This is a genomic window from Streptomyces sp. NPDC002619, assembly GCF_042889305.1.
Taxonomy (GTDB): domain Bacteria; phylum Actinomycetota; class Actinomycetes; order Streptomycetales; family Streptomycetaceae; genus Streptomyces.
In genome coordinates this window covers 1-56,710 of the sequence record NZ_JBIAQV010000018.1, presented here as the reverse complement: position 1 = coordinate 56,710, position 56,710 = coordinate 1, and the positions used below count along the sequence as shown (strand labels likewise).

Below are 56,710 nucleotides of genomic sequence, written 5' to 3'. Positions count from 1 at the left end.
GCTGCACGTCGCAGTAGCCGTGCTCCTGGCCGAGCCGGTAGACCTGCTCGACGACGCCGGCGGTGTCGGCGACCGGGAAGGTGTTGGCCATGGCGAACACGGCGGTGTAGCCACCGCTCGCGGCGGCCCGGGTGCCGGTCAGCACAGTCTCGGAGTCCTCGCGGCCCGGCTCGCGCAGATGGGTGTGCAGGTCGACCAGGCCCGGCAACAGCACCTTGCCGCCGGCCTCGACGACCTCGGCGCCCTCGACGGACAGGCCGGTGCCGACCGCCTCGATGACCTCGCCTTCGATCAGTACGTCCTGCGGCTCGCCGCCGAGCACCCTCGCACCACGGATCAGGATCTTGCTCATGGGACTACTTCTCCTCGTTGGTGCGGGCGTGGCTGACGGCGGGTTCGTTGCCGCCGAGCAGCAGGTAGAGGACGGCCATCCGGATGGAGACTCCGTTGGCGACCTGCTCGACGACGGTGCAGCGCGGGGAGTCGGCGACCTCGGCGGTGATCTCCATGCCGCGGACCATCGGGCCGGGGTGCATCACGATGGCGTGCTCGGGCATCTTCGCCATGCGCTCGCCGTCGAGGCCGTAGCGCCGCGAGTACTCGCGCTCGGTCGGGAAGAAGGCCGCGTTCATCCGCTCGCGCTGGACGCGGAGCATCATCACCGCGTCGGACTTGGAGAGCGTGCTGTCGAGGTCGTACGACACCTCGCACGGCCAGGTCTCCACGCCGACCGGCACGAGCGTGGGCGGGGCGACCAGGGTGACCTCGGCGCCGAGCGTGTGCAGCAGGTCGACGTTGGAGCGGGCGACGCGGCTGTGCAGGACATCGCCGACGAGGGTGATCCGCTTGCCGGCCAGGTCCTGTCCTATGCCGGCGTCCCGGCCGACCAGCCGGCGGCGCATGGTGAACGCGTCAAGCAGGGCCTGCGTCGGGTGCTGGTGCGTGCCGTCGCCGGCGTTGATGACGGCGGCGTCGATCCAGCCGGAGTTGGCCAGGCGGTAGGGGGCTCCGGAGGCGCCGTGCCGGATGACGACGGCGTCGACGCCCATCGCCTCCAGGGTCTGGGCGGTGTCCTTCAGAGACTCGCCCTTGGAGACACTCGACCCCTTGGCGGTGAAGTTGATCACATCCGCCGACAGCCGCTTCTCCGCGGCCTCGAAGGAGATCCGGGTCCGGGTCGAGTCCTCGAAGAAGAGGTTGACGATCGTCCGGCCGCGCAGGGTCGGCAGTTTCTTGATCGGCCGGTCCGCGACCCGGGCCATCTCCTCGGCGGTGTCGAGGATCAGGACGGCGTCGTCGCGGGTGAGGTCGGCGGCCGAGATGAGATGACGCTGCATCTGTCAGGCTCCGTAAGGCAGTTCAGGTTTCGGGGAGCGGGGGTCTGGGGGTGTCCCCCAGAAGGCACAGCCGGGCAAGCGGGCGTGAGCGGAGGCGCCGCACGGGCGGGTGCGCGCTGTCGGCTCGCTACTGGGCCGGCTTCACACCGAGCAGCACGGTGTCGCGACCGTCCTCCTCGGCGAGCTGGACCTTGACCGTCTCCCGCAGCGACGTGGGGAGGTTCTTGCCGACGTAGTCGGCGCGGATGGGCAGTTCGCGGTGGCCGCGGTCGACGAGGACCGCGAGCTGGACCGCGCGCGGGCGCCCGATGTCGTTCAGCGCGTCGAGGGCGGCGCGGATGGTGCGGCCGGAGAAGAGCACGTCGTCGACGAGGACGACGAGGCGTCCGTCGATGCCGTCACCGGGAATCTCGGTGCGGGCCAGCGCACGCGGCGGGTGCATGCGCAGGTCGTCACGGTACATGGTGATGTCGAGCGAACCGACGGGAATCTTGCGGTCGGTGATCTGCTCGAGCTTGACGGCGAGCCGCTGGGCGAGGAAGACGCCTCTGGTCGGAATGCCGAGGAGCACCACGTCGTCGGCGCCCTTGGCGCGCTCGACGATCTCGTGGGCGATGCGGGTCAGTACCCGCGCGATGTCGGGCCCTTCGAGCACGGGCCGGGCATCGGACGCTTGCATGTCCATATGAAACGGACCTCCTTCTCCGCCTCACGGGACGGACCTTAAAGGACGTCGGATTTGCGGCATCTACCCTAGCAGGCCATGGGGACACCCCTGATCACCCCCTTGGCGTAACGGGCCGGCGCCGCCACGGAAGAGTCGGTGTGGACCATTCGGCTTGACGCATGAGAGTCACGCTGCGTAACCTCACAGTGAGTTACCAGCCGCGCGGCACGGCACCCAGCCCGTCGCGTCGACACAGTGTCCGGGGAGCTATATGTCCAGCGAATACGCCAAACAGCTCGGGGCCAAGCTCCGGGCCATCCGCACCCAGCAGGGCCTTTCCCTCCACGGTGTCGAGGAGAAGTCCCAGGGCCGCTGGAAGGCCGTGGTCGTCGGTTCGTACGAGCGCGGTGACCGCGCGGTGACCGTGCAGCGCCTCGCAGAGCTCGCGGACTTCTATGGTGTCCCCGTGCAGGAGCTGCTGCCCGGCACCACGCCCGGCGGCGCCGCCGAGCCGCCGCCGAAGCTGGTCCTGGACCTTGAGCGGCTGGCCACGGTGCCGGCCGAGAAGGCGGGCCCGCTCCAGCGGTACGCCGCGACGATCCAGTCCCAGCGCGGTGACTACAACGGCAAGGTGCTGTCGATCCGCCAGGACGACCTGCGCACCCTGGCCGTCATCTACGACCAGTCGCCCTCGGTCCTGACCGAGCAGCTGATCAGCTGGGGCGTGCTGGACGCGGACGCGCGCCGCGCCGTGGCCACCCACGAAGAGGCCTGAGCCCGCTCGGCCCAACAGCAGAAACGTGCCGCCGGGGCGGCCGGAACGCATACTTCCGGCCGCCCCGGCGGCTTTCTGCGGCCTTCGGAGGTGCCTTGGGCACAGGAACGCCAGGGGGCCCGCAGCAGTCACGCTGCGGGCCCCCTGGCGGCGCCTTGCCTCGGTGCCGTACCTCTTACGCCTCGTCCCGGCGGAGCGAGGGCTTGAGCTCCTTCAGCCGGCCGAGCAGGCCGTTGACGAACGAGGGCGACTCGTCCGTGGAGAACTCCTTCGCCAGCTGCACCATCTCGTCGAGGACGACGGCGTCCGGGGTCCCGTCGACCCAGATCAGCTCGTACGCGCCCAGACGCAGGATGTTGCGGTCGACGACCGGCATCCGGTCGAGCGTCCAGCCCACCGCGTACTGGGCGATCAGCTCGTCGATGCGCCGCGCGTGCTCGGCGTAGCCCTCGATCAGCTGCATCGTGTACTCGCTCACCGGCGGCTGCCGGGTGTCGTCCCGGGAGAGCCGGATCCAGTCCGCGAGGACCGTGAGGACGTCGGCGCCGCGCTGGTCGCCCTCGAAGAGGATCTGGAAGGCGCGCTTGCGGGCCGTGTTGCGGGCAGCCACGGTTAGCTGTTCACCCGGCCGAGGTAGTCGCTCGTGCGGGTGTCGACCTTGATCTTCTCACCGGTGGTGATGAAGAGCGGAACCTGGATCTGGTGACCGGTCTCCAGGGTGGCGGGCTTGGTGCCGCCGGTGGAGCGGTCGCCCTGGACGCCCGGCTCGGTCTCCTGCACGACCAGCTCGACGGCGGCCGGGAGCTCGACGAAGAGCACCTCGCCCTCGTGCTGCGCGACGGTGGCCGAGAAGCCCTCGATCAGGAAGTTGGCGGCGTCGCCGACGGCCTTGCGGTCGACCATCAGCTGGTCGTAGGTCTCCATGTCCATGAAGACGAAGTACTCGCCGTCCATGTACGAGAACTGCATGTCGCGCTTGTCGACAGTGGCCGTCTCGACCTTGACGCCGGCGTTGAAGGTCTTGTCGACGACCTTGCCGGAGAGCACGTTCTTGAGCTTGGTGCGCACGAAGGCCGGGCCCTTGCCGGGCTTGACATGCTGGAACTCGACGACGGACCAGAGCTGGCCGCCTTCGAGCTTGAGCACAAGGCCGTTCTTGAGGTCGTTCGTGGAAGCCACGGTTGCGGAATCTCCTGGACTGACGTGGACGACCCCGGGGCACGCACCTACAGCGCGAGCAGCTCCTTGGTCGTGATGGTGAGTAGCTCGGGTCCGCCGTCCGCCTCGGGGCGTACGACGAGCGTGTCATCGATCCGGACACCGCCCCGGCCCGGGAGGTGGACCCCCGGTTCGACGGTGACCGGCACGCAAGCGTCCAGTTTACCCATGGCGGCGGGAGCCAGCTGCGGGTCCTCGTCGATTTCGAGTCCGACGCCGTGCCCGGTCAGCGGCTGGAGCCCGTCGGAATGGCCCGCGGAGTCCAGCACCTGGCGTGCGGCGCGGTCCACGTCTCGGAAGGCTGCGCCGGGCGCCAGGGCCTCGCGTCCGGCGCGCTGGGCGGCGAAGACCAGGTCGTACAGCTCGATCTGCCAGTCCGCGGGGGACGTGCCGATCACGAACGTACGGCCGATCTCGCAGCGGTAGCCGCGGTACGTCGCGCCCAGGCAGACCGAGAGGAAGTCGCCCTCCTCGACACGCCGGTCCGTGGGCCGGTGACCGCGGCGGCCGGAGTGCGGTCCGGTGGCGACGGACGTCGGGAAGGCGGGTCCGTCGGCACCGTGGTCGACCAGGCGCCGCTCCAGCTCCAGCGCGAGATGGCGCTCGGTACGGCCCACCAGGATGGACTCGAGGAGCTCACCGAGGGCCTGGTCGGCGATCTCCGCGCCGATGCGCAGACAGGAGATCTCCTCCTCGTCCTTGACGACCCTCAGCTGTTCGACGGCGCACCCCAGATCGGATAGGCGCAGCCGCGACGCGACGGAGCCGAGGGCGCGGTGCCGGGCGACGGTGAGGTGGTGTTCCTCGACGGCGAGGGAGTCGGCGTCCTGAGCGACGGCCAGGCCGGCGGCAGCGACGGCGGCGTCGCCTCCGGCGGTGGGCAGGACGTGCAGCCTCAGGGAGTCGTCGGGGCGCCCCTCGAAGGGGCGGTCGTCCGGCGGGGACGCGCAGACCAGGAGGTCCTCGTGTCTGCCCAGGAGCAGGACGGCGCCCTCCGGGGCGACGCCGGAGAGATAGCGCACATTCGCTGGGCGCGAGACGAGGGCTGCCGCGCTGCCGGCCGCGTTGCAGCGTTCCCTCAGTTTGTTGCGGCGGGCTGCGTACACCTCTGACATGACACGAGCGTAGGAGTCGTGGCCGGATTGTGCCGGTTGGGAGGGTTCGGTTGGGGGAGAGGGTGGGTTCGTCTGTGTGTGCTGGGTGCGGGTCGTGGGGGTTGTTCGCGCCCATGCGGCGGAGCCGCACATCGATACAGCCCCGCCCCCCTCAAAGCAGGACAGTCCCGGTGTCTACCAGTTCGGGGGGCTTGCTATCGCTCTGGCCAGGACGTCGTCCAGTAGCCGGGCCGTGCTCGGGACGTCCAGTTGGGAGTTGTCGATGATCGGGAGGCCCGAGCCGTACCAGCCGGCCATGCGGCCGTGGATGCGGGCCACCTCCTCGTCGGTGAGGCGGCGGTTGCCGATGCGTTCCGCGTTGCGCTCCAGGACGACGTCCAGGCCGGGCAGGAGGACGACCGGGAGCAGGCCGGGGCCGACATGGCGTTTCCAGCCACCCAGGCCGACGACCGGGCGGTCCGGGAAGACGGCGTCGTCGAGGATGCACGAGATGCCGTTGGCCAGGAAGTTCCGCGCGGCGAAGCCGCAGGTGCGGCGGGCGAGGCGGTACTGCGCCTCGGAGTGGTCGTTCCAGCCGGACTGGGGGTCGGCGAAGCCCGAGCGGACCCATTCGCGCACGTCGTCGAGGCTGATGTGGGCGGTGGGGACCCGGCGGTGGTCCGCCCAGTACTGGGCGACGCTGGTCTTGCCCGCGCCGGCGGGGCCGATCAGCAGCACGGCCAGGGTCGTGGTGGTCGGGTCGGGCGCGGTGGCCGTGGCGGGCGGTGCGCTGGGCACGGCGACGGGGCCGCCGGGCGGCAGCGGGACGTGACCGGTGGTGTCCGGCGCGGGCGGGGCGACGGTGTGCTGCGGTGGCGAAGGCGGTACGGGTCCGGTAGCGGCTCCGGGTCCGGTGAAGCCCGGTGCCGGTGGCGGTGGGGGAACAGGAGCGGCACCCGGCTGGGCTCCGGGGTGGTGTGCGGCCGGCGACCAGCCGGTGGCCGGTCCCTGCCCCGGCTGGTGGGGCGGCGGCAGCGGAGACCCCACTGCGTGCTGCATCCGGTGCCACTCCGTCTCGTGTCTCTCGGCCAGGCGATTGACGCCGGCAGCGGAGTGCGAACCCCGCTCCTTACTGAACGGTACCGTCCCCGGCCGTCGATTGGTGAAACGGCCGGGGGCGGTCCGAAGTGCCCGTTGCGGAAGGAGAATCGGGCAGATGGTGCCCGCGGGGACTTACTGCCCCACCTCGCCGTACGCGGCGAGCAGCACGGCCGGATCCGGGCCCTCCAGGACGGTGGGCTTGCCCAGTCCGTCCAGGACGATGAAGCGCAGCAGGTCCCCGCGGGACTTCTTGTCGACCTTCATCGTCTCCACCAGCTTGGGCCACTGGTCGTAGCGGTAGTGCAAGGGCAGTCCGACGGACTCCAGGACCGTGCGGTGCCGATCGGCCGTCGCGTCGTCCAACCGGCCCGCGAGGCGCCCGAGTTCGGCGGCGAAGTGCATGCCGACCGCGACGGCGGCGCCGTGCCGCCACGTGTAGCGCTCGTTCTTCTCGATGGCGTGGCCGAGTGTGTGGCCGTAGTTGAGGATCTCCCTCAGGCCCGATTCCTTGAGGTCGCAGGAGACGACCTCCGCCTTGACGCGGATGGACCGCTCGATCAGCTCGGCGGTGTGGGGGCCGGCCGGGGTGCGTGCCGCCTCGGGGTCGGACTCGATGAGGTCGAGGATCACGGGGTCGGCGATGAAACCGGCCTTGATGATCTCCGCCAGGCCCGAGACGTAGTCGTTGACCGGGAGGGAGTCCAGCGCGGCCAGATCGCACAGGACGCCTGCGGGCGGGTGGAAGGCGCCGACGAGGTTCTTGCCCTCGGCCGTGTTGATGCCGGTCTTGCCGCCGACCGCCGCGTCGACCATGGCCAGCACGGTCGTCGGTACGGCGATCCAGCGCACGCCGCGCAGCCAGGTCGCGGCCACGAACCCGGCCAGGTCGGTGGTCGCCCCGCCGCCCACGCCGACGATGACGTCGGAGCGGGTGAAGCCGGACTGGCCGAGCGCCTTCCAGCAGTAGGCGGCGACCTCGGCGGTCTTGGCCTCCTCCGCGTTCGGCACCTGGATGGCGACGGCCTCGTAGCCCTGCTCGGCCAGGTCGGCCCGGAGCGCGTCGCCGGTCTCGGCGAGCGCCTCCGGGTGGAGCACCGCGACCCTTTGAGTATGGCTGTGGCGCGAAGCGCCTCGGTTGAGGGTGGTGGTGGGCGACGGGTGGGACTTGTCGCCGATCAACCCGGCCAGCTCGCCCAGGAGCTGACGGCCGACCAGAACCTCGTACGGTTCGGTGCCCGCCGTGCCGCCGACCTGGATCCGCGTCACCGTCTCGCTCATGCTTCTTTCAACTCCAGTGCGTCCAGTGCGACTTGGGTGACCTCTTCGGGCGTACGGCCGTCCGTCGCGACGACGGCCGTGGCGACCTCCTCGTACAGGTGCCGCCGCGCGTCCATCAGTTCGCGCCACTGCTTGCGCGGGTTGACGGTGAGCAGGGGCCGGGCGACGTTGAGGCCGGTGCGTTTGACGGCTTCCTCCACGTCCATCGAGAGATAGACCACACGGTGCCCGGCGAGCAGGGCACGCGTGTCCTCGTCGAGGATCGCTCCGCCCCCGAGGGCGAGAACGCCGTCATGTTCGGCCAGCGCCAGGCCCACGGCCCGCTTCTCGAGGGCCCGAAAGGCGGGTTCACCCTCGTCCACGAAGATCTCGGCGATGGTCCGCCCCTCGGCGGCCACGATGTCGTCGTCGGTGTCGCGGTAGACGACGCCCAGCCGGTCGGCCAGGAGCTGCCCTACGGTCGACTTGCCGACGCCCATGGGACCCACGAGGACGACGACCGGCACGGGGCTCACCGGATGACCAGGTGGTCGAGGTACGAGCGCACGTTGCGGCGGGTCTCGGCCACGCTGTCGCCGCCGAACTTCTCGGCGACCGCGTCCGCGAGGACGAGCGCCACCATGGCCTCGGCGACGATTCCGGCCGCCGGGACCGCGGACACGTCGGAGCGCTGGTGGTGGGCCTGCGCCGGCTCGCCGGTGGAGACGTCCACGGTCTGCAGGGCGCGCGGCACGGTCGCGATCGGCTTCATCGCGGCGCGCACGCGCAGCAGTTCACCGGTGCTCAGGCCGCCCTCGGTGCCGCCGGAGCGGCCGGAGACCCGCCTGATGCCCTCGTCGGTCTTCACGATCTCGTCGTGTGCCTGGGAGCCGGGCACCCGGGCCAGTTCGAAGCCGTCCCCGATCTCGACGCCCTTGATCGCCTGGATGCCCATGAGCGCGCCCGCGAGCCGGGCGTCCAGCTTGCGGTCCCAGTGCACGTGCGAGCCGAGGCCCACCGGCACGTCGTAGGCGAGGATCTCGACGACGCCGCCGAGGGTGTCGCCGTCCTTGTGGGCCTGGTCGATCTCCGCGACCATCGCCTTCGACGCGTCCGCGTCCAGACAGCGCACCGGGTCGGCGTCCAGCTTCTCGACATCGGCAGGGGTGGGGTACACGCCGTGCGGGGCCTTCGCGGAGGCCAGCTCGACGACGTGCGAGACGATCTCGATGCCCGTCGTCTCCTTCAGGTACGACCGGGCCACCGCGCCCAGCGCCACCCGCGCCGCGGTCTCCCGGGCGGAGGCGCGCTCCAGAATCGGCCGGGCCTCGTCGAAGCCGTACTTCTGCATGCCCGCGAGGTCGGCATGCCCCGGACGCGGACGGGTCAGCGGCACATTGCGGGCGAGGCCCGCCAGCACCTCCGGGTCGACCGGGTCGGCCGCCATGACCTGCTCCCACTTGGGCCACTCGGTGTTGCCCACCATGATCGCGACCGGGGAGCCGATCGTGAGGCCGTGCCGGACACCGCCCAGGAAGGTGACCTCGTCGCGCTCGAACTTCATACGGGCACCGCGGCCATAGCCGAGCCGCCGCCGCGCGAGGTGGTCCGCCACCATCTCCGTGGTGATCGGCACGCCGGCGGGAAGGCCCTCCAGCGTCGCGACGAGTGCGGGACCGTGGGACTCCCCCGCGGTCAGCCAACGCAGCCTGCTCAACGGTGCTCCTCAGTGCTCGCGCCCTGGTACTGCCTGCGTACGCACGTCCTCGCGTACGGCGACGGCCCGACCGGGTGCGCGGCCCCGGTCCGCCACCTCCGATCCTCCCACGTCCACCGCCCGGTCCCGGCCTCCGGTCCAGCAGACGGACGCGCCGACGGGCGTCAGCGCTCGGCGAGCGCCTTCTCCCCGGCGCGGCGCATGGCGTCCAGCGGTGCCGGGGCGCGGCCGGTCATCTGCTCGACCTGGAGCACGGCCTGGTGGACCAGCAGGTCCAAGCCGCTGACGACGGCGCCGCCGAACATGGACCAGCGGGCCGCGAGGGCGGTCGGCCAGGGTTCGTACAGCACGTCGAAGAGGGTGGCGGGCCGCTCGGGTACGGCGGCGGCGAGGGCGTCGGTGGTGTCGGCGGGCGTGGTGGCGATCACGAGCGGGGCGCGCAGGGCCTCGGCCGCGTCCGCCCAGTCGGCCGTACGGACCTCGACGTCGAGCCGCTCGCCCCACTGCCGCATCTCGACGGCCCGCGCCTCGCTGCGGACGTAGGCGACGACCTCGCCGGTGCAGATCCTGGCCAGGGCGGCGAGCGCGGAGGACGCGGTTGCGCCGGCGCCGAGGATCGCTGCGGAGCCGACCTCCTCGATGCCGTGCTCACGCAACGCGGCGATCATGCCCGGGATGTCGGTGTTGTCGCCCAGACGGCGGCCGTCCTCGGTGAAGACGACGGTGTTGACCGCGTCGACGGAGGCGGCCGTCTCGCTTATCTCGTCGAGCAGCGGAATGACCGCCCGCTTCAGCGGCATGGTCAACGACAGCCCCGCCCACTCGGGCCCGAGCTTCTCGACGAAGCCGGGCAGCCTGGCCTCGTCAACCTCGAAGCGGTCGTACGACCATTCGGTGAGCCCGAGTTCGGCGTACGCGGCCCGGTGCAGCACCGGGGAGAGCGAGTGGGCGATGGGCGACCCGAGCACAGCCGCCCGGCGGGCGTCAGTTGCCCGAATTGGCATCGAACTTACCCTTGAGCTTCAGGAATTCGTTGTAGGTCTTCGCGAACTCGGTGTTGTTCTTGCCATCGGTCGCCACGAAGTAGATCCAGCCCTCGTCGGTCGGATTCAGCGCCGCCTTCAGCGCGTCGTCCCCGGGGTTTCCGATGGGACCGGGTGGCAGACCCCGGTTGGTGTAGGTGTTGTACGGGTCCTTGTTGCTGTTGATCTCGGACGTGGTGATGTGGATGTTGCTCGTGCCCTTGAGGTAGTTGAAGGTCGAGTCGAACTGCAGGAGCTGGTTGGTCTCGGTGTTCGTGGACTTGAGGCGGTTGTAGATGACTTCGGCCATCTTGCGGAAGTCGTCGTGCGTCTTGCCCTCGGCCTGGACCAGGCTCGCGACCGTCACAAGCTGGAACGGGTTGTCCAGGTTGAACTCCTTGGCCTTCTTCTTCACGCCGAGCTCGTCGTACTTCTGGCCGGCTCGCGCGACCATCTCCTTCAGGACGGCCTCGGGCTTCTGGCCCTTGGCGACCGCGTAGCTGGAGGGGTAGAGGAATCCTTCCAGCGGGTCCTTCAGGTTGGGGTGGTTCAGGGCCCAGGAGGGCAGGCCGAGTTTCTTGTAGTCCTTCTTGGCGATGGCCGCCGTGGTGCCCTTCTTCACTTCGAGGCGCTTGTCGATCAGCTCGTAGACCGCCGTGTTGCGCAGGCCCTCGGCGAGGACCAGGTTGTTGCGGCTCTTCGGGCTGAGCATCAGGTCGACCGCGCTGGCGGCCGACATGTGCTTCTGCAGCGTGTAGATGCCGTCCTGGATCGACTTGCCGTTGGGATTCGCGCCCTGGGCGGAGACGAACGCGTCGACGCTCTCGATGACGCCCGCCTCCTTCAGCTTCTGGCCGATGACGTATCCGCCCGCGCCCTTGGGGATCTCGACGGTCACCTTCTCGCCGTTGCCGCTGCCCTCGTAGTCCGGGGCCGGGCCAAAACGATTCTGGAAGTACTTGAACCCGATGTATCCGGCCCCGCCGATACCCCCGCCGAAGACCAGGACGACCACCAGGCAGGCGCAACCGCTGCGCCGCTTCTTGGCGCCCTTGCCGCCTTTGGCGTTCTTGCCCCGCCGGTCGCCGCGCCCACTACGGCCCCGCGGGTCGTCGTCGAAGTCGTCGTCATCGTCGTCGCCGCCCGAGAAGAAGGCGTGTTCGCCCTGGTCGGGACCGGGATCCCAGTCGGTCTCGGGCTTCGGCTCGGGGCGCCTGCGGCCGGGCGGCTGGGGCGGCGGATAGGCGTCGGGCGTGCCGTAGAAGTCGGGCTGCTCGGCGCCGTACGCCACGGGCTGCTGGCCGTACGGATCGCCCGGGTCGGCGGCGTAGGGCACCTGACCGTGGGTGCCGGTGGCGTCCCAGCCACTCTGCGGGTACTGCTGCTGCGGCTGGGCCTGGGGGGCGTACTGCTGCTGGCCCTGCTGGTCGTAGTACTGCTGGTACTGCTGCTGGTCGTACTCGCCCTGCTGGGCCTGGCCCCAGTCGTCGTACTGCTGCTGCGGCTGCTGTGGATACCCCCTCGGCTGGCCGCCGTAGGGGGACTGCCGGCCGTCGGCCTGCTGTCCTCCCCATCCGCCGTCCCCGTACAACGGGTCCTCTGGATGCCACGGTTCGGAGCCTGGGCCCCGGCCATACTCAGTCATCAGAGCGGTCGATGCGCATGCTTACGCCATTGGCGCAGCAACGCGCATCTTCCTCCTCTCGGGTGATGTAGCCGTAGCCGTCGGACCTTTGGAGCAAATGGACGTAGCGATGGTGGACGCCCTGGGCAATACCGCGCTCAGAGCGGACATCGAAGCGTCCCGTCGCACGCACAGCGACTCGTCCCGTCCATGCACCCGCGTATTTACCGGACGGGAGGACCGCACGAACAAGATCACCTGTGGCATAGCCGAAGAACTGCTTGTTGCGGGGCAAAGCCAGGCGTGGAAACCCATGCCGATCTGGGCGCGTACGAGCATACATTCCACGGCTTGCCGCACTCGCGACCAGCACCTTCGCCGGGAACCGAACGATCCGCATACCGTCCTTGACTTCACCCACGGCCAAAGCGTCCAGAGTGTGCGTCTTCGCCAAGCCATGGTTCACGCGGTTGTACTGTGTACGCCCGCCGGACCAGGAGTGGACGGGCAGCCCTGTTGAACGGAGTTGATCGGCAATGCGCCATCTCGTTGAGTTCATAACAGCCGCATCCCTCAACGGAGTCTTCGCCTGGGCCAAAATCTTATTAAGTACAGCCGGGTGAAAACTAAGGAATTCTGCTACCGATCGCGCACCCTTTTCCGAGTTACAAGGCCCACATGCAAGTGTGAGATTGGCGATTCGGCCGGAGCCACCACTGATCCTCGACTGAATGTGTTCTACTTGCAGCGGGACGTCGCAAGCCCCGCAGTACGCACACGCTCTACCCCATTTTTCCAGCAAATATCGGCGGACTTCGTACCCGCGTAGGGTCCCCTGCTGGTATTCACCGGTTTCAAGCCGATCTTTTTCTTGGCTCATGGCATGCGTATCGAACGAGACTCTCTCAACGTGAAGCTCTGAGACTGGGAAGTACCGGATGAGCCGTCGAACGACAGAACATGTTGTGTCGACTCTAGTTTGAAGAGATGGAGCCAACCAGCCCGCTGGTCGAGTGCGATTTTCGAACCGGGGAGCACGGTAACGGAGGTTTCTCGACCTCCTCGCCCGCCTGTATGCGGCTCGCTGCAACATTGCTTTGTGGATTTGGGCCCCACGGTGCCGCAGTTCGATCGCCACCAGCCCTCGCCGTGTGGCGAAGCCAGCAGCGACATCGGCATCCGCAGTGACCGCGATGCCGGTTCCCTTCGAACCTGGGTCGATGCGCACCGCCACACCGGGTACGACCGACTCTTTCGCCTCTCGGTCCTTGAGCCTGATGACGAACGGTGTATGCCGCGCGACAACCGCGCGCCCCCTGGCAAGAAGTTCACGGGCACGCATGGGACGACAAGGCATCAGCGGGACACCGCTCCGGTCCAACACGGCCACGAAGGCCGCACCCGGGACTGCAGCCTGCGTAGCGCTGCCGTTACCGGCAGCTTTTCCTCCCTCATCTGCCGCTGATGCGACAGCCTCAGGGTGACGTGCGAGAGTCCGGAGGTCAGACTCTCGCATCTCCCCTCGCCCATGTTCCAGGCCAGCTGCCCCAGTCTTGCGCATAGAGCGTCCGCAACCCGTTTCGTCCTTGCTCCCAGGGGTGTCTGCTGTCACGGATTCCAGCGCAGGCTGCTGAGAAAGCACAGCCTGGTGGGTCCTCTCACTCACCTGAAACGTAGTCACCGATCACACCTCCTCCACACGGTGACTCGGGCTGGTCACTCATGGCCCCTCCACCTACGGCAGACAAGCCCCAACCGGAAGACTGGGGAGCAAGTGACCGATCCCCTAGAGCCGCGAGGCAGTCAGCCTCTGAGCGCCCAAGCCCAGAAGCTACCCGCCTCCTTGTTGCGCGAGAGCTGTTTCGAAAAGCCTACGCACCCGGCGGAACGTTACCGTATCGCGATCAGATAACCACTTCGATGCCCTCGCCGGGTACTTTGCCTGACACCCGTTCGGATTCCAGGGCCTGCTGGAGGATCACGACGGCGGCCGCCTGATCGATCACGGAACGGCCCTTCTTGGACTTCACGCCCGAGGCGCGCAGTCCCTGACTGGCCGTCACCGTCGTCATCCGCTCGTCGACCAGGCGCACCGGCACCGGGGCGATGCCCTTGGCCAGTTCCTGGGCGAAGCCGCGGACCTTGACCGCGGCCGGACCCTCGCCCCCCTTGAGAGAGCGCGGGAGGCCGACGACGACCTCGATCGGCTCGTACTCCTCGACGAGCTGCTTCAACCGGCGATGGGCTGCCGGGATGTCCCGCCCGGGCACCGTCTCCACCGGGGTGGCGAGGATCCCGTCGGGGTCGCACGAGGCGACCCCGATGCGGGCGTCCCCGACGTCGATCGCGAGTCGACGTCCTCTGCGCATCGCTCCGGCCCTACTTCGCCGTCTCGGCGACCAGGCGTTCGACGGCGTCGACGGCCTCGCCGATCGCGGCCGGGTTCTGGCCACCGCCCTGGGCGACGTCCGGCTTGCCGCCACCGCCGCCGCCGAGGGTCTTGGCGGCCGTACGGACCAGTTCACCGGCCTTGAGACCACGCTCGCGGGCGGCCTCGTTGGTGGCGATGACCGTGAGGGGCTTTCCGCCCGTGACCGTGAAGAGGGCCACGACCGCGGCGCGTCCGCCCTGGATACGGCCGCGCACGTCGAGGACCAGCTTGCGCAGGTCGTCGGGGGTCGTACCGTCCGGGACCTGGCCCGTGACGACGGCCACACCGTGGATGTCCTTGGCCGACTCGACGAGACCTGCGGCGGCCTGCAGCACCTTCTCGGCGCGGAACTTCTCGATCTCCTTCTCGGCGTCCTTCAGCTTGCCGAGCATGCCGGAGACCTTCTCGGGCAGGTCCTCGGGGCGGCCCTTGAGCAGCTCGGTCAGCTGGTTGACGACCGTGTGCTCGCGGGCGAGGAAGTTGTAGGCGTCCACACCGACAAGGGCCTCGATACGGCGCACACCCGAGCCGATGGACGACTCGCCGAGCAGCTTCACCAGGCCCAGCTGGGCGGTGTTGTGCACGTGCGTGCCGCCGCACAGCTCCTTGGAGAAGTCGCCGATGGTGACGACGCGGACCCGCTCGCCGTACTTCTCGCCGAACTCGGCGATGGCGCCCTGCTTCTTGGCCTCGTCGATGCCCATGACCTCGGCGTGCACGTCGAGGTCGCGGGCGAGCACCTCGTTGATCTTCTGCTCGACGTCGGTCATCACGGCCGTGGGAACGGCGGAGGGCGAACCGAAGTCGAAACGGAAGCGGCCCGGCTGGTTCTCGGAACCGGCCTGGGCGGCCGTCGGGCCGAGGGCGTCACGCAGGGCCTGGTGGGTGAGATGCGTGGCCGAGTGGGCGCGGGCGATGGCCTTGCGGCGGCGGGTGTCGATCGAGGCGTGGGCCTTGGCGCCGACGGTGACCTCGCCGACCTGGACGACGCCCTTGTGGACGTACACCCCCGGGACCGGCTTCTGGGTGTCGCGGATCTCGATGACGGCACCGGAGTCGATCCTGATGCGCCCGGTGTCGCCGATCTGGCCGCCGCCCTCGGCGTAGAACGGGGTGCGGTCGAGGACGACCTCGACCTCGTCGCCCTCGGTGGCGGCCGGTGAGGAGACGCCGTCGACGAGGATGCCGACGATCGTGGACTCGCCCTCGGTGTCCGAGTAACCGATGAAGTCGGTCTGACCGGCCCGGTCGGCGATCTCGCGGTAGGCACCGAGGTCGGCGTGGCCGGTCTTCTTGGCCTGGGCGTCGGCCTTGGCGCGCTCCCGCTGCTCCTTCATCAGGCGGCGGAATCCGTCCTCGTCCACGGCCAGCCCCTGCTCGGCGGCCATCTCGAGGGTGAGGTCGATCGGGAAGCCCCAGGTGTCGTGGAGCAGGAAGGCCTTGTCGCCGGGCAGCACGGAGGAGCCGGCGGCCTTGGTCTCGGTGACGGCGGTGTCGAGGATGTTGGTGCCGGCCTTCAGCGTCTTGAGGAAGGCGTTCTCCTCGGCGAGGGCGACCTTCTCGATGCGCTCGCCGTCGGTGACCAGCTCCGGGTACTGCTGGCCCATCATGCGGATCACGACGTCGATCAGGTCCTTGACGACCGGACCGGTGGCGCCGAGGAGGCGCATGTTGCGGATGGCGCGGCGCATGATGCGGCGCAGCACGTAGCCGCGGCCCTCGTTGCCGGGGGTGACGCCGTCGCCGATGAGCATGGTGGCCGTGCGCATGTGGTCGGTGACCACGCGCAGGGAGACGTCCGAGGTGTGCGATTCGCCGTAGTGGACACCGGTCAGCTCGGTGGCCCGCTTGATGACGGCCATGGAGGTGTCGATCTCGTACATGTTCTGCACGCCCTGCAGAATCATGGCGAGGCGCTCCAGGCCGAGGCCCGTGTCGATGTTCTTGCTCGGGAGGTCGCCGAGGATCTCGAAGTTGTCCTTGCCGGTGCCCTCGCCGCGCTCGTACTGCATGAAGACGAGGTTCCAGATCTCCACGTACCGCTCGTCGTTGACGGCGGGGCCGCCCTCGACGCCGAACTCGGGACCTCGGTCGTAGTTGATCTCGGAACAGGGGCCGCAGGGGCCGGGGACGCCCATGGACCAGAAGTTGTCCTTCATGCCCAGGCGCTGGATGCGCTCCTTGGGCACGCCGACGACCTCGTGCCAGATCTGCTCGGCCTCGTCGTCGTCCTTGTAGACGGTGATCCACAGGCGCTCGGGGTCGAGGCCGTAACCGCCCTTGTCCTGGGGGCTGGTGAGGAGCTCCCAGGCGAGCTTGATGGCGCCTTCCTTGAAGTAGTCGCCGAAGGAGAAGTTGCCGCACATCTGGAAGAACGTGCCGTGGCGCGTGGTCTTGCCGACCTCTTCGATGTCGGGCGTGCGCACACACTTCTGCACGCTGGTGGCACGCGGGAACGGCGGCTTGACCTCACCCAGGAAGTAGGGCTTGAAGGGCACCATGCCGGCCGGGACGAGGAGCAGAGTCGGGTCGTCCGCGATGAGCGACGCCGAAGGGACGACGGTGTGACCGCGCTCCTCGAAGAAGCTCAACCAGCGGCGGCGAATCTCGGCCGACTCCATCAGTGGTCCTCATTCCGGTTGTACGGGTACGTCTGGTACGTCGGATCGCTCGGGTCGCCGACGTACTTCGGGTTGCTGCGGTTCTCGATGGCGGCGATCCGCCGTGGTGCGGGGAGTTCGGGGTCGACGGGGGCGTTGATCCCGAGCGCGTCGCCCAGTTCGGCCTCGCGCTGGGCCATGTTGTCGCGGACGTCGAGCGCGAAGGCGACCGCTCGGTCCTTGAGGCGCTGCCCCGTCTCGAGCGCCTTGTTCGCCGCGGTCGCGGCGATGCTCTCGGGGGTGAGCTGCTTCAGCTTGCGGTTGACCTTGGTGGTGGCCCACACACCGGCGGCGACGCCCGTGGTGAACCAGAACGTACGACGGAACATCGCTGGGTCTCAGTCCTTCTTCCGCTTGTTCCGCCGCGCCATCGGAACGGTCCGGCCCACGATCACCGTACGCCGGGGCGCCTTGGCGGGCACGTCCTCCTTGCGGCCGCCGAGGGCGCGGCGCACGCCGTAGCCGAAGGCCGCGACCTTGACCAGGGGGCCGCCGAAGGTGGACGCGACGGTCGTGGAGAGCGCGGACGCGTTCGACGTGACCTCCTGGACGTCGGTGGCGATCGCGTCGACCCGGTCGATCTGGGTCTGTGCGGAGCGCACGGCCGTGGAGGCGTCGGCGAGCAGCGGGACGGCCTGGTCGGTCACGTCCGCGACGAGCTTGGTGGTCGCCTTGAGCGTCTGGGCCAGCCTCACCAGCGCGACGGCGAGGAAGGAGACCAGGATCGCCCAGAAGACAGCCACCAGGATCCCGGCCACCTCTCCACCGGACACTGTGCGCACCCGCTCCCTGAAACGTGCCTGAACATCGAAAAGTCTTGTCCGAGCCTATCGCGCCGAGGGAAGCGCTCCATACCGGATTACCGTGCGCGGGTGGTGGAGTTGCGGGAAGCGATGGTACGGAATGAATACGCTTCAGTACGCTCCGTGTCTCATGCGAGATCCTGTGTACCCCGGTCCTCCGGCGGTCGGCAATCTCCCCCTCGAGCCCGGTGTCCTCGTGGGTCGCTCGGCCGAACTCGCCGGGCTGGCCCGGGCGCTCGACGAGGCGCGCCTGGTGACGGTGACCGGGGTCGGCGGGGTCGGCAAGTCGCGGCTCGCGATGCGGGCGGCGACCGCGCGGCCGGCGCCCCGGGACGGCGTGTGGCGGGTGGAGCTGGCGCCGGTGCACGACCCGGAGTTCGTCGACTACGCCGTCGTAGAGGCCTTGGGGCTGACGGACCACACCACCCGCCTGCCGCGCGAGAGGCTCTTCGAGTACCTCGCCGGGCGTCAACTCCTGCTGGTGCTCGACGGGTTCGAGCATCTGGTGGACGCGTGCGCAGCGCTGGTGGCCGAGCTGCTGCGCAGGGCCCCGAGTCTGCAGGTGCTCTCCGTGGGGCGGCGGCCGCTGGCGCCGGCGGGTGAGCGGCTGTTCCCGCTGGGGCCGCTGGGTGTGGACGAGGCGCTCGAGCTGTTCATGGACCGGGCGGCCCGGCAGGGGCTGGACGAGTCGGGACCCGCGGGGTCACTTCAGTGCGGCTCGGCGCACTACAACGCCCCGCACGAGCTGTGCGAGGCGGCGGCCCGGAAGGCGCTCGGGGACGAGCGGTACGCGAGGTGCGTGCGGGAGGGGGCGCAGCTCGACCGGGAGGCGCTCGGGGACGAGCGGTACGCGAGGTGCGTGCGGGAGGGGGCGCAGCTCGACCGGGAGGCGGCGGTGGCGCGGGCGCTGGGACGGCACGCGGAATGGACATCAGCGACCGTGCCGGCGCCGCGCGGGCCGGTGCAGCACGCCCTGGAGCCGGCCGGAATGCGCGAACCCGCCGCCTCGCCCACCCGGAGGGGCGGGGAGACGGCGGGCTGAGGTGCTACGCCTGGGCTGGGGTCAGCGGGCGTAGTACTCGACGACGAGCTGCTCGTCGCAGATGACCGGAACTTCCTTGCGGTTCGGCTCGCGGTCCAGGCGGAACGCCAGGGCCTTGAGGTTCACCTGCAGGTAGCGCGGGGTCTCACCCTCGGGGGCGAAACCGCCCTCACGGGAGATCTGGAAGAGCGTCTTGTCCTTGGAGCGGTCGCGGACCTGCACGACGTCGTCCGGACGGACCCGGAAGGACGGCTTGTCGACCTTCTGGCCGTTGACCTGGATGTGGCCGTGGACGACCATCTGGCGGGCCTGGTAGATCGTGCGGGCGATGCCCGAACGCAGGACCAGCGCGTCGAGACGACGCTCCAGCTCGACGATCAGGGCCTCACCGGTCTTGCCCTGGACCTTGGACGCGCGCTCGTAGGCGCGGACGAGCTGGCGCTCGGAGATGTCGTACTGAGCGCGCAGACGCTGCTTCTCGAGCAGACGGACCTTGTAGTCCGAGTTCTGCTTGCGGCCACGGCCGTGCTCACCCGGCGGGTAGGGACGGGCCTCGAAGTACTTGACGGCCTTCGGGGTCAGCGCGATGCCGAGGGCACGCGACTTCTTGACCTTGGGGCGGGACTGGTTCGCCACTTCTTTTCCTTTTCTTTTTCGGCTGCCTCAGGGTTACGGGAGGTCGCATCCGCAGCCGGGGATTCCCGGCAGGTCCACGAGGGACGTGCCAGGCAGCCGCTCCCTGGTCTGGGCACATACGTGCAGCACACGAACGGCCCACCGACCGGTCCCGGACCCCGGGTGGTGGTGGGCTGCCCGCGACACCTACAACGGTGCGCGACGCTCCTGGATCAACAGATCCGGCTGGTTGTCCCGCCTGAGGCGCCGACCGGAGTCGGACACGGGACTCAGCGCTTCGCAGGATTCTACAGGGTGGTCAGGACCGCTTGCGACCGAGGTGTTTCCTGGTCCATTCCACCGCGTCCGCGTACCTCGCCTCGGCGCCGTGCCGGGTCGGGGTGTAGTAGGCGCGGTCCTGGAGGGCGTCCGGTGCGTACTGCTGGGCGGCGATTCCCTCGGCCAGGTCGTGCGGGTAGACGTACCCCTGGGCGTGGCCGAGTTTGGCCGCGCCCTTGTAGTGGCCGTCGCGCAGATGCGGCGGGACGGGGCCGGCCAGTCCCTTGCGTACGTCCTCCAGGGCGGCGCCGATCGCGGTGGTCGCGGAGTTGGACTTGGGGGCCAGGGCGAGGGCGATGGTGGCGTGGCTGAGCGTGAGGGCGGCCTCGGGGAAGCCGATCATGGCGACGGCCTGGGCGGCGGCGACCGCTATGGGCAGCGCGTTCGGGTCGGCGAGGCCGATGTCCTCGCTGGCGGAGATCATCAGGCGGCGGGCGATGAAGCGCGGGTCCTCACCGGCCTCGATCATCCGGGCCAAATAGTGCAGCGCGGCGTCGACGTCGGAGCCGCGGATGGACTTGATGAGGGCGCTGGCGACGTCGTAGTGCTGGTCGCCGTCGCGGTCGTACTTCACCGCCGCCCGGTCGACCGTCTCCTCCAGCGTGGTCAGGGCGATCTCCGTCTCGCCCTTGTCCAGCGTGGCCCCGGCGGCAGCCTCCAGGGCGGTCAGGGCGCGGCGGGCGTCGCCGCCGGCGATGCGCAGGAGGTGGTCCTCGGTGTCCTCGGGGAGGGTGACGGCGTCCCCCAGGCCGCGCTCGTCGCTGAGGGCCCGCCGCAGGAGTCCACGAAGGTCGTCGTCCGTGAGGGGTTCGAGGGTGAGCAGCAGGGAGCGGGACAGCAGGGGCGAGATCACCGAGAAGTACGGATTTTCCGTGGTCGCCGCGATCAGGGTCACCCAGCGGTTCTCCACCGCCGGGAGGAGGGAGTCCTGCTGGGCCTTGCTGAAGCGGTGGATCTCGTCGAGGAAGAGGACGGTCTCCTTGCCGAAGCCGCCGGTGGCGCGGCGTGCGCCGTCGATGACCGCGCGGACCTCCTTGACACCCGCGGTGATCGCCGACAGCTCCACGAACCGCTTGTTGGTGGCCTTGGAGACGACGTACGCCAGGGTCGTCTTGCCGGTGCCGGGCGGGCCCCAGAGGATCACCGAGGAGGGGCCCGCGGGACCGCCGGCGCCCTCGCCGACCAGACGGCGCAGCGGTGAGCCCGGTTTCAGCAGGTGCTGCTGGCCCACCACCTCGTCGAGGGTGCGCGGGCGCATCCGTACCGCCAGGGGACTCGAGGCCGGGTCCTTCTCCTGACGTTCTTCTGCTGCGGCGGTGAACAGGTCGGGCTCCACGTCAGAAACCCTAAATCACGGGACTGACAATCCCTCCCGGGCCGTCAGCTGGTCCAGAAGTCCCACCAGCGGGTCAGGATCAGCATGCCGATGATGCCGAGGTGCAGGACCGGCAGGACCCAGGTGAACTCGCCGAAGAAGCCCTTCAGCCAGCGCGGGGCGGGCAGAAAGTCCTTGCGGATGTTGAACGACGTCACGTACCAGAACATGACGATCGTGGCGACCCAGGCCAGGCAGCACCACAGGCACAGCGCGTTGATCCGGTACAGGGACTGGAACTGCAGCCAGGTGACGAATCCGACGCCGAACAGGGTGCCGGCGTTGAAGGTCAGCCAGTACCAGCGCGGGAAGCGGGCGCCGACCAGCAGGCTCATGCCGACGCAGATGACGATGCCGTAGGCGACCAGGCCGAGCATCGGGTTGGGGAAGCCGAAGGCGGCGGCCTGCTTGCTCTCCATGACGCTGCCGCACGAGACCACCGGGTTGAGGCTGCACCCGGGGGTGAAGGTCTTGCCCGCGACCTTGGCCTCGAGCAGCTTGAACTTGTCGATCGTGATGACCCAGGCGGCGAGCAGGCCGGCCGCGCCGGTGATCAGCATCAGCACGGCGAAGGCGCGGCTCGCGCACTCGGTCCGCGGTGATGCCGAGGCGCGCTCGGGCCCGGGCTCGGTGGAGACGTCCTTGACTGTCGTCTTGCTCATCACGCCGATTCCGTCTGCTTGAGAGTTGGACCTTCTTCGGGCAGGGCCATTGTGCCGCAACGGCAGGCCTGTCCACCGTTCGGTGGACATAAGGAGGTACGCACGGTCGTCCCGGAGCGTTCGGTTCCGGCCGACTCTCGAGGCATGACAGCACACGCGAACGAACTCGCGGTGGACGTACGGGGGCTGCGCAAGCAGTACGGGGACGTCACCGCGGTGGACGGCATCGATCTCGGCATCAGGCGGGGCGAGGTGTTCGGCCTGCTCGGGCCCAATGGCGCGGGCAAGAGCACCACGGTGGAGATCCTCCAGGGACAGCGCTCGCGGGACGCGGGCGAGGTGACGGTCCTGGGGGCGGACCCGGCGACGGCCACGCGCGCGTGGCGATCCCGCGTGGGAATCGTCTGGCAGGACGAATCGGCACCCGCCGAGTTGACGGTCCGCGAGACCGTACGGCACTTCGCCCGCTACTACCCGAACCCGCGCGACCCGGCGGAGGTCATAGGCCTGGTCGGTCTGGAGGCGAAGCAGAACAGCCGGATCAAGGCCCTGTCGGGCGGACAGCGGCGCCGGCTCGACGTGGCCCTGGGGGTGATCGGTGGCCCCGAGCTGCTGCTCCTGGACGAGCCGACGACCGGCTTCGACCCGGCGGCGCGGCGGCAGTTCTGGGAGCTGATCCGGCTGCTGGCCGATGAGGGCACGACGATCCTGCTGACCACGCACTACCTGGAGGAGGCCGAGGCCCTCGCGAACCGGCTCGCGGTCGTCGCCGAGGGGCGGGTGGTCGCGGAGGGCGAGCCCGCCGAACTCCGCGACCGGTACGGCACCGGCGCCACCGTCGAGTGGACGGACACCGACGGCACCCCGCGCGCGGAGCGCACGGACACCCCGACCAAGACTGTCGCCGCTCTCATGCGGCATTTCGACGGCGAGATCCCGGGCCTCAGGGTGGGCCGCCCCACGCTGGAGGACGTCTACCTCCGGCTGACCGGACAGGAGGACGCGCGATGACCACGACCGTCGTACGAACGCAGGCCCGACCCTCGCAGGAGCGGCTGCCCGGCGCCTGGGGGCTCGGCCTGCAGCGCGGTGCCCTGGAGATCAGGCAGTTCTTCCGGCAGCGCGACCAGGTGGTGTTCACGTTTGCCTTCCCGGTCGTGTTCCTGTTCCTGTTCGCGTCGATCTTCAGCGACGACGTGCGCGGCGCGGGCGTCACCGCCTCCCAGCTCTACGTCCCGGCCATGATGGCCGCCGGCATCATGTCGACGAGTTTCCAGTCCCTCGGCATCTCGATCGCGATCGAGCGGGACGAGAAGGCGCTGCGCCGCTTGCGCGGGACGCCGATGCCGCCGGCCGCGTACTTCCTCGGCAAGATCTGGCTGGTTCTGGTCACCGGCCTGATGGAGACGGCGATCCTGCTCGCCGTCGGCACCGCCTTCTACGACGTAGACCTGCCCTCGTCGGCCCAGAAGTGGTTCGACTTCGCGTGGATCTTCGCCCTCGGTCTGACGGCGTGCGCGCTGCTCGGCATCGCGATCAGCTCCGTCCCGAAGTCCGGCAAGAGCGCCACCTCCGTGGTCGTACTGCCGTTCCTGGTGCTGCAGTTCATCTCCGGGGTGTACATCTCCATCGACACCATTCCGGACTGGATGCTGAACATCGGGGCGCTGTTCCCACTGAAATGGATGTGCCAGGGGCTGCGCGGGGTGTTCCTGCCAGAGTCGGCGCAGGTGCTGGAGCAGGCGGGGAGTTGGGAGTTCGGGCGGATCGCGCTGGTGCTCGGGGCGTGGTGCGTCGGAGGATTGGCACTGTGTCTGCTGACCTTCCGGTGGAAGAACCGGCGCGACGGATGAACGGTCCGGCGGCGACGGGGACCTATACCTGGGACCGTTCGTTCCGGCTGTGGGACACGTACTTCGCGCTGATCTGGCTCGCCACCCTGGTGTTCGTGCTCGGCACGCAGCATCCGGGGTGGCCGGTGCGCGTCGCCGCGGCCGGGCTGCTCGTCCCGCTGATTCCGTTGTACGTCTGGGTGGGGCGCCCGATCCTGCGGGGGGATCCGCCCGACGAGCCGCGGGCGCTCGGCTACATCCTGGCGGAGACGGCCCTGTTCCTGCCGTCGGCGGTCCTGGTCGGCGAAACCCGGCTGATGACCTTCGCCCTGGTCCCCCACTGCTTCATGACGCTGCGCCTGCGCTGGGCGCTGTCGGTCGTGACGGTCATCAACCTCGCGCCCGTGATCGGCTGGGCGCTGCTGTGGTGGCCGAGTGACCAGGACGTGTTCTTCAACGCCCTGTTCGCGGTGGTCACACTGGTCTTCTCGATGGCCGTGGGCAGCTGGATCATCCGCGTCATCGAGCAGAGCCAGGAACGGGCGGAGCTGATCGCCGAGTTGGACGCGAGCCGCCACGAGGTCTCACGGCTGTCGGCCGCGCACGGCGCGCTGGCCGAGCGGGAACGGTTCGCCCGGGAGATCCACGACACGCTCGCACAGGGTTTCACCAGCCTGCTGATGCTGATCCAGGCGGTCGAGGCCGAGCTGGCGGACGATCTCCCGCAGGCCCGCCGCCACTTGGCGCTGATGGACGAGACGGCCCGGCAGAACCTCGCCGAGGCGCGGGCCCTGGTCGCCGGCGGCGGGCCCGCCGATCTGGACGGCGCCTCGCTGCCGGACGCGCTGCGCCGGCTGGCCGCCCGCCACGGTGCGACGCTGGATGTGACGGGCGCCGTGCGCGCGCTGCCCGCCGGGCCCGAGGTGGTGGCCCTGCGCTCCTGCCAGGAAGCTCTCTCCAACACCCGCAAGCATGCGGGAAGTTCGGCATCGGTCGGGATCGTGCTGGCGTACGCCGAGGACACGCTCACCGTCTCGGTACGGGACGACGGCTGCGGATTCGACCCGGTGACCGTCTCCGGCGGCTACGGTCTGGCGGGGCTGCGGGCGCGGGCCGCCGAGGTGGGCGGCACTGCCGAGGTGCGCGGCGCTCAGGGCAACGGCACCACGGTGACCGTCCGGCTGCCCGTCCCCGCCGTCACCACGAGGAGCGATGCCGCATGATCCGTATCGTGCTGGCCGACGACCACCCCGTCGTACGGGAGGGCCTGCGCGCCATGCTGAGCGCCGAGCCGGACCTGGAGGTGGTGGCCGACGCGACCAGCGGACCGCGGGCGGAGGCGCTGGCCGCCGAACTGAGGCCCGACATCGTGCTGATGGACCTGCGGATGCCGGACGGCGACGGGGTCGACTCCATCGTGCGGATGAACGAGGCCGGGCTGCCGTGCCGGGTGATCGTGCTCACGACGTACGAGACGGACCGCGACATCCTGCGTGCCGTCGAAGCGGGCGCCGCGGGCTATCTGCTGAAGGACCTGCCCCGGGCCGAACTGGCGAACGCGGTACGAGCCGCCGCGCGGGGAGAGACGGTACTGGCACCGTCGGTGGCGGCACGCCTGGTGGACCAACTGCGCGTGAGGCCGGAACGGCCACGGTTGTCGGAACGGGAGAAGTCCGTCCTGCGGCTGGTGGCGGAGGGCTGTACCAACGCCGAGATCGGGCGTCGTCTGTTCATCGGGGAGTCGACGGTGAAGACTCACCTGCTGCGCATCTTCGGAAAGCTGGGAGTCGACGACCGGACAGCCGCCGTGACGAACGCCATGCGCCACGGACTACTGGACCACTGACTCAGCGGACCGGCTACCGCACAGACACCGAGATCGGGCGACGGCCCACGCGGCGGCAGCCGCACATCGACCGGTGAGCAGGGCGCCGGGGGGTTCCGGCGCCCTCACCCGAACTAGCCGAGCCGAGACTCCAGTTCCGCCACGATCTCGTTCACACCGATCGCCGTCTGTTCGCCGGACTCCATGTCCTTGAGCTGGACGACACCCTCGGCGAGGTCACGTTCGCCGGCGACGAGCGCGTAGCGGGCGCCGCTTCGGTTGGCCGCCTTCATCGCCGCCTTGAGACCCTTGTGGCCGTACGAGAAGTCCGTCGCGACCCCCGCCTTGCGCAGCTCCGTCACCTTGGCGAACAGCAGGCGGCGGGCCTCCTCGCCGAGCGGAACCGCGAACACGCTGGTCGTGGAGGGGAGTTCGAGCTCCACGCCCTCCGCCTCCAGGGCCAGGACCGTGCGGTCGACGCCCAGCGCCCAGCCCACCGACGGCAGCGCGGGGCCGCCGATCATCTCGGACAGGCCGTCGTAGCGGCCGCCGCCACCCACCGCGGACTGCGAGCCGAGACCGTCGTGGACGAACTCGAACGTCGTACGCGTGTAGTAGTCCAGGCCGCGTACCAGCTTCGGGTCGTCCTCGAAGGCCACGCCCTCGGCCGTGATCAGCTCGCGCACCTCCTCGTGGTACGCCTTGCAGGCGTCGCACAGGTAGTCGCGCAGGAGCGGGGCACCGCCCAATTGCTTCTGGACCGACTCCCGCTTGTCGTCGAGCACGCGCAGCGGGTTGATCTCGGTGCGACGCAGGGTGTCCTCGTCGAGGTCCAGGCCGCGCAGGAAGTCCTGCAGGGCCGCCCGGTAGACCGGCCGGCACTCCTTGTCGCCGAGGCTGTTGAGCAGGATACGGAAGTTCCTGAGGCCCAGCGTGCGATACGCCTGGTCGGCCAGGATGATCAGCTCGGCGTCGAGGGCCGGGTCCTCCGCGCCGATCGCCTCCGCGCCGACCTGGGAGAAGTGACGGTAACGGCCCTTCTGGGGGCGCTCGTAGCGGTAGTACGAGCCCGAGTACCAGAGCTTGACCGGCAGGTTGCCCGCCTTGTGCAGGTTGGCCTCGAGCGCGGCGCGCAGGACGGAGGCGGTGCCCTCGGGGCGCAGGGCGAGCCTGTCGCCGCCCTTGGTCTCGAAGGCGTACATCTCCTTGGTCACGATGTCGGTCGACTCGCCGACACCACGCGCGAAGAGCTCCACACTCTCGAAGCCTGGCGTCTCGATGTAGCCGTAGCCGGAGGTGCGCAGCGGGGCGGCGATCGCCTCTCGGACGGCGAGGTACTTGGCGGACTCCGGCGGGATCAGGTCGTACGTGCCCTTGGGGGCCTTGAAGGTGCTCACGGAAGGTCTCTCGTCACATTCCTCGTCGGGGAGCGGCATCGGGCCTCGCTCCCTGGCCGGCGGCCACCTGCCGCAGATACGGATTGGTGGTGCGCTCCTGGCCGATGGTCGTCTGGGGACCGTGGCCGGACAGCACCACGGTCGAGTCGTCGAGCGGCAGGCACACGCGGGCCAGCGAGTCGAGGATCTCGGCGTGGGAGCCGCCGGGCAGGTCGGTGCGTCCGATGGAGCCGGCGAAGAGCAGATCGCCCGAGAAGAAGACCGACGGGATGTCCGCGGCCTCGGGCATCTGGAAGGTCACCGACCCCTTGGTATGGCCCGGCGCGTGCGCGACGGAGAACTCCAGACCCGCGAGCGCCAGCGTGGCGCCGTCGGTCAGTTCCTCGACGTCGTCCGGCTCCCCCACGGTCAGCTCGCCCATCAGCGGCATGCCGATGGACCGGCCGAGCGCCTTCTCGGGGTCGCTCATCATGTACCGGTCCTCGGGGTGGATCCAGGCCGGTACGTCATGCGCTCCGCACACGGGGACGACCGAGGCCACGTGGTCGATGTGGCCGTGGGTGAGGACGACGGCGACGGGCTTGAGCCGATGCTTCTTCAGCGCTTCCTCGACTCCCTGGGTGGCCTGATGGCCCGGGTCGATGATCACGCACTCCTCACCGGCGGCGGGGGCGACGAGATAACAGTTCGTCCCCCAGGCCCCGGCGGGGAACCCGGCAATGAGCACGATCGTCCTTCGTTGTGTCGGTTCCAGGGCGCTTTGAGGTGGTGGCGCCCGCTGTCAGAGCCTACCGGCGCTGCCGTTTCCTCAGCGAACCCATATACCGTACGGGGCTACACGCAGCGGTCGGCTCACAGGACGCACGCGTACCGGTCGACACACGACACGCATAAGGAGAGAACCCGGTGGTCAGCCAGGAGCAGCGGCGGCGTCAGCTCGCCCGGGAGAAGTTCTTGCGGCAGCAGCAGCGGCGCACCAGCGCGCGGCGCAAGTCACGTACGCGCAACGCGGTGATCGCGTCGGTGCTCGGAGTGGTCGTGATCGGCAGCCTCGCGCTGTACACGACCGGGGTGCTCAAGGGCAACGACGACAAGACCAACGCCAGCGCGGAGGTCACGCCCAGCGCCTCGCCCACGAGCAAGGCCCCCGACCCGTGCGAGAAGCCTGCCGCGGGCTCGGTGAAGCAGCTCAACTGGAAGAAGGAGCCGGCGGTCACGATCGACAAGTCGGCCAATTACACGATGAAGCTGGCCACGACGTGCGGCGACATCGGCATCGCGCTGAAGACGGCCGCGGCCCCGCACACGGTGAACTCGTTCAACTTCCTTGCCGGCCAGGGCTTCTTCGACCACACCAAGTGCCACCGGCTCACCACCAACGGCATCTACGTGCTGCAGTGCGGCGACCCGTCGGGCACCGGCAGCGGCGGTCCCGGTTACACGATCCCGGACGAGAACCTGAAGGACAAAAGCCTCAAGAGCAACGTCTACCCGGCGGGCACGGTCGCAATGGCGAACACCGGCCAGGCGCACACCGGCGGCAGCCAGTTCTTCCTCGTGTACCAGGACAGCCAGTTGCCGCCCAGCTACACACCGTTCGGCACGATCGACGCTGCGGGCCTGAAGGTACTGAAGAAGATCGCCGCCGCGGGCGAGAACACGGGGGCCGGTGACGGTGCCCCGAACGCGACGGTCGTCATCAACAAGGCGACGGTCACGAAGTCCTGACAACCATGACGGCCATCAGCGCAATTTCGGTCGCGCGGGATGCGGACAGGCCACCCGCCGGTCGCCTATGTTGGCCGTGACGAAACTGTGGACGATGCCCGGGGGCACAGCAGCCCTACGCAGGCATCATGTGGAGGAGGCGCTGTGAGCAGCGACCCGTGGGGCCGCGTCGACGAGACGGGGACCGTGTACGTGCGTACGGCCGACGGCGAGCAGGTCGTCGGTTCCTGGCAGGCCGGCTCCCCCGAGGAGGCGTTGGCCTACTTCGAGCGCAAGTACGAGGGCCTGGTTGTCGAGATCGGCCTCCTCGAAAAGCGAGTACAGACAACCGATCTGTCGGCGAAGGACGCACAGGTCGCCATCGGCCACCTCCGGGAGCAGGTCGAAGCGCACCACGCGGTTGGCGACCTGGAAGCGCTGCGGTCCCGCCTCGACAAGCTCGTGGCGACCGTCGAGGCGCGCCGTGAGGAGCGCAAGCAGCAGCGCGCCAAGCAGTCCGACGAGGCCCGCAAGGCCAAGGAGGACCTGGTCATCGAGGCCGAGCAGCTGGCACAGTCCGACCAGTGGCGCGCGGCCGGTGAGCGGCTGCGCGCCCTGGTGGACACCTGGAAGGGGCTGCCGCGACTCGACCGCAAGTCGGACGACGAGCTGTGGCACCGCTTCTCACACGCCCGCTCGGCGTTCTCCAAGCGCCGCAAGGCCCACTTCGCGCAGCTCGACGCGCAGCGCGAGGAGGCCCGCAGGGCCAAGGAGAAGCTGGTCGCCGAGTCCGAGGCGCTGTCCGGCTCGACGGACTGGGGTCCGACGGCCGCCCGCTACCGCGAGCTGATGACGGAGTGGAAGGCCGTGGGCCGCGCCCAGCGCGAGCACGAGGACGACCTGTGGAACCGGTTCCGCGGCGCCCAGGACGTCTTCTTCGCTGCCCGCAGCTCGATCTTCGCCGAGCGGGACGCGGAGCAGTCGGAGAACCTGAAGCTGAAGGAGGAGCTGGCCGAGGAGGCCGAGAAGCTCCTGCCGATCACGGACCTGAAGGCCGCCCGCACCGCCTTCCGCTCGATCAACGAGCGCTGGGAGGCCATCGGCCATGTGCCGCGCGACGCGCGTCCGAAGGTCGAGGGCCGGATGCACGCGGTGGAACGGGCCATGCAGGACTCCGAGGAGGCCGAGTGGCGCCGGACGAACCCGGAGGCACGCGCGCGTGCCGAGGGTCTGACCGGTCAGCTCCAGGCCGCCGTGGACAAGCTCAGGGGCCAGATCGAGCAGGCGCGCGCCCAGGGCAACACGTCCAAGGCCGACAAGCTCGAGAAGGAGCTGGAGGGCCGCCAGGCGCTCCTCGACCAGGCCCTGAAGGGTCTGCAGGAGTTCGGCGGCTGACGCGGGCCGCCCGCGCATGCGAGAGGGCCCCGTACGGTCACGTACGGGGCCCTCTCGCATGTTGTACGACTGCTGCTGTGCTACGACCTGCTGCGCGCCGACGTCACGCGGTACACGTCGTACACGCCCTCCACGCCTCGCACGGCCTTCAGGACGTGGCCCAGGTGCTTCGGGTCGCCCATCTCGAAGGTGAACCGGGACGTGGCGACGCGGTCGCGGGAGGTCTGGACTGCCGCGGAGAGGATGTTCACGTGCTGGTCGGACAGGACGCGGGTGACGTCCGACAGGAGCCGGGAGCGGTCCAGTGCCTCGACCTGGATGGCGACCAGGAAGACCGAGGACTGGGTGGGCGCCCACTCGACCTCGAGGATGCGCTCGGGCTCGCGGGACAGCGACTCCACGTTCACACAGTCGCTGCGGTGAACCGAGACTCCGCTGCCGCGCGTGACGAAGCCGATGATCGGGTCGCCGGGGACAGGCGTACAACAGCGGGCCAGCTTGACCCACACGTCATCGACGCCCTTGACGACGACGCCCGGGTCGGCGTTGGAGCGGCGCTTGCGGCCACGGGTGCGCGTGGGCGGGACGGCCTCGTCGATCTCCTCGGTGGCGGCCTCCTCGCCGCCGAGCGCCGAGACGAGCTTCTGCACGACGTTCTGCGCGGCGACATGGCCCTCGCCGATCGCCGCGTACAGCGCGGAGATGTCCGGGTAGCGCATCTCGTGTGCGAGCGTGACGAGCGAGTCGCCGGTGAGGATCCGCTGGATCGGCAGGTTCTGCTTGCGCATCGCGCGGACGATGGCGTCCTTGCCCTGCTCGATCGCCTCGTCGCGGCGCTCCTTGGAGAACCAGGCCCGGATCTTGTTGCGGGCGCGCGGTGACTTGACGAAGCCGAGCCAGTCGCGGGAGGGGCCGGCACCGGCCGCCTTGGAGGTGAAGACCTCGACCAGATCGCCGTTGTCCAGGGTGGATTCGAGCGGTACGAGGCGGCCGTTGACCCGTGCACCTATGGTGCGGTGGCCGACCTCGGTGTGGACCGCGTACGCGAAGTCGACCGGGGTGGCCCCGGCCGGCAACGCTATGACGTCGCCCTTGGGGGTGAAGACGAAGACCTCGTTGCGGGACAGGTCGAAGCGCAGGGACTCCAGGAACTCGCTGGGGTCCTCGGTCTCCTTCTGCCAGTCCAGCAACTGGCGCAGCCACGCCATGTCGTTGAGGTGGTCGTCCTTGCCCTTGCCGGCCTTGGGCACGTCGGTACGCACCTTGGAGGCGCCGGCGACGGCCTCCTGCTTGTACTTCCAGTGCGCGGCGATGCCGTACTCGGCGCGGCGGTGCATGTCGAAGGTGCGGATCTGGAGCTCGACGGGCTTGCCGTTGGGGCCGATCACCGTCGTGTGCAGCGACTGGTACATGTTGAACTTGGGCATCGCGATGTAGTCCTTGAACCGCCCCGGAACCGGGTTCCAGCGGGCGTGGACCGTGCCCAGCGCCGCGTAGCAGTCGCGAACGGTGTCAACGAGGACGCGGATGCCCACCAGGTCGTAGATCTCCGCGAAGTCACGGCCGCGGACGATCATCTTCTGGTAGACGCTGTAGTAGTGCTTCGGGCGGCCGGTGACGGTCGCCTTGATGCGGGCGGCGCGCAGGTCTGCCTGGACCTCGTCGGTCACTATGGCCAGGTACTCGTCACGCTTCGGTGCCCGCTCGGCCACCAGCCGTACGATCTCGTCGTACATCTTGGGGTAGAGGATCGCGAACGCGAGGTCCTCCAGTTCCCACTTGATGGTGTTCATGCCGAGGCGGTGGGCGAGCGGCGCGTAGATCTCGAGGGTCTCGCGCGCCTTCTTCTCCTGCTTCTCGCGCTTGAGGTAGCGCATGGTGCGCATGTTGTGCAGCCGGTCGGCGAGCTTGATGACCAGGACGCGCGGGTCCTTGGCCATGGCGACGACCATCTTGCGCACGGTCTCGGCCTGCGCGGCCTCGCCGAACTTGACCTTGTCCAGCTTGGTGACGCCGTCGACGAGCAGGGCGACCACGTCGCCGAAGTCGCGGCGCAGATCGTCCAGGCCGTACTCGGTGTCCTCGACGGTGTCGTGCAGCAGGCCCGCCATGAGGGTGGCCGGGTCCATGCCCAGCTCGGCGAGGATGGTGGTCACCGCGAGGGGGTGTGTGATGTACGGGTCGCCGCTCTTGCGCTTCTGGCCCCGGTGCCAGCGCTCGGCGACCTGGTAGGCGCGCTCGATCTGGCGCAGCGTGGCGTTCTCGATCTTGGGGTCGTTGCTGCGCACTATCCTCAGCAGCGGCTCCAGGACCGGGTTGTATGGGTTGGCGCGCTGGACGCCGAGCCGGGCGAGACGGGCGCGGACACGGTTCGAGGAGCCGGAGCGGGCGGGCTGGCCGGTGTTCGGGCGGACGGTGGGCGAGGCCGGTTTGGGTCGCGCGGGCTCGGCCGACTTCTCCACGGGCGCGGACTGGGCGTGCTCGACCGGCCCGCGGGAGTCGTTCTTCGCGTGGGACGCGTTCGGCGCGGGCTTCGCCGTCGGCGCCGAGGCGGACTCGGGCTTGGCGGCGATCAGTGGCTGGGCCTCGTCTGGCAAGAGGGCTCCTCGTGCGCGATCCGGGTCCCCCGGCAGGCTCCGGAAACCCCATGGTAGCGATCCTGGGCCTCGGCATCGCGTTCAGGCCGATGTGAGGACCGTCCACGGGAGAAACGCCGGGGGCTACCGCCGGATTCCGCGGAGCTTGCTCCGGGGTGCCGCGGGGGTGTCCTGGAGGTTGCTGGTGACCGCAGGCCGCCCAGGAAAACGTGCCCGGAACCGACAACGAGAAAAACCCGAGCGCCGGCCGCAAGATCCCGACGAGCCTGCCCCGGGGATGCCACAGCGGTGTCCAGGAGGTTGCCGGTGACCGCAGGCCCGCCCAGGAAAACGTGCCCGGAACCGACAACGAGAAAAGCCCGAGCGCCGGCCGCAAGATCCCGACGAGCCTGCCCCGGGGATGCCACAGCGGTGTCCTGCGGGTTGCCGCCGACTGCGGCGCACAGTTGCCGGTGGCTGCACGCGCACAGTTGCCTCTTGCTGTCGGCGCGCGACGGAAAACGTACGGCCGCCCCGGCGATGTGGCTGCCGGGACGGCCGTACGGTGATCAGGTACTGGTTCTCAGACCTGGAGGAGCGCCTCCAGCGGTGCCCCGTCCAGGGCCGGCTCCAGGCGGGCGCGGCCGTCCAGGAAGCCCAGTTCCATCAGGACCGCGAGCCCCGAGACCTCGGCCCCCGCTCGCTGGATCAGCTGGATCGCGGCCTCTGCCGTACCACCGGTGGCCAGGACGTCGTCCACGATCAGCACGCGGTCGCCGGAGTTGAGGTCCTCCGCGTGCACCTCGATCTCCGCCGAGCCGTACTCCAGCTCGTAGGCCTGGCGGAGGGTGGCTCCGGGGAGCTTGCCCGCCTTGCGCACGGGGATGAAGCCGAGGCCGGCGCGGACGGCGACCGGGGCGCCCAGGATGAAGCCCCGGGCCTCCAGGCCGACGATCTTGGTGGCGCCGGTGTTCTGGGCGATCTCGGCCAGCGCGTCGGTCAGGGCCGTGAACGCCGCCGGGTCCGCCAGGAGCGGCGTGATGTCCTTGAACATCACGCCCTGCTCCGGATAGTCGGGCACGTCGCGGATGCGGCTGAGCAGCAGGTCCCTGACGTCGGTCATCGCCGCTTCCCCGAGGGTCGGCCGCGGCCCCGGCCGCGGGAGGCCGGCTGGTTGCGCGGGCCCACGACGGCGGGCGCCGCGTCCTCCGGCTCACCGGCGGCCATGGACGGACCGTCGGCACGCTCGTCCTCGGCGGCGGCCTGGGACCGCTTGGCCAGGACGCGCTTGCGGAGAGCCTTCAGCTGCGGCTCCCGCTCCTTGAGGTCGGCGACGAGCGGCGTGGCGATGAAGATCGAGGAGTACGCACCGGCTGCGAGGCCGACGAACAGCGACAGCGAGATGTCGTTCAGCGTGCCGGCGCCGAGGAAGCCGCCACCGATGAACAGCAGGCCCGCCACCGGCAGCAGCGCGACCACGGTGGTGTTGATGGAGCGGACCAGCGTGCCGTTGATCGACTGGTTGGCGATGTCGCTGTAGGTGAAGCGGGTCTGCTTCGTGATGTCCTTCGTCTGCTCCTTGAGGCTGTCGAAGACGACGACCGTGTCGTAGAGCGAGTAACCGAGGATCGTCAGCAGACCGATGACCGTGCCGGGCGTGACCTCGAAGCCGACCAGGGCGTAGATACCGGTCGTGATGGTGATGTCGTGGATCAGGGCGACGAGTGCCGCGAAGGCCATTCGCCACTCGAAGGCGATCGCCAGGTAGATCACGACGAGCACCATGAAGATGCCCAGGCCCTCCCAGGCCTTGTTGGCGATCTGGTCACCCCAGCTGGGGCCGACCAGGTCCGCGTTGATGGTCTCCGGGTTGAGGCCCAGGTCCTTGGCGAGCTCCGCCTTGGTGGCGTCGGACTTCTCGGTGTCCATGCCCGCGATCTGGATGCGCAGACCGCCCGTGCCGAGCTTCTGGACGACCGCGTCGTGCCCGGCGGCCTCCTTCGCGTACTCCTCGGCCTGGGTCACGGAGACGCTCGTCTTCGGGGTGGTGAAGACGGCGCCGCCCTGGAAGTCGATGCCCATGTTCAGACCGCGCACCGCCAGGCCGACGATGGCCGTGATGGTGATCAGGATCGAGATGCCGTACCAGATCTTGCGCTTGCCGATGAAGTCGTAGCTGATCTCGCCGCGGTGCAGTCGCGCGCCGAGGTTGCCGAGTTTCGACATCGCTCACGCCTCCTTCGGGTCGACGGAACCGGCGGCGGGACCGGCGGGACGGCGGGTGCGGCGCAGCGGCGGCTTGGCACCCAGGCTCTTCGGGTCGAGGCCGGACCACTTGTGGCCCTGCGCGAAGAACTTGTGGCGGGCGAGGATCGTCATCAGCGGCTTGGTGAAGAAGAAGACGACGACCACGTCGAGCACGGTGGTCAGGCCCAGTGTGAACGCGAAGCCCTGGACCTTGCCGACGGTGACGATGAACAGCACCGCGGCGGCGAGGAACGACACGAAGTCGGAGACCAGGATGGTGCGCCGGGCGCGCGGCCAGCCCCGCTCGACGGCGGGGCGCAGCGAGCGGCCCTCACGGATCCCATCCCTTATGCGTTCGAAGAACACGATGAACGAGTCCGCTGTGATACCGATCGCCACGATCGCGCCACAGACGGCCGGCAGGTTCAGCGCGAAGCCGATGGCCGGGCCGAGCAGCGACATGAGCACGTAGGTCAGGATCGCGGAGACGAGCAGGGAGGCGATCGCGACGAGCGACAGACCGCGGTAGTAGATCACCAGGTAGATCACGACCAGGGCGAGGCCGATGGCGCCGGCGAGCAGACCGGCGTGCAGCTGCTCACCGCCGAGCGCGGCGGTCACCGTGGTCACGCTCTGCTCCTTGAAGGAGAGCGGGAGCGCGCCGTACGACAGGACGTTGGCGAGGCTCTGGGCCTCCTCCTGGGTGAAGCTGCCGGAGATCTCCGCCTGGCCGCCGGTGATGGACTGGCTGACGTACGGGCTGGAGACGACCTCGCCGTCGAGAACGATGCCGAACTCGTTCTGCGGCTGCTGGTTCTTGGCGAGCTGGCCGGTGATGTCGGCGAACTTCTTGGCCCCGGCGGAGGTGAAGTTCATCTGGACCTGCCAGCCGGCGGCGGTCTGCGTGTCGTAGGTCGCCTGGGCCTTCTTGACCTCGGTGCCGTCCACGGCGGACGGGCCGAGCACGTACTTGTACCAGACCTTGTTGATCTCACCGCAGGCCACGGTCGGCTCGCCGGGCTTGGCGTTCTTGCCGGCGGTGGCTCGCTCCGCCTTGCTGTCGCAGTTCAGCTTCGTGTACGCGGCCTGGAGCTGGGCGGTCGCGGCGTCGGTGCCGCCACTCGCCGAAGCGGAGGGGGCGGCGGAGGCCGAGGTGCTGGGGGTCGCGGACGGCGACGGGGTGGAGTCCGCCTTCAGCGCGTCGGTGACGGCGCGGCCCTGGGTGGTGGCGGAGGCCGTCGGCGACGCGGAGGAGGAGGACGAGGCCTTCTCGCCGGAGGACGCGCTGCTGGACGGGCTCGGCGAGCCACTGGCGCCGGACGACGAGGCGCTCGGCGAGGGGCTCGGCGTCGCCGAGGTGCTGGGCTCGCTGGCCAGGACCGGTCGGAAGTACAGCTTCGCGGTGGTACCTACCTGCTGGCGGGCCTCTTCGGAGTTGGTGCCCTTGGGGATGTTGACGATGATGTTGCTCGTCCCCTGGGTCTGCACCTCCGCCTCGGAGACACCCAGGCCGTTGACACGGCGGTTCATGATGTCGACCGCGGTGTCCATGTTGGCCTTGTTGATGGCGGACCCTTGGTCGGCCTTCGCCTGGAGCGTGATGCTCGTGCCGCCGGCAAGGTCGATGCCGAGACGCGGGGTGGTGTGCCCGGAGGCGAACATGCCACCGGTGAGCGCCACGATGGCGATCAGAATGAGGGCCAGTGAGCGCCCTGGCTTGCTCTGGGCGCTCGCGCTTCGGCCCCTCTTAGGTGCTGCCACCTTCTCGTACTCCCTCTCGGGCCGGCTCGCGCCGGGTCGGCGTGGTCGGCCATGACATGGTGTCGGGATCCCGTGCGGGAAACAGACGCGCCCGGGGCGCGCGGTACGCGAACGGGTCGCGCCGCACTCCCCGGGACGTTACTACTTCGCGTCGGAGTCGCCCTCGGTCTTCTTCGGCTCGTCGTCCGCCTTGTCGTCGGACGTCTCGGCCTTGTCGGCCGGATCCTCGGCCGCGTCCTTCTTCCCGAGGTCGACGGCCTGGTCGGCGGAGGCGGCGGCGCCGTCGGCGGACTCGTCGGTCTCGGTGAGGGAGGAGGCGTCATCGGGAACCACGGCGGCGTCCGACTTCAGGTCGTGCTCGATGCCGTGGACGATGCGGTTGTACTCGTCGTCGGTGAGGACGGCACCGATCGCGTTCTTCGCGAAGAGGAGGTCGACGCCGGGGCCGGCGTCGAGGAGGACCGTGTCCTCGCTGACTTCCTTGATCGTCGCGTACATACCCCCGATCGTGCGGACGCCGGAACCGGGCTGCATGTCGTTGCGCATGGCCGCGGCCTGCTGCTGCCTCTTCTTACCCGAGCGCATCATCAGGAACATGGCCGCGATGAGCACGATGAACGGGAGGAGGGTCAAGGTATTCACGGGACGGGATTTCCTTCGCACGACCGCGGCGGGGAGCGGCCTGGTGGATGGGGGTGTGGTGGGCACCGCCCACAAGGGCGGCATCGGCGGAGTCTAGGCGAGTCCACGCGCATCGAACAACGCTCAGCATGGCACCTGGGTTCCTGAGCCCGCCAATCCCCTGCCCTCACGCCCCGAACAGGTCCTGTTGTCCGTTTCCCGCAGTTGACGAGCCGGGCGGAGTGAGGCCGAGGTGCGCCCACGCGGCCGGTGTGCCTACACGGCCACGGGGAGTGCGGGCGAGCAGTCCCTCTCGTACGAGGAAGGGCTCGGCGACCTCCTCGACGGTCTCGCGCTCCTCCCCCACCGCCACCGCGAGTGTCGACAGGCCCACCGGTCCGCCGCCGAAGAGCTTGAGCAGGGCCTCCAGGACGGCGCGGTCGAGCCGGTCGAGGCCGCGGGCGTCGACCTCGTACACGGCGAGGGCCGCCGCGGCGATCTCGCGGGTGACGATGCCGTCGGCCTTGACCTGCGCGTAGTCGCGGACGCGGCGCAGGAGGCGGTTGGCGATGCGGGGCGTGCCGCGGGAGCGGCCGGCGATCTCGGCGGCGCCGTCGGTCTCGACCTCGACGTCCAGCAGGTTCGCCGAGCGATGGACGACGCGCTCCAGCTCGGCGGGCTCGTAGAACTCCATGTGCGCGGTGAAGCCGAAGCGGTCGCGCAGCGGGGGCGGCAGCAGGCCCGCGCGCGTGGTGGCGCCGACCAGGGTGAACGGGGGCAGTTCGATGGGGATGGCGGTGGCGCCGGGGCCCTTGCCCACGATGACGTCGACGCGGAAGTCCTCCATCGCCATGTAGAGCATCTCCTCGGCGGGCCGGGACATGCGATGGATCTCGTCGAGGAAGAGGACCTCGCCCTCCTGGAGGGAGGAGAGGATCGCGGCGAGGTCGCCGGCGTGCTGGATGGCGGGGCCGCTGGTGATACGGATCGGGGCGCCCATCTCGGCGGCGATGATCATCGAGAGGGTGGTCTTGCCGAGGCCGGGGGCGCCGGAGAGCAGCACATGGTCGGCGGTCGCCCCACGCGCGCGTGCGGCACGCAGGACCAGGTCGAGCTGCTCGCGGACCTTCTCCTGGCCGATGAACTCGCCCAGGTCCTTGGGGCGCAGCGCAGCCTCGACGGCCTGGTCCTCACGGTCGGCGGACGCACCGACGAGCCGCTCGGCGGCGGGGGTGTCGGTCGTGTCGTCCCAGTTCATGTGTGCCTCGGGGGTGGGGGGTCAGCGGGCGCGGTTGAGGGTCTGCAGGGCCGCCTTCAGCAGCGGGCCCACCTGGGGCGTGCCACCGGCCGCCTCCGCCTGCGGGGCCACTGCGGATACGGCCTCGTCGGCCTCGCGGGTCGCGTAGCCGAGGCCGATCAGGGCGGCGTGCAGTTGGTCGCGCCAGCCGTTCGTGACGGGTGCGCCGACCGCCGGCGCGCCGATGGGCTCGCCGAGGCGGTCCCTCAGCTCCAGGAGGAGCTTCTGGGCGCCCTTCTTCCCGATGCCGGGGACGGCGGTGAGCGCCTTCTCGTCGCCGGTCGCAACGGCCCGACGCAGGGCGTCCGGGGTGTGCACGGCGAGCATGGCCTGGGCGAGGCGCGGGCCGACGCCACTGGCGGTCTGGAGCAGCTCGAAGATCTGACGCTCGTCGTCGTCCACGAAGCCGTACAGGGTCAGCGAGTCCTCCCGTACGACGAGGGAGGTGGCCAGCTTGGTCTGCTGCCCCATGCGCAGCCCGGAGAGGGTGTTGGGGGTGCACTGGACGGCGATGCCGATCCCGCCCACCTCGACCACGGCGGAGTCCGGGGCGAGGGCGGCGACCGGGCCGCTCACGAACGCGATCATCCCGTACGGCCTTTCGATGTGTGCAGGGCGACGGCCTGCTGGAGTCGGTTCTGGGCAGGGGCGCGCCAGATGTGGCAGATGGCGAGGGCCAGGGCGTCGGCGGCGTCGGCGGGCTTGGGGGGCGCGTCCAGCCGTAGCAGCCGGGTGACCATGGCGCCCACCTGGGCCTTGTCGGCGCGACCGCTGCCGGTGACGGCGGCCTTGACCTCGCTCGGGGTGTGCAGGGCGACCGGGATGCCGCGACGGGCCGCGCACAGCATGGCGACAGCGCTCGCCTGGGCGGTGCCCATCACGGTCCGTACGTTGTGCTGGCTGAACACCCGCTCCACGGCCACGAATTCGGGCCGATGCTCGTCCAGCCACGCTTCGATGCCCTGCTCGACGGCGACGAGCCGGTGACCGAGGTCGGCGCCCGCGGGCGTGCGCACGACACCGACGCCGAGCATCGTCAGCGGTCGTCCGGGCACGCCCTCGACGACCCCGACACCACACCGCGTCAGCCCCGGGTCCACCCCCAGTACACGCACGCGCCCTCCCATCGATCTCCCCCAGCCACCGCTGGCCGGTACCCCCAGTTTGTGCAGGCTATCCGGTACCACTGACAAAGCGGCGGGCCGACGGGATGTGTCCCGTCGGCCCGTTGAGCCGCTTGGTCCGCCGAGCTCACGGCAGCGCTACGCGTCGACCTTCTCCATGATCTCGTCGCTGACGTCGAAGTTGGCGAAGACGTTCTGCACGTCGTCGCTGTCCTCGAGCGCGTCGATCAGCCTGAAGATCTTCTTGGCGCCCTCCTCGTCCAGTTCGACCTGGACGGACGGCACGAAACTGGACTCGGCGGAGTCGTAGTCGATCCCGGCGTCCTGGAGGGCGGTGCGGACCGCGACCAGGTCGGTGGCCTCGCTGATCACCTCGAAGGACTCGCCGAGGTCGTTGACTTCCTCGGCACCCGCGTCCAGGACGGCGCCGAGGACGTCGTCCTCGGTCAGCTCGCCCTTGGGGACGATGACGACGCCCTTGCGGCTGAACATGTACGAGACCGAGCCGGGGTCGGCCATGTTGCCGCCGTTGCGGGTCATGGCGACGCGCACGTCGGAGGCGGCGCGGTTGCGGTTGTCGGTCAGGCACTCGATGAGCACCGCGACACCGTTCGGGCCGTAGCCCTCATACATGATCGTCTCGTAGTCGGCGCCGCCGGCCTCGAGACCGCCGCCGCGCTTGATGGCCGAGTCGATGTTCTTGTTCGGGACCGACTGCTTCTTGGCCTTCTGGACGGCGTCGTAGAGCGTCGGGTTGCCCTCCACGTCGACACCGCCCATGCGCGCCGCGACCTCGATGTTCTTGATCAGCTTCGCGAAGAGCTTGCCGCGCTTGGCATCGATCACGGCCTTCTTGTGCTTCGTCGTGGCCCATTTAGAGTGGCCGGACATCTGCCTGTCTCCTTCGCGTAACCCATCCCTGCAACGAACGCCAGAGATCCTACTAGGACTCCGCCGTCCGGTTGGCGCGCACCATGTCGACGAACAGGGCGTGCACCCGGTGGTCGCCGGTCAGTTCCGGGTGGAACGACGTGGCGAGCGCGTTGCCCTGGCGTACGGCGACGATGTGGCCCTCGTGCTCGGCGAGCACCTCGGCGTCGGCCCCCACGGACTCGACCCAGGGGGCGCGGATGAAGACGCCCTCTACAGGATCGCCCTCGACGCCTCGGACGTCGACCGACGCCTCGAAGGACTCGTTCTGCCGTCCGAAGGCGTTGCGGCGCACGATCATGTCGATGCCGCCGATCGTCTCCTGGCCCGAGCGCGGGTCGAGGATCTTGTCGGCGAGCATGATCATGCCCGCGCAGGTGCCGTAGACCGGCATACCGTCGCGTACGCGCGCGCGGAGGGGTTCCATCACTCCGAACAGGATGGCCAGCTTGGAGATGGTCGTGGACTCGCCGCCGGGGAGGACCAGGCCGTCCACCTCGGCGAGCTCTTCGGGGCGCCGCACCGGCCTGGCCACGGCGTCCGCCGCGGCCAGGGCGATCAGGTGCTCCCGTACGTCGCCCTGGAGGGCCAGGACGCCTATGACGGGGGTGTTCATGTGTTCCGGTGCCTTACCAGCCGCGGTTGGCGTAGCGCTCGGTCTCGGGGAGGGTGTCGCAGTTGATGCCGACCATGGCCTCGCCGAGGTTGCGGGACGCGTCCGCGATGATCTTCGGGTCGTCGAAGAAGGTGGTGGCCTTCACGATCGCGGCGGCGCGCTTGGCCGGGTCGCCGGACTTGAAGATGCCGGAGCCGACGAAGACGCCCTCGGCGCCGAGCTGACGCATCAGGGCGGCGTCGGCGGGCGTTGCCACACCGCCGGCGGAGAACAGGACCACCGGAAGCTTGCCGAGCTCGGCGACCTCCTTGACCAGCTCGTACGGGGCGCGCAGCTCCTTGGCGGCGGCGTACAGCTCGTGGTTGTCGAAGCCGCGCAGACGGGCGATCTCGTTCTTGATCTGGCGCAGGTGGCGGACGGCCTCGACGACGTTGCCGGTGCCGGCCTCGCCCTTGGAGCGGATCATGGCGGCGCCCTCGGCGATGCGGCGCAGGGCCTCGCCCAGGTTGGTGGCGCCACAGACGAAGGGGGTCGTGAAGGCCCACTTGTCGGAGTGGTTGACCTCGTCGGCCGGGGTGAGGACCTCGGACTCGTCGATGTAGTCGACACCGAGAGACTGCAGGACCTGGGCCTCGACGAAGTGGCCGATGCGGGACTTGGCCATGACCGGGATGGAGACGGCGCTGATGATGCCCTCGATCATGTCCGGGTCGGACATGCGGGCCACGCCACCGTCCTTGCGGATGTCGGCCGGGACCCGCTCCAGGGCCATGACGGCGACCGCGCCCGCGTCCTCGGCGATCTTCGCCTGCTCCGGCGTGACGACGTCCATGATCACGCCCCCCTTGAGTTGCTCGGCCATGCCGCGCTTCACGCGCGCGGTGCCGGTTGCGGGGGCCTGGTTTTCGGAGAGCGTGCTGGACACGGATGACCTCACTCGGTGAAGACGGAGTTGTGCACACCGAGAAAACGCGAGTGGACCAGTCCACAGCAAGGGCCAATGGCAACCCGGTGGATCCTTTTGGCCCCTGGCACCCGAAAACAGCCGCTAGGCGGCCCGGTCCACCAGGGCCGCCGGTGGCTCGTCGTCCATCTCGAAGGCCAGGGGGAAGGGGGCATGTCCGGCCAGCCGGAACCAGCGCACCTTGCGGTGCTCGCGCAGCCGTCGTGCCGCGCCGACCGCGTCGTTGTGGAAGCGCCGGGCCATCGGCACCCTGCGTACCGCCTCGGTCAGCTCCCGCGCGGCCGCCTCTCCCCCGGGCGCCGCCCGGACCGCCTCCACCTGCTGGGCCTCCGCGAAGACGGCCCGCAGGGCCTGGCTCAGCTCGCTCTCGGCGACCTCGCGCTGCTCCTCCTCGGCCTGCCGGGCGGCGTGCGCGGCCTCGTAGAGCACGATCGAGGCGGCGGGGTCCAGGACGCCGGAGGTCGCCAACTCCTGTGCCACGGACGCCCGTCGCAGCAGCTGGGCGTCGAGCGCGGCGCGGGTCGCGTCGATCCGGGCGTGCAGTCGGTCGAGCCGCCCGGCCGTCCAGCTCAGATAGAGACCGATCACGACGAGGGCGGCAAGGGCGGCGAGGATCCAGATGAGGGTTGCGGTCACGGGCGGCACACTAGCTCCGCCGGGTCAGCAGCGGCTCCCGGGGTGGCCGCCTGTTGTGTCAGTCCCGGGCCAGCCCGAACCGCGCGCGCAGCCCGGTGCGTTCGTCCGTCGCCACCGCTGCCGTGCCCGTAGTCACCGTCTCGTACACCGAGAGGATGTCCGCGCCCACCGTCGACCAGTCGAAGCGGCGTACGTGGGCGCTGCCGCGCTCGCTCAGCTCGGCCCGTCGCACCGGGTCGGCGAGGAGTCGTACGGCCGCCTCGGCGAGCGCGTCCGCGTCCTCGTTGGTGAACAGTTCGCCCGCCGCTCCCTGGTCCAGGACCTGGGCGAAGGCGTCCAGGTCGGAGGCGAGCACTGGAGCCCCGGCGGACATCGCCTCGACCAGGATGATGCCGAAGCTCTCGCCGCCGGTGTTGGGCGCGACGTACAGGTCGACGCTGCGCAGGAAGCGCGCCTTGTCCTCGTCGCTCACCATGCCCAGGAACTCGACGCGGGAGCGGAGTTCGGCGGGCAGGGTCTCGACCGCCTCCTTCTCGTCGCCCCGGCCGGCCACCAGGAGCCGGGTCTGCGGACGGGCGGCGAGGATCTTCGGCAGGGCCTTCATCAGCACCGGCAGGCCCTTGCGGGACTCGTCGATACGGCCGATGAAGCCGACGGTGTCGCCCTGCCACTCGGGGTTGGGCTGGGCGCGGGCGAAGAAGCCGACGTCCACGCCGTTCGGGATGACGACCGCGTCGCCGCCCAGGTGCTCGACCAGCGTGCGGCGGGCGTACTCGCTCACGGCGATCCGCGCGCTGATCTTCTCCAGTGCGGCCTGCAGGATCGAGTACGCGGCGATCATCGCGCGGGAGCGCGGGTTGGAGGTGTGGAAGGTGGCGACAATCGGGCCCTGTGCCGCCCAGCAGGTCAAAAGGCCCAGGGACGGCGACGTCGGCTCGTGGATGTGAACCACGTCGAACGCGCCGTCGTGCAGCCAGCGCCGCACCCGGGCCGCCGAGAGGAAGCCGAAGTTCAGACGGGCCACCGAGCCGTTGTACGGCACCGGGACCGCGCGGCCGGCCGAGACGACGTACGGCGGGAGGGGGGTGTCGTCGTCGGCGGGGGCGAGGACGGACACCTCGTGGCCCAGGCGGATGAAGTACTCGGCCAGGTCCCGGATGTGGAACTGGACGCCGCCCGGCACGTCCCAGGAGTACGGGCAGACGATGCCGATCCTCACGAGGATCCCTTCGCGGGCCCCTGTGCGGGGTCCAGGTCCGCGAGCCACAACCGCTGCAGCATGTGCCAGTCCTCCGGATGATCGGCGATTCCCGTGGCGTAGGCATCGGCCAGCGCCTGTGTCATCACAGACGTCTTCTCGGCCCGCGTACCTGTCTCGGGCACCTCGATCGGGGGATGGACCCGGCCCCGCATGACGGGCGAGTCGTCGTACCAGAGTGTGACGGGCAGCAGCAGGGCGCCCGTCTGCTGGGCGAGGAGGGCCGGGCCCGCGGGCATCCTGGCGGTCTCGCCGAAGAACTTGACCCCCACGCCGGAGGCGGACAGATCACGGTCGGCGACCAGGCAGACCAGGCCGCCGTCCCGCAGCCGCCGGGCCAGCGTGCCGAACGCGGAGCCGCCGCTGTGCGGCAGGACCTCCATGCCGAGGCCCTCGCGGTAGGCGACGAAGCGGTCGTACAGCGTCTCCGGCTTGAGGCGCTCCGCGACCGTGGTGAACGGGGTCTCCAGCTTGGTGGTGACCCAGGCGCCCGCCAGGTCCCAGTTGGCCAGGTGGGGCAGCGCGAGGATCACGCCGCGGTCGGAGGCCAGCCCGTCGGTCAGGTGGTGGACGTCCTTGGGGTCGAAGCCGTTCCGTATCCGCTCGGGGCTCCAGGCGGGCAGCCGGAAGGACTCCATCCAGTAGCGCAGATACGAGCGCATGCCCGCGCGCGAGAGTTCGGCGAGGCGCTCGGGGCTCGCGTCGGGCACCACGCGCGCGTAGTTGCTCTCCAGCCGCTGGACGCCCTTGCCGCGCTGTTTCCAGGCGAGGTCGGCGACGGTGCGGCCGAGGCGTACGGCGGCCGGCTCGGGAAGCTTCTTGACGGTGCTCCAGCCGACGCCGTACAGCGTGTCTGTCAGCCGGTCGGCGATGCTCACTTCGCCGCCTCGCTCCCGTGGGACGCGTTCTCGCGGCCGGCCGCGGCCTCCACCTCGGCGGACTCCCGGCGGACCGTGACGACGCGCTGGATCAGGGTGACCAGGCTGCCGACGGCGACGATCCACAGGGCGATCGGCAGCAGATACTGAATGCCGGGCACGCCGAATTTGTGCAGGCCCGCGAGACCGGCCGCGACCAGCGAGATCACCAGCCGTTCGGCCCGCTCGACCAGGCCGTTGACGGCGACGGGCAGCCCGATCGACTCGCCGCGGGCTTTGGTGTACGACACCACCTGGCCGCTGGCCAGGCAGAAGATGGACACGGCACACAGAACATTGTCGTCCCCCCCGCCCGCGTACCACAGTGCGAAGCCGCCGAAGATCGCGCCGTCGGCGACGCGGTCCAGGGTGGAGTCCAGGAAGGCGCCCCAGCGGCTGGTGCGGCCCAGCTGGCGGGCCATGTTGCCGTCGACCAGGTCGGAGAAGACGAACAGCGTGATCACGACCGTGCCCCAGAAGAACTCTCCCCGGGGGTAGAAGACCAGCGCGCCCGCGACCACACCGGCGGTGCCGAGGAGCGTCACCGTGTCGGGACTGACACCTCTCCGGATGAGAAATGAAGCGAACGGCGTGAGGACACGCGTGAAGAATGCACGCGCGTACTTGTTCAGCATGGCCTTCCCGAGGGTCGGTGTCGCCGCGCGGCCCCTGCTGGCCACCGGCTGGCCCATCGTAGCCACGCGCGCGTGTGTACGACGGGCGGGCACCCGCACCACGGGCGGGGAACCGGCGGATGGCGCGCGGGTGACGGTCCACGGGGCGATCGGCGTCCGTCGTATGGACGCACCGTGACGGGAGTGGAAAGCTCGAAGGACCGCGGGCGTCATCGGAGCCGCCACCGCACGCGGCCCCGCCTGCCCGCGCCCACAGTGACCTCACCGTGCACGGGAGGCAAGGCCATGGGCGACAAGGCGAACACAAACCCTGGGGCCGCCGGCAGGGCTACGGCGGCCGACCACCCCGCGTCCGTACGGAATGTGGTGCTGGTCGGCCACTCCGGATCGGGCAAGACAACTCTGGTGGAGGCTCTCGCGCTGACCGCGGGAGCAGTGAACAGGGCGGGCCGCGTGGAGGACGGCGGCACCGTCTCGGACTACGACGAGATCGAGCACCGGCAGCAACGTTCCGTACAGCTCTCCCTCGTGCCCGTCGACTGGGACGGGTTCAAGATCAACCTTCTCGACACCCCCGGATACGCCGACTTCGTCGGAGAGCTGAGGGCCGGTCTGCGGGCGGCGGACGCGGCCCTCTTCGTCGTCTCGGCCTCGGACGGGGTGGAGGGCTCCACCCGCATGGTGTGGGAGGAGTGCGCGGCCGTCGGCATGCCGCGGGCCATCGTCATCACGCACCTGGAGGCCGCCCGCGCGGACTTCGAGGAGATGACCCGGGTGTGCGCGGAGGCGTTCGGCGGGGACGACCCCGACGCCGTCCTCCCGCTGTACCTGCCGCTGCGCGGCCCACAGGGCCCCGACGGGCACGCGCCCGTGACGGGACTGGTCGGGCTGTTGTCGCAGAAGCTGTTCGACTACGCGTCCGGCGAGCGCAAAGAGTCCGAGCCGGGTCCCGACCAGCTGCCGGAGATGGACGACGCGCGCAACCGGCTCATCGAGGGGATCATCTCGGAGAGCGAGGACGAGACCCTGATGGACCGCTACCTCGGTGGCGAGCAGATCGACATCAAGACGCTGATCGACGACCTGGAGCGGGCGGTCGCGCGCGGGGTCTTCTTCCCCGTCCTGGCCGCCGCCCCGGCCGCCGAGAGCGCCAGGCAGGGGCTCGGCACGGTCGAGCTCCTGGAACTGATCACGGGCGGTTTCCCGACACCGCTGGAGCACACGGTGCCCGGCGTCGCCACGGTCGACGGCAGGCCGCGCGAGCTGAAGCCGTGCGATCCGGACGGGCCGCTGGTCGCCGAGGTCGTGAAGACCTCGTCCGACCCGTACGTCGGCCGGGTCTCGCTCGTCCGCGTCTTCTCCGGCACCCTGCGGCCCGACGCGACGGTGCACGTCTCAGGGCACGGCCTCGCAGACCGCGGGCACGAGGACCACGACGTCGACGAGAAGGTCGGCGCCCTGTCCACCCCGTTCGGCAAGCAGCAGCGCCCGGTGACACACGCCGTCGCGGGCGACCTCGCGTGCGTGGCGAAGCTGGGCCGCGCGGAGACCGGGGACACGCTCTCGGCCAAGGACGACCCGCTGCTCATGGAGCCGTGGGAGATGCCCGACCCGCTGCTGCCGCTCGCCATCGAGGCGCACAGCAAGGCCGACGAGGACAAGCTCTCGCAGGGGCTCGGGCGGCTGGTCGCCGAGGACCCGACGATGCGCCTGGAGCAGAACCAGGACACCCACCAGGTGGTGCTGTGGTGCCTGGGCGAGGCCCACGCGGACGTCGCCCTGGAGCGGCTGCGCAACCGGTACGGCGTCCAGGTCGACGTCGTACCGCACAAGGTCTCCCTGCGGGAGACGTTCGGCGGCAAGTCGGCCGGGCGCGGGCGGCATGTGAAACAGTCCGGCGGGCACGGGCAGTACGCCATCTGCGAGATCGAGGTCGAGCCGCTGCCGGGCGGCTCGGGCATCGAGTTCGTGGACAAGGTGGTCGGCGGCGCGGTGCCACGGCAGTTCATCCCGTCGGTGGAGAAGGGCGTGCGGGCCCAGGCCGCCAAGGGGGTCGCGGCCGGCTATCCGCTCGTCGACGTCCGGATCACGCTGCTCGACGGCAAGGCGCACTCGGTGGATTCCTCCGACGCCGCGTTCCAGACGGCGGGCGCGCTGGCGCTGCGAGAGGCCGCGGCCGACGCGAAGATCCATCTCCTCGAGCCGGTGTCCGAGGTGAGCGTCCTGGTCGGCGACGACTATGTGGGCGCCGTGATGAGCGATCTGTCGGGGCGGCGGGGCCGGGTGCTCGGCACCGAACAGGTCGGCTCCGGACGGACGTTGGTACGGGCCGAGGTGCCCGAGTTCGAGATCGGGCGGTACGCGGTCGACCTGCGCTCCCTCTCGCACGGCACGGCCCGCTTCAGCCGGACCTACGCACGGCACGAGCCGATGCCGCCGCAGGTCGCCGAGAAGATCCGTGAACAGGCGGGAGACGAATCGTAGTTGACCTCCGAGACGCTTCACGGTCGAGCAACTGCGGAGCATCTCCTTCCGGTTCGGCGGGCGGCTTCGGCCGTCCGCCGACGGATGTCGGTGGCGGCGGATACGCTGATCACGTCATCGCGTCGTGCCGCATCGGCAAGACGGCCTGTTCAACAGGTGTGCGGGGCAGGGAAGTCGGGAAGGCCGCAGATGCGACAGGGCGGCGTTGGGGGGCGGGATGTCGATCGGAACCGAGTGGGACGGGCCACAGGTACCCATCGAGGGTGACGGCAGCCAGGCGGCGACCTTCGCCCTGGCGTCGGCGGCGTACCGGGACAATCCGCTCGAGGAGATCAAGAAGGCCGACAACGACTGGCACCAGTCCACCGTCAAGGAGGGCAAGATCGCCCTCTTCAAGCCGAACCTCGGCGAGGCCTTCTCCCGGGCCGTGGTCGACCGCATGATCGGCGCGGGCCGCAAGCCGCTCATCCAGTCCTTCGGCGTCGAGCCCCAGGTCGTTGTGGAGCACTGCCTGGCGGCGAACAACATCCGCAGGACCCGCGACAACCGGCTGACCATGGTGATGGTGCTGTGCGGGCTGCTGTTCCTGCCGGGGCTCCTCGCATGGCTGCTGGTCTTCCAGCTCCGCACGATGGTTGCCAAGCGCGACGACAAGCGCGCCGGGACCCTCGCCACCGCGCTGCTGCTCGCCGTGGGCGCGGTCGCCGTGATCTTCCTGATCCGCATGCCGTTCACCGGGTTCTGGGCGTTGTACGCGCGAGCGGCGGTCGTCGCCCCGGTGCTGGGCTGGTTCTGGGCCAAGCAGATCTGCGAGCGCACGGCCAAGGACCTGCGCGGTCGCTGGGACGGACTGCTGTCCGGGAGCAGCGTCGGCGCCAAGGTCCCGGAGGCCGTGCCGAGCGGCCCCGGCGAGACCGCGGCCGAGGCCCTGCGCCAGTCACTGGCCAAGCTGAGCGCCGAGCAGCAGTCCAACTCGGTCTTCTACGCCGGGCCCAAGGGCATACTCGGCATGGGCACGCGCTGGGGCGGCTGGCAGCTCGCCGAGGACCTGCTGCCCGCCGACCCCGACCGGGAGATCCACCCCTTCCGCAGCTGGGACGTCATCCGGTCCATCCACGACCAGCTGGCCAGGCTGGAGCGCGGCCCGCTCAACACCGGCGGCTTCCCGAAGCCGTCGATACGGCACTGGATCGTCACGCCGGTCGGCGAGAACGCGGACTCGGTGTCCCGGCCGGAGGGCACGGACGTCGAGGCGTACCAGTTCAGGCCGCACGCCATACAGGAGATCTGCAACAAGCAGCAGTTCGGCAGCGGCAACCGGCACTACCTCGGTGTCCAGTGGACGCTGTGGGACGGCCAGCTCGTCATCACCATGCTGATCACGGTCACGGTGCTGCACCAGACGCTGCGCATCGAAGTCACGGGACACGCGCTGGGGCCGGTCCACTCCCTCTTCGCCGCGAAACCGGCGGCGCCGACGAAGAAGGTGGCCAAGACGCTCAAGCCGTGGGAGAGCCGGTCGATCAAGCTGCCGCTGGTCAACAGTGACGAGGTGGTACGGCTCGCGGTGCGCGCCCCCCTGACCGGATATGCGCCGGCGCTGAACTGGCTCGGCGGCTCGCTCGGCCTGCCCGAGCCGTTCGGTCTGCGGCACGCTTGGGCAGACCAGCCGTGGCGGCACCGCTTCATGGCCGACGACGCGCTGCGCGCGGCCACGCCCGTGCTGCGAGTGGTCCACTCCGCGGCGCTGCGCGTCCTCGAGGAGAACGGCGTCGACACGACGAAGTTCGGGGCGCGGGCGGGTTTCCTCAGCACGAACGTGCAGGAGGCGGCGCCGAAGAAGGCCGACCTCTACGACGCGTAGGCGGTGCCCGCGGCTACGCGGGCCAGGCCTCCGCCAGCATCTTGCGGGTGTCGGCGAGGAGTTGGGGCAGCACCTTCGTGTGGCCGACGACCGGCATGAAGTTCGTGTCGCCGCCCCAGCGGGGGACGATGTGCTGGTGGAGGTGGGCGGCGATGCCGGCGCCCGCGACCGTGCCCTGGTTCATGCCGATGTTGAAGCCGTGGGCGCCGGAGGCGGTGCGCAGGGCCGTCATCGCCTGCTTGGTCAGCTCGGCGAGCTCCAGGGTCTCCGGCCCGGTCAGATCGGTGTAGTCGGCGACGTGCCGGTAGGGCACCGTCATCAGATGACCGCCGTTGTACGGGTAGAGGTTGAGCACCGCGTACACGTGCTCACCGCGCCGGACGATCAGCCCGTCCTCGTCGGACTTGGCCGGGATCGAGCAGAAGGGACAGCCGTCGTCCGCCCCCGGACCGCTGGGCTTGTTCTCACCCTGGATGTAGGCCATCCGGTGGGGCGTCCACAGGCGCTGGAACGCGTCCTGCGTCCCCACTCCGATCTGCTGCTCCGGCTCACTCGTCATGCTAGGCAGCATATGGCTTCGCCCGTTCGCGGCGTGTCGGCGGGGTTGTGGCAGCCGAATTCCGGGCGAAGCTTGGCCGGTGCGCGACGACAGCCGCGAGGCGCGCTGGGAGCGACGCGCCGAGATGCCCCTCACCATCGGGTCGATGGCGTTCCTGTGCGTGTACGCGGTCCTGGTCCTGGTGCCCCGTCCGGGGACGCTGTGGCAGGACGTGCGGGTGGCGGTCCTGTTGGCCGCCTGGCTGCTCTTCGGCGTCGACTACGCCGTGCGCTGGCGGCTCAGCGGTCGGGGGCTGGGCTTCGTACGGGCCCACTGGCTGGACACGATCGTCCTGATCCTCCCCTTGCTGCGCCCGCTGCGGATCGTCCGCATCTACGAGTCGATGCAGCACCGGCGCGGCCTGCCCCGGCTCGCCCTCCACGCACGTGTGATCTTCTACGCGGGCCTCTCCGCCGTGCTGCTGGGCTTCACGGGTGCCCTCGCGGTCCACCAGCAGGAGCGGGACGCGCCGGGCGCCGACATGCGGACGTTCGGGGACGCCGTGTGGTGGGCCTGCTCCACGCTGTCCACCGTGGGATACGGCGACATCGTGCCGGTGACCAGGGGCGGCCGGGTCATCGCTGTCGTGGTGATGGCCTGCGGTCTGGCCCTGCTGGGCGCGGTCACCGGTTCCCTTCTCGTCCTGGCTGCTGCAGGTCTTCGCCAGCGAGGCCGACGAAAAGCCCCCGGGGACCTGAGCGTCCCCGGGGGCCTTCGCGGTGTGCCGGATCAGACCTGCGCCCGCTCCTCGACGACCTTCACGATCTTCGCGATGGCCTCGTCGAACGGGATGCCGTTCTCCTGCGAGCCGTCGCGGTAGCGGAAGGACACGGAGCCGGCGGACATGTCGTCGTCGCCCGCGATGACCATGAAGGGCACCTTCTGCTTCTGGGCGTTGCGGATCTTCTTCTGCATACGGTCCGAGGAGGAGTCCACCTCGACGCGCAGCCCCTTCTTCTTCGCCGCAGCGGCGAACTTCTCCAGGTACTCGACGTGCGCGTCACCGATCGGGATGCCGACCGCCTGGACGGGAGCGAGCCACGCCGGGAAGGCGCCCGCGTAGTGCTCCAGGAGCACCGCGAAGAACCGCTCGATGGAGCCGAAAAGCGCACGGTGGATCATGACGGGGCGCTGCTTGGAGCCGTCGGGGCCGGTGTACTCCAGGTCGAACCGCTCCGGCAGGTTGAAGTCGAGCTGGATGGTCGACATCTGCCAGGTGCGGCCGATGGCGTCCTTGGTCTGGACGGAGATCTTCGGGCCGTAGAACGCGGCACCGCCCGGGTCGGGCACGAGCGGGAGGCCCTGCTTCTCGGCGACCTGACGCAGCGTCTCCGTGGCTTCCTCCCAGACCTCGTCGGAGCCGACGAACTTCTCCGGGTCCTTGGTGGACAGCTCCAGGTAGAAGTCGGTCAGACCGTAGTCGCGCAGCAGGCCGAGGACGAAGGTGAGCGTCTTGTCGAGCTCCTCCGACATCTGCTCGCGCGTGCAGTAGATGTGCGCGTCGTCCTGTGTGAAGCCGCGGGCACGGGTCAGGCCGTGCACGACGCCCGACTTCTCGTACCGGTACACGGTGCCGAACTCGAAGAGGCGCAGCGGCAGTTCACGGTAGGAGCGGCCACGCGCGTCGAAGATCAGGTTGTGCATCGGGCAGTTCATGGGCTTGAGGTAGTAGTCCACGCCCTCGTCGAGCTGCATGGGCGGGTACATGCCCTCGGCGTACCAGTCGAGGTGGCCCGACGTCTCGAAGAGCTTCCCCTTCGTCGCGTGCGGGGTGTAGACGAACTCGTAGCCCTCTTCCTCGTGGCGGCGCCGCGAGTAGTCCTCCATCGTGCGGCGGACGATGCCGCCCTTGGGGTGGAAGACGGCGAGGCCGGAGCCGATCTGCTCCGGGATGGAGAACAGGTCGAGCTCGTTGCCCAGCTTGCGGTGGTCGCGCTTCTCGGCCTCGGTGAGGAAGTCGAGGTACGCCTTCAGCTCGTCCTTGGACGGCCAGGCGGTGCCGTAGATGCGCTGGAGCATGGGGTTCTTCTCGCTGCCGCGCCAGTAGGCGGCCGCGTTGCGCATCAGCTTGAACGCCGGGATGAGCCGGGTGGAGGGCAGGTGCGGGCCTCGGCAGAGATCCTTCCAGCACAGCTCGCCGGTCTTGGCGTCCAGGTTGTCGTAGATCGTCAGCTCACCGGCGCCGACCTCGACGTCCGCGCCGTCGTCGCTGGACGCGGAACCCTTGAGGCCGATCAGCTCCAGCTTGTACGGCTCGTTCGCGAGCTCTTCGCGGGCGGCCTCGTCGGTGACGACACGGCGGGAGAACTTCTGCCCGCGCTTCTGGATCTCCTGCATCTTCTTCTCGATGGCCTTGAGATCCTCGGGCGTGAACGGCTTCTCGACGTCGAAGTCGTAGTAGAAGCCGTCCTTGACCGGCGGGCCGATGCCCAGCTTGGCCTCGGGGAAGATCTCCTGCACGGCCTGGGCCAGCACGTGCGCCGTGGAGTGGCGCAGGATGTTCAGGCCGTCCTCGGAGGTGATCTCGACGCCCTCGACGGTCTCGCCGTCCTTCACCTCGTAGGCGAGGTCCTTGAGCTCGCCGCCCACGCGCGCGGCGACGATCGAGCGCTCGCCGGCGAAGAGCTCGGCCGCCGTAGTGCCCGTCGTCACCGTGCGCTCTTCCCGCTCGGAATCGCGTTGGATGATCACACGGACGTCTGACACCGGTCTCTCCTGACTGCTGGTGGATGCGGGCGCCGTACCAGGAGCGCGCGCAATACCGGATCGTACCGACCCGGCACCGCCGACCGCGAAACGGTCATCCGCAGTCGGCGCTCAGTCGCAGTCGTCCCCGCTGCACGCCTCCTCGAAGAAGTCGAGGTTCTCCTGCAGCGACTTCAGCAGCCGGTCCCGCTCCGCATCGTCCACCTGCACCGGTGCGACCCCGGAGGCGCCGGTCAGCCGCCGGAACCCGCCGCGGCTCTCCAGCCGCCCGTGCACCCGGACCGGCAGGCCGACGAGGTGCGCGTGTCCGGCGATCCGGTACGCCTCCTCGTCCAGGATCACCCGGACGTGCGGCACGTCGGCCCCGGCGATCACCCGCAGCCGTACGGCACCCTCGCCGCGCGGCCCCGACCTGCGCATCCGTTCCACCGCACCGGTGATCCGGACCGGAACGGACGGCTCGTCGCGCAGATAGCGGGCGCCGGCCTCGCGCAGTACGGGCAGGTCGCCGGGCGAGAACTCGACGGGCTCGGCCGACGCGGCGCAGTCCTCGGGGACACCGGCGGCGGGCGCCCACTCCACGGCGATGCGGGCGCCTTCGGTGCCGCGGATCAGGGCGACCAGGGCGTCGGTGAGTTCGCGGCTGACGCCTGCCTCGACGGCTCCGTCGAAGGCGTCCATGCCGCCGGTGGCCCGCTGGTAGTCGATGGCCTCGCGGGTGGCGTACAGGGCCTGGTGGAGGCGTACGGCGAGGGGCCGGCCGGCGCCGACGGGCACGAAGGCGGTGAGGCGGCGTCCACCCGTGGCCGTGCCGACGAGGACGTGTTCCAGCAGCGCGGCGGCCGAGCGGCGGTGCCGGGCGCCGTAGTAACCGGCACGCGCGCGTGTGGCGAGCGCGCTCGCGAGGAGCATCTGCCGGGCGGCCGTACGCAACTGCTCCTCGAGCGTCCACGGCGCCGCGCCCGCCAGCCCGCTCGGCACGTCCCGCCACCAGCGGATCTCGTCGCTGGGTACGGCGAGCGACACGAGGACCTCGCGCGCGGAGGGGGTTCCGCTGCGGGAAAGGGCGACGAGCGCCTCGCCGAGCAGGTCGTCGCTGTCGGGGAAGGCGCGGCTCTCGGGAACCAGCAGGCTGGTCCCGCCGCCGCCCGGTCCGGGCGGGGTCCAGCGGCCGTACCGTCCCGCCGCGCCGCCGCGCCGCTGCCAGCCGTGCCGGTGCAGCAGGGCGCTGAGCACGGCGGGGTCGACGTCGGCGGGCTCGGGCGGGTGGCTCCAGTGGACGGCGGCCTCGTCGACGGGATGCGGCCTGACGTCCCGCAGGGGCTCCTCGTACGGCCGGTGCCTCATGGTCTGCCTCCCGTCCCGACCCGCGACATGATCTCGCAGAGGGCCCGGTCGTCGAAGATGCGCGAGGTCGGTATCCGCACGGTGGTCCGGTGCCGGCCGGTGACGGCGTGGCCGGCCAGGTTGACCCAGTAGCAGCAGTGCCTGAGGTCGAGCCGGTCGTGGCTGGCGCGCAGCCAGTCGTCCTGCGACCTGGGCACGAGCATGACGACCAGGATCTTGTGCACCGAGACGGGTGTGCGGGCGAGTTTGCGCAGGTGGTCGTTGTCGAGTGTGAAGGAGAAGAAGCGGCCGGACGGGTTGGGCGCGATCTGGTAGGTGCACTTCAGCTGCACCTTGATGGTGACCTCGTCGTCGACCGTGTGCCCGGGCGAGCCGTGACTGACGTGCCAGTCGATGCCGTTGTCCGGAAATGGCTGGGACAGCGAGCATCCGGCCGCCGCGGCGACCGCGTGCAGATAACCCACCTGCAGTGTCTCCATGCAGGCGGTGGTGGCGAGTGTGCCGCGATGGGGGCCCGTGCGTTCGGGCAGCAGCCCGCCCCGCTCGGGCTGCGCTATCGCCATGACCAAACAGCCTTCCAAGCCAGGTGAATCCCCGCGACGAGCCCGCTGAACTGCAAAGACCCGTACTCCTGTTGTGTCCTTGCGGCGTACGGCGCAAACAGCCCGGGTATCACCAAACAGGCAGAAGACGGAACGTCAGCTGCCGTGGGTGAACGAGGAGTTGTGTAGGCATGACGTGCTGGTACGAGGGGCCCCTGGCCGCCTTCGACACGGAGACCACGGGCGTTGACGTCGAGACCGACCGGATCGTGTCGGCCGCCGTCGTCGTCCAGGACGCCCCGGGCACCCGGCCCCGGGTGTCCCGATGGCTGGTCAACCCGGGTGTGCCGGTGCCGGAAGCGGCGACGGCGGTACACGGGCTGACGGAGGAACACCTGCAGCGCAACGGCCGCTGGCCGGCGCCGGTGATGTACGAGATAGCCGAGGAGCTGGCCGAGCACACGGCGATGCACCGGCCGCTCGTGGTGATGAACGCACCCTTCGATCTGACGCTCCTGGACCGCGAGTTGCGGCGGCACCGCGCTTCGTCGCTGGACCAGTGGTTCCAGTCGGCGCCGCTCCAGGTGCTGGATCCACGGGTCCTGGACAAACACCTGGACCGCTACCGCAAGGGCCGGCGCACCCTGACCGACCTGTGCGCGCACTACGGCGTCACGCTGGACGGCGCGCACGAGGCGGCGGCGGACGCGCTGGCGGCGCTGGACGTCGTACGGGCACTGGGACGGCGGTTCGCGACCCGCCTGGAGCGCCTGACCCCCGCCGAGCTGCACACGCTGCAGACGACATGGCACGCGGCCCAGGCGCGCGGCCTGCAGGCATGGTTCGCGCGCAGCGGCTCGGAGGAGGCGGTGAACCAGGACTGGCCACTGCGGCCGGATCTGCCCGCCGCGGCGTGAACGGCGCCCCGCTGGGCGCAAAAAAGCCGGTCCGCTGCTGCGGACCGGCCTTTCCCGGTGGGCGATACTGGGTTCGAACCAGTGACCTCTTCGGTGTGAACGAAGCGCTCTCCCACTGAGCTAATCGCCCGGGAACGCACTGAACAATACAGGTCCGGGCGGGCTTCGTTCAAACCGCTTCCAGGTACGCGGCCAGTCCGCGCCGCCCGGCCCGCATCATCAGCCGGTGGTTCACCCGGAAGACGGGACGTCCGGGTACGGCGAACCGCCGGAGCAGCGGCTTGTTCACGTCCACGACCTGGTCGTACTGGGCGAGGGTGCCGGCGCCGTCGGCGGTGAGCGTCCAGCGCGCCCAGCCGTCGAGGTCACCGGACATCGCGATCTCCAGGACTCCCGCGGCCGGGTCGCGACGTGCCGCGCGGCCGGTGAAGATGAGGTCGTACGGCACGAGGGAGCGGACGGTGAGGACGCCGGTCGTGTCGTTCAGCCGGGTCACCGAGCGCACCTGGGGCCACCATCGCGGATAGTCCTCGACCCGTTCCAGCACCGCGTACACGGCCGCGGGCGGCGCGGGTACGGGCCACAGGCTGCGGAAGCTGTAGTGCGTCCAGTCCATGCGCAGAGTGTGCCCACCGTTCGCCCGTACGCAGCGCCTCCTGCCCGAATCCGAGTACGTTCTGAGCTTGACGTTTAACCTCGCACGTCACCCGACCTGCTGATCTGCGGTTCTTCCCGGGACAGCGGAGGCGGCCGTTCTCCACGCTTCGAGATGTCG

General features: G+C 69.9%; 53 protein-coding genes, 1 tRNA gene and 3 pseudogenes (1 of these 57 cut by a window edge). 13 read left to right on the top strand and 44 right to left on the bottom strand.

Annotated features, from left to right (window positions below):
* The 3 genes from ACFYXB_RS25990 to pyrR form a co-directional block, all read right to left on the bottom strand.
* On the bottom strand, positions 1-352 hold the 5' portion of the coding sequence (locus ACFYXB_RS25990; protein WP_389586408.1) for a dihydroorotase. 935 nt of this gene lie to the left of the window's left edge; the window shows 352 of its 1,287 coding nt (coding positions 1-352); the start codon lies at positions 350-352; its stop codon lies off the left edge, out of view.
* Between the two features lie 4 nt (positions 353-356).
* Entirely contained in the window at positions 357-1,337 is a 981-nt protein-coding gene (locus ACFYXB_RS25985) for an aspartate carbamoyltransferase catalytic subunit (protein ID WP_351355837.1), read from the bottom strand.
* Positions 1,338-1,464: 127 nt separating this feature from the next.
* Positions 1,465-2,022 (bottom strand): bifunctional pyr operon transcriptional regulator/uracil phosphoribosyltransferase PyrR, encoded by a 558-nt coding sequence (gene pyrR / locus ACFYXB_RS25980; RefSeq protein ID WP_351355834.1) that lies wholly within the window; start codon positions 2,020-2,022, stop codon positions 1,465-1,467.
* Between the two features lie 253 nt (positions 2,023-2,275).
* Between pyrR and bldD the strand changes: the two genes are divergently transcribed.
* The gene (gene bldD / locus ACFYXB_RS25975; protein ID WP_014671524.1) at positions 2,276-2,779 is read left to right on the top strand and encodes a transcriptional regulator BldD; all 504 of its coding nucleotides are present in this window, start codon (positions 2,276-2,278) and stop codon (positions 2,777-2,779) included.
* 175 nt (positions 2,780-2,954) lie between these two features.
* Here bldD and nusB read toward each other — a convergent pair whose 3' ends face one another.
* From nusB to ACFYXB_RS25900, 15 genes and pseudogenes are all read right to left on the bottom strand, one after another.
* On the bottom strand, positions 2,955-3,389 hold the full coding sequence (nusB, locus tag ACFYXB_RS25970; RefSeq protein ID WP_351350703.1) for a transcription antitermination factor NusB: 435 nt from the start codon (positions 3,387-3,389) through the stop codon (positions 2,955-2,957).
* A gap of 2 nt (positions 3,390-3,391) precedes the next feature.
* Positions 3,392-3,958 carry an elongation factor P gene (efp, locus tag ACFYXB_RS25965; protein ID WP_018570203.1) on the bottom strand — a complete coding sequence of 189 codons (567 nt, stop codon included), beginning with the start codon at positions 3,956-3,958 and terminating at the stop codon, positions 3,392-3,394.
* Positions 3,959-4,005: 47 nt separating this feature from the next.
* A complete protein-coding gene (locus ACFYXB_RS25960) occupies positions 4,006-5,112 on the bottom strand; it encodes an aminopeptidase P family protein (protein WP_389586405.1) in 1,107 nt (368 codons plus the stop codon).
* 174 nt (positions 5,113-5,286) lie between these two features.
* The gene (locus ACFYXB_RS25955; protein WP_389586403.1) at positions 5,287-6,150 is read right to left on the bottom strand and encodes a Pro-rich N-terminal domain-containing protein; all 864 of its coding nucleotides are present in this window, start codon (positions 6,148-6,150) and stop codon (positions 5,287-5,289) included.
* A gap of 174 nt (positions 6,151-6,324) precedes the next feature.
* Positions 6,325-7,470 carry a 3-dehydroquinate synthase gene (gene aroB, locus ACFYXB_RS25950; protein ID WP_388499070.1) on the bottom strand — a complete coding sequence of 382 codons (1,146 nt, stop codon included), beginning with the start codon at positions 7,468-7,470 and terminating at the stop codon, positions 6,325-6,327.
* The gene (locus ACFYXB_RS25945; protein ID WP_388499191.1) at positions 7,467-7,949 is read right to left on the bottom strand and encodes a shikimate kinase; all 483 of its coding nucleotides are present in this window, start codon (positions 7,947-7,949) and stop codon (positions 7,467-7,469) included. The genes aroB and ACFYXB_RS25945 overlap by 4 nt, the downstream gene beginning before the upstream one ends.
* Positions 7,950-7,981: 32 nt before the next feature.
* Entirely contained in the window at positions 7,982-9,166 is a 1,185-nt protein-coding gene (aroC, locus tag ACFYXB_RS25940) for a chorismate synthase (RefSeq protein ID WP_389586401.1), read from the bottom strand.
* 164 nt (positions 9,167-9,330) lie between these two features.
* Positions 9,331-10,170, bottom strand: coding sequence for a shikimate dehydrogenase (locus ACFYXB_RS25935; protein ID WP_389586399.1), 840 nt, complete (start codon positions 10,168-10,170; stop codon positions 9,331-9,333).
* Positions 10,151-11,833 (bottom strand): endolytic transglycosylase MltG, encoded by a 1,683-nt coding sequence (gene mltG, locus ACFYXB_RS25930; protein WP_389586397.1) that lies wholly within the window; start codon positions 11,831-11,833, stop codon positions 10,151-10,153. Before mltG ends, ACFYXB_RS25935 begins: the two co-directional genes overlap by 20 nt.
* Complete coding sequence (locus ACFYXB_RS25925) at positions 11,826-12,233, bottom strand: hypothetical protein (protein ID WP_389586550.1); 408 nt, start codon at positions 12,231-12,233, stop codon at positions 11,826-11,828. The genes mltG and ACFYXB_RS25925 overlap by 8 nt, the downstream gene beginning before the upstream one ends.
* Before the next feature lie 6 nt (positions 12,234-12,239).
* A pseudogene (gene iscB, locus ACFYXB_RS25920) lies at positions 12,240-13,328 on the bottom strand (RNA-guided endonuclease IscB); the annotation flags it as partial.
* A gap of 388 nt (positions 13,329-13,716) precedes the next feature.
* Positions 13,717-14,181, bottom strand: coding sequence for a Holliday junction resolvase RuvX (gene ruvX, locus ACFYXB_RS25915; RefSeq protein ID WP_389586395.1), 465 nt, complete (start codon positions 14,179-14,181; stop codon positions 13,717-13,719).
* 10 nt (positions 14,182-14,191) lie between these two features.
* Positions 14,192-16,864 (bottom strand): alanine--tRNA ligase, encoded by a 2,673-nt coding sequence (gene alaS, locus ACFYXB_RS25910; protein WP_389586393.1) that lies wholly within the window; start codon positions 16,862-16,864, stop codon positions 14,192-14,194.
* The gene (locus tag ACFYXB_RS25905; RefSeq protein ID WP_351350723.1) at positions 16,864-17,232 is read right to left on the bottom strand and encodes a hypothetical protein; all 369 of its coding nucleotides are present in this window, start codon (positions 17,230-17,232) and stop codon (positions 16,864-16,866) included. The genes alaS and ACFYXB_RS25905 overlap by 1 nt, the downstream gene beginning before the upstream one ends.
* Before the next feature lie 9 nt (positions 17,233-17,241).
* Complete coding sequence (locus ACFYXB_RS25900; RefSeq protein WP_351350725.1) at positions 17,242-17,685, bottom strand: DUF948 domain-containing protein; 444 nt, start codon at positions 17,683-17,685, stop codon at positions 17,242-17,244.
* Between the two features lie 151 nt (positions 17,686-17,836).
* On the opposite strand from ACFYXB_RS25900, the pseudogene ACFYXB_RS25895 reads away from it, so the two are divergent.
* Positions 17,837-18,388: pseudogene (locus tag ACFYXB_RS25895) on the top strand (AAA family ATPase); the annotation flags it as partial.
* Positions 18,389-18,769: 381 nt separating this feature from the next.
* Here the strand turns inward: ACFYXB_RS25895 and rpsD are convergent.
* From rpsD to ACFYXB_RS25880, 3 genes are all read right to left on the bottom strand, one after another.
* Positions 18,770-19,384 (bottom strand): 30S ribosomal protein S4, encoded by a 615-nt coding sequence (rpsD, locus tag ACFYXB_RS25890; protein ID WP_351350727.1) that lies wholly within the window; start codon positions 19,382-19,384, stop codon positions 18,770-18,772.
* 298 nt (positions 19,385-19,682) lie between these two features.
* Positions 19,683-21,038, bottom strand: coding sequence for a replication-associated recombination protein A (locus ACFYXB_RS25885; RefSeq protein WP_351350729.1), 1,356 nt, complete (start codon positions 21,036-21,038; stop codon positions 19,683-19,685).
* Positions 21,039-21,082: 44 nt separating this feature from the next.
* Positions 21,083-21,739, bottom strand: coding sequence for a vitamin K epoxide reductase family protein (locus tag ACFYXB_RS25880; protein ID WP_351350731.1), 657 nt, complete (start codon positions 21,737-21,739; stop codon positions 21,083-21,085).
* A gap of 144 nt (positions 21,740-21,883) precedes the next feature.
* On the opposite strand from ACFYXB_RS25880, the gene ACFYXB_RS25875 reads away from it, so the two are divergent.
* Genes ACFYXB_RS25875 through ACFYXB_RS25860 form a run of 4 tightly spaced genes read left to right on the top strand, consistent with a single transcriptional unit; the run spans position 21,884 to position 25,417 of the window.
* Positions 21,884-22,750: an ABC transporter ATP-binding protein gene (locus ACFYXB_RS25875; RefSeq protein WP_351350733.1), complete on the top strand. Its 867-nt coding sequence runs from the start codon at positions 21,884-21,886 to the stop codon at positions 22,748-22,750.
* Positions 22,747-23,592 carry an ABC transporter permease gene (locus ACFYXB_RS25870; RefSeq protein ID WP_388499087.1) on the top strand — a complete coding sequence of 282 codons (846 nt, stop codon included), beginning with the start codon at positions 22,747-22,749 and terminating at the stop codon, positions 23,590-23,592. Before ACFYXB_RS25875 ends, ACFYXB_RS25870 begins: the two co-directional genes overlap by 4 nt.
* Positions 23,589-24,794 (top strand): sensor histidine kinase, encoded by a 1,206-nt coding sequence (locus ACFYXB_RS25865; RefSeq protein ID WP_389586542.1) that lies wholly within the window; start codon positions 23,589-23,591, stop codon positions 24,792-24,794. Before ACFYXB_RS25870 ends, ACFYXB_RS25865 begins: the two co-directional genes overlap by 4 nt.
* Positions 24,791-25,417 (top strand): response regulator transcription factor, encoded by a 627-nt coding sequence (locus ACFYXB_RS25860; RefSeq protein WP_351350737.1) that lies wholly within the window; start codon positions 24,791-24,793, stop codon positions 25,415-25,417. The genes ACFYXB_RS25865 and ACFYXB_RS25860 overlap by 4 nt, the downstream gene beginning before the upstream one ends.
* A gap of 113 nt (positions 25,418-25,530) precedes the next feature.
* On the opposite strand, the gene hisS is transcribed toward ACFYXB_RS25860, so the two are convergent.
* Positions 25,531-26,793 carry a histidine--tRNA ligase gene (gene hisS, locus ACFYXB_RS25855; RefSeq protein ID WP_389586389.1) on the bottom strand — a complete coding sequence of 421 codons (1,263 nt, stop codon included), beginning with the start codon at positions 26,791-26,793 and terminating at the stop codon, positions 25,531-25,533.
* Positions 26,794-26,806: 13 nt separating this feature from the next.
* Complete coding sequence (locus tag ACFYXB_RS25850; RefSeq protein ID WP_351350741.1) at positions 26,807-27,520, bottom strand: MBL fold metallo-hydrolase; 714 nt, start codon at positions 27,518-27,520, stop codon at positions 26,807-26,809.
* A gap of 179 nt (positions 27,521-27,699) precedes the next feature.
* Between ACFYXB_RS25850 and ACFYXB_RS25845 the strand changes: the two genes are divergently transcribed.
* Positions 27,700-28,521, top strand: a complete 822-nt coding sequence (locus tag ACFYXB_RS25845) for a peptidylprolyl isomerase (protein ID WP_351350743.1) — start codon at positions 27,700-27,702, stop codon at positions 28,519-28,521.
* A 144-nt stretch (positions 28,522-28,665) separates the two neighbouring features.
* Positions 28,666-29,895, top strand: coding sequence for a DUF349 domain-containing protein (locus ACFYXB_RS25840; RefSeq protein WP_388499091.1), 1,230 nt, complete (start codon positions 28,666-28,668; stop codon positions 29,893-29,895).
* 80 nt (positions 29,896-29,975) lie between these two features.
* Here the strand turns inward: ACFYXB_RS25840 and ACFYXB_RS25835 are convergent, their stop codons facing one another.
* Positions 29,976-32,492, bottom strand: a complete 2,517-nt coding sequence (locus ACFYXB_RS25835) for a RelA/SpoT family protein (RefSeq protein ID WP_351350747.1) — start codon at positions 32,490-32,492, stop codon at positions 29,976-29,978.
* Between the two features lie 209 nt (positions 32,493-32,701).
* On the opposite strand from ACFYXB_RS25835, the gene ACFYXB_RS25830 reads away from it, so the two are divergent.
* Positions 32,702-33,040, top strand: a complete 339-nt coding sequence (locus tag ACFYXB_RS25830; protein ID WP_389586386.1) for a hypothetical protein — start codon at positions 32,702-32,704, stop codon at positions 33,038-33,040.
* 14 nt (positions 33,041-33,054) lie between these two features.
* On the opposite strand, the gene ACFYXB_RS25825 is transcribed toward ACFYXB_RS25830, so the two are convergent.
* The 14 genes from ACFYXB_RS25825 to pgsA form a co-directional block, all read right to left on the bottom strand.
* The gene (locus ACFYXB_RS25825; RefSeq protein ID WP_388499094.1) at positions 33,055-33,594 is read right to left on the bottom strand and encodes an adenine phosphoribosyltransferase; all 540 of its coding nucleotides are present in this window, start codon (positions 33,592-33,594) and stop codon (positions 33,055-33,057) included.
* A complete protein-coding gene (gene secF, locus ACFYXB_RS25820; protein WP_388499096.1) occupies positions 33,591-34,697 on the bottom strand; it encodes a protein translocase subunit SecF in 1,107 nt (368 codons plus the stop codon). The genes ACFYXB_RS25825 and secF overlap by 4 nt, the downstream gene beginning before the upstream one ends.
* A 3-nt stretch (positions 34,698-34,700) precedes the next feature.
* Entirely contained in the window at positions 34,701-36,479 is a 1,779-nt protein-coding gene (gene secD / locus ACFYXB_RS25815) for a protein translocase subunit SecD (RefSeq protein WP_388499099.1), read from the bottom strand.
* A gap of 141 nt (positions 36,480-36,620) precedes the next feature.
* The gene (yajC, locus tag ACFYXB_RS25810; RefSeq protein WP_389586385.1) at positions 36,621-37,121 is read right to left on the bottom strand and encodes a preprotein translocase subunit YajC; all 501 of its coding nucleotides are present in this window, start codon (positions 37,119-37,121) and stop codon (positions 36,621-36,623) included.
* Between the two features lie 166 nt (positions 37,122-37,287).
* The gene (gene ruvB / locus ACFYXB_RS25805; protein ID WP_389586384.1) at positions 37,288-38,358 is read right to left on the bottom strand and encodes a Holliday junction branch migration DNA helicase RuvB; all 1,071 of its coding nucleotides are present in this window, start codon (positions 38,356-38,358) and stop codon (positions 37,288-37,290) included.
* A gap of 21 nt (positions 38,359-38,379) precedes the next feature.
* Positions 38,380-38,985, bottom strand: coding sequence for a Holliday junction branch migration protein RuvA (ruvA, locus tag ACFYXB_RS25800; RefSeq protein ID WP_389586382.1), 606 nt, complete (start codon positions 38,983-38,985; stop codon positions 38,380-38,382).
* Positions 38,982-39,512: a crossover junction endodeoxyribonuclease RuvC gene (ruvC, locus tag ACFYXB_RS25795; RefSeq protein ID WP_389586380.1), complete on the bottom strand. Its 531-nt coding sequence runs from the start codon at positions 39,510-39,512 to the stop codon at positions 38,982-38,984. Before ruvC ends, ruvA begins: the two co-directional genes overlap by 4 nt.
* Before the next feature lie 147 nt (positions 39,513-39,659).
* Entirely contained in the window at positions 39,660-40,412 is a 753-nt protein-coding gene (locus ACFYXB_RS25790; protein WP_351350763.1) for a YebC/PmpR family DNA-binding transcriptional regulator, read from the bottom strand.
* 52 nt (positions 40,413-40,464) lie between these two features.
* Positions 40,465-41,067, bottom strand: coding sequence for a pyridoxal 5'-phosphate synthase glutaminase subunit PdxT (pdxT, locus tag ACFYXB_RS25785; RefSeq protein WP_351350765.1), 603 nt, complete (start codon positions 41,065-41,067; stop codon positions 40,465-40,467).
* 13 nt (positions 41,068-41,080) lie between these two features.
* On the bottom strand, positions 41,081-41,992 hold the full coding sequence (gene pdxS / locus ACFYXB_RS25780) for a pyridoxal 5'-phosphate synthase lyase subunit PdxS (RefSeq protein ID WP_351350767.1): 912 nt from the start codon (positions 41,990-41,992) through the stop codon (positions 41,081-41,083).
* Between the two features lie 123 nt (positions 41,993-42,115).
* Positions 42,116-42,676: a hypothetical protein gene (locus ACFYXB_RS25775; protein WP_389586378.1), complete on the bottom strand. Its 561-nt coding sequence runs from the start codon at positions 42,674-42,676 to the stop codon at positions 42,116-42,118.
* A gap of 49 nt (positions 42,677-42,725) precedes the next feature.
* Positions 42,726-43,886 (bottom strand): glycosyltransferase family 4 protein, encoded by a 1,161-nt coding sequence (locus tag ACFYXB_RS25770; protein WP_389586376.1) that lies wholly within the window; start codon positions 43,884-43,886, stop codon positions 42,726-42,728.
* Positions 43,883-44,803, bottom strand: a complete 921-nt coding sequence (locus ACFYXB_RS25765; RefSeq protein ID WP_351350773.1) for a phosphatidylinositol mannoside acyltransferase — start codon at positions 44,801-44,803, stop codon at positions 43,883-43,885. Before ACFYXB_RS25765 ends, ACFYXB_RS25770 begins: the two co-directional genes overlap by 4 nt.
* A complete protein-coding gene (gene pgsA, locus ACFYXB_RS25760) occupies positions 44,800-45,534 on the bottom strand; it encodes a phosphatidylinositol phosphate synthase (protein ID WP_351350836.1) in 735 nt (244 codons plus the stop codon). The genes ACFYXB_RS25765 and pgsA overlap by 4 nt, the downstream gene beginning before the upstream one ends.
* 228 nt (positions 45,535-45,762) lie before the next feature.
* On the opposite strand from pgsA, the gene ACFYXB_RS25755 reads away from it, so the two are divergent.
* A complete protein-coding gene (locus ACFYXB_RS25755; protein ID WP_389586374.1) occupies positions 45,763-47,961 on the top strand; it encodes an elongation factor G-like protein EF-G2 in 2,199 nt (732 codons plus the stop codon).
* A gap of 217 nt (positions 47,962-48,178) precedes the next feature.
* A complete protein-coding gene (locus ACFYXB_RS25750) occupies positions 48,179-49,825 on the top strand; it encodes a hypothetical protein (protein ID WP_388499113.1) in 1,647 nt (548 codons plus the stop codon).
* Between the two features lie 13 nt (positions 49,826-49,838).
* Here the strand turns inward: ACFYXB_RS25750 and ACFYXB_RS25745 are convergent, their stop codons facing one another.
* The gene (locus tag ACFYXB_RS25745) at positions 49,839-50,396 is read right to left on the bottom strand and encodes an HIT domain-containing protein (RefSeq protein WP_351350778.1); all 558 of its coding nucleotides are present in this window, start codon (positions 50,394-50,396) and stop codon (positions 49,839-49,841) included.
* A 112-nt stretch (positions 50,397-50,508) separates the two neighbouring features.
* Here ACFYXB_RS25745 and ACFYXB_RS25740 point away from each other — a divergent pair.
* A pseudogene (locus ACFYXB_RS25740) lies at positions 50,509-51,121 on the top strand (potassium channel family protein).
* Between the two features lie 31 nt (positions 51,122-51,152).
* On the opposite strand, the gene thrS reads toward ACFYXB_RS25740, so the two are convergent.
* From thrS to ACFYXB_RS25725, 3 genes are all read right to left on the bottom strand, one after another.
* The gene (gene thrS / locus ACFYXB_RS25735; protein ID WP_388499117.1) at positions 51,153-53,129 is read right to left on the bottom strand and encodes a threonine--tRNA ligase; all 1,977 of its coding nucleotides are present in this window, start codon (positions 53,127-53,129) and stop codon (positions 51,153-51,155) included.
* A gap of 111 nt (positions 53,130-53,240) precedes the next feature.
* Positions 53,241-54,476, bottom strand: coding sequence for a hypothetical protein (locus tag ACFYXB_RS25730; RefSeq protein WP_389586371.1), 1,236 nt, complete (start codon positions 54,474-54,476; stop codon positions 53,241-53,243).
* Complete coding sequence (locus tag ACFYXB_RS25725; protein WP_389586369.1) at positions 54,473-55,039, bottom strand: DUF4365 domain-containing protein; 567 nt, start codon at positions 55,037-55,039, stop codon at positions 54,473-54,475. The genes ACFYXB_RS25730 and ACFYXB_RS25725 overlap by 4 nt, the downstream gene beginning before the upstream one ends.
* A gap of 170 nt (positions 55,040-55,209) precedes the next feature.
* On the opposite strand from ACFYXB_RS25725, the gene ACFYXB_RS25720 reads away from it, so the two are divergent.
* Positions 55,210-55,935: a 3'-5' exonuclease gene (locus tag ACFYXB_RS25720; protein WP_351350786.1), complete on the top strand. Its 726-nt coding sequence runs from the start codon at positions 55,210-55,212 to the stop codon at positions 55,933-55,935.
* A 58-nt stretch (positions 55,936-55,993) separates the two neighbouring features.
* Here ACFYXB_RS25720 and ACFYXB_RS25715 read toward each other — a convergent pair.
* Together ACFYXB_RS25715 and ACFYXB_RS25710 are read right to left on the bottom strand one after the other, a co-directional pair.
* Positions 55,994-56,065, bottom strand: a tRNA-Val gene (locus tag ACFYXB_RS25715).
* 39 nt (positions 56,066-56,104) lie between these two features.
* Entirely contained in the window at positions 56,105-56,551 is a 447-nt protein-coding gene (locus tag ACFYXB_RS25710) for an SRPBCC family protein (RefSeq protein WP_388499121.1), read from the bottom strand.
* Positions 56,552-56,710 lie beyond the last annotated feature (159 nt).

Coding starts and splice junctions, on each gene's coding strand:
- ACFYXB_RS25875 (WP_351350733.1), top strand. CDS start 21,884: ATGACAGCACACGCGAACGAACTCGCGGTGGACGTACGGGGGCTGCGC.
- mltG (WP_389586397.1), bottom strand. CDS start 11,833: ATGACTGAGTATGGCCGGGGCCCAGGCTCCGAACCGTGGCATCCAGAG.
- ACFYXB_RS25870 (WP_388499087.1), top strand. CDS start 22,747: ATGACCACGACCGTCGTACGAACGCAGGCCCGACCCTCGCAGGAGCGG.
- ACFYXB_RS25985 (WP_351355837.1), bottom strand. CDS start 1,337: ATGCAGCGTCATCTCATCTCGGCCGCCGACCTCACCCGCGACGACGCC.
- ACFYXB_RS25730 (WP_389586371.1), bottom strand. CDS start 54,476: ATGAGGCACCGGCCGTACGAGGAGCCCCTGCGGGACGTCAGGCCGCAT.
- ACFYXB_RS25710 (WP_388499121.1), bottom strand. CDS start 56,551: ATGGACTGGACGCACTACAGCTTCCGCAGCCTGTGGCCCGTACCCGCG.
- ACFYXB_RS25755 (WP_389586374.1), top strand. CDS start 45,763: ATGGGCGACAAGGCGAACACAAACCCTGGGGCCGCCGGCAGGGCTACG.
- ACFYXB_RS25745 (WP_351350778.1), bottom strand. CDS start 50,396: ATGCTGCCTAGCATGACGAGTGAGCCGGAGCAGCAGATCGGAGTGGGG.
- bldD (WP_014671524.1), top strand. CDS start 2,276: ATGTCCAGCGAATACGCCAAACAGCTCGGGGCCAAGCTCCGGGCCATC.
- ruvX (WP_389586395.1), bottom strand. CDS start 14,181: ATGCGCAGAGGACGTCGACTCGCGATCGACGTCGGGGACGCCCGCATC.
- ruvA (WP_389586382.1), bottom strand. CDS start 38,985: ATGATCGCGTTCGTGAGCGGCCCGGTCGCCGCCCTCGCCCCGGACTCC.
- aroB (WP_388499070.1), bottom strand. CDS start 7,470: ATGAGCGAGACGGTGACGCGGATCCAGGTCGGCGGCACGGCGGGCACC.
- ACFYXB_RS25880 (WP_351350731.1), bottom strand. CDS start 21,739: ATGAGCAAGACGACAGTCAAGGACGTCTCCACCGAGCCCGGGCCCGAG.
- pyrR (WP_351355834.1), bottom strand. CDS start 2,022: ATGGACATGCAAGCGTCCGATGCCCGGCCCGTGCTCGAAGGGCCCGAC.
- pgsA (WP_351350836.1), bottom strand. CDS start 45,534: ATGGGCCAGCCGGTGGCCAGCAGGGGCCGCGCGGCGACACCGACCCTC.
- ACFYXB_RS25905 (WP_351350723.1), bottom strand. CDS start 17,232: ATGTTCCGTCGTACGTTCTGGTTCACCACGGGCGTCGCCGCCGGTGTG.
- ACFYXB_RS25790 (WP_351350763.1), bottom strand. CDS start 40,412: ATGTCCGGCCACTCTAAATGGGCCACGACGAAGCACAAGAAGGCCGTG.
- ACFYXB_RS25825 (WP_388499094.1), bottom strand. CDS start 33,594: ATGACCGACGTCAGGGACCTGCTGCTCAGCCGCATCCGCGACGTGCCC.
- ACFYXB_RS25955 (WP_389586403.1), bottom strand. CDS start 6,150: ATGCAGCACGCAGTGGGGTCTCCGCTGCCGCCGCCCCACCAGCCGGGG.
- ACFYXB_RS25945 (WP_388499191.1), bottom strand. CDS start 7,949: ATGGGCGTCGGCAAGTCGACCGTAGGGCAGCTCCTGGCCGACCGGCTG.
- ACFYXB_RS25720 (WP_351350786.1), top strand. CDS start 55,210: ATGACGTGCTGGTACGAGGGGCCCCTGGCCGCCTTCGACACGGAGACC.
- pdxT (WP_351350765.1), bottom strand. CDS start 41,067: ATGAACACCCCCGTCATAGGCGTCCTGGCCCTCCAGGGCGACGTACGG.
- ACFYXB_RS25865 (WP_389586542.1), top strand. CDS start 23,589: ATGAACGGTCCGGCGGCGACGGGGACCTATACCTGGGACCGTTCGTTC.
- ACFYXB_RS25935 (WP_389586399.1), bottom strand. CDS start 10,170: ATGCCAATTCGGGCAACTGACGCCCGCCGGGCGGCTGTGCTCGGGTCG.
- ACFYXB_RS25725 (WP_389586369.1), bottom strand. CDS start 55,039: ATGGCGATAGCGCAGCCCGAGCGGGGCGGGCTGCTGCCCGAACGCACG.
- alaS (WP_389586393.1), bottom strand. CDS start 16,864: ATGGAGTCGGCCGAGATTCGCCGCCGCTGGTTGAGCTTCTTCGAGGAG.
- ACFYXB_RS25860 (WP_351350737.1), top strand. CDS start 24,791: ATGATCCGTATCGTGCTGGCCGACGACCACCCCGTCGTACGGGAGGGC.
- ACFYXB_RS25750 (WP_388499113.1), top strand. CDS start 48,179: ATGTCGATCGGAACCGAGTGGGACGGGCCACAGGTACCCATCGAGGGT.
- secF (WP_388499096.1), bottom strand. CDS start 34,697: ATGTCGAAACTCGGCAACCTCGGCGCGCGACTGCACCGCGGCGAGATC.
- ACFYXB_RS25960 (WP_389586405.1), bottom strand. CDS start 5,112: ATGTCAGAGGTGTACGCAGCCCGCCGCAACAAACTGAGGGAACGCTGC.
- ruvB (WP_389586384.1), bottom strand. CDS start 38,358: ATGAACTGGGACGACACGACCGACACCCCCGCCGCCGAGCGGCTCGTC.